39 protein-coding genes (1 of these 39 running past the window's edge) are annotated in these 57671 nt (G+C 62.8%); 21 read left to right on the top strand and 18 right to left on the bottom strand.

What is annotated here, in order from left to right:
- From ATC00_RS03865 to ATC00_RS03855, 3 genes are all read left to right on the top strand, one after another.
- On the top strand, positions 1-282 hold the end of the coding sequence (locus tag ATC00_RS03865) for a glycosyltransferase family 2 protein (RefSeq protein WP_064252067.1). It extends 600 nt beyond the left edge of the window; 282 of the gene's 882 nt are visible here — the last part of the coding sequence; its start codon lies off the left edge, out of view; its stop codon occupies positions 280-282.
- A 5-nt stretch (positions 283-287) separates the two neighbouring features.
- The gene (locus tag ATC00_RS03860) at positions 288-1592 is read left to right on the top strand and encodes a glycosyltransferase family 4 protein (protein WP_064252014.1); all 1305 of its coding nucleotides are present in this window, start codon (positions 288-290) and stop codon (positions 1590-1592) included.
- Positions 1593-1772: 180 nt separating this feature from the next.
- Positions 1773-2450 carry a sugar transferase gene (locus ATC00_RS03855; RefSeq protein ID WP_064252013.1) on the top strand — a complete coding sequence of 226 codons (678 nt, stop codon included), beginning with the start codon at positions 1773-1775 and terminating at the stop codon, positions 2448-2450.
- Between the two features lie 291 nt (positions 2451-2741).
- Here ATC00_RS03855 and ATC00_RS32475 read toward each other — a convergent pair whose 3' ends face one another.
- Positions 2742-2984, bottom strand: a complete 243-nt coding sequence (locus tag ATC00_RS32475; RefSeq protein WP_161951898.1) for a hypothetical protein — start codon at positions 2982-2984, stop codon at positions 2742-2744.
- On the opposite strand from ATC00_RS32475, the gene ATC00_RS03845 reads away from it, so the two are divergent.
- Both ATC00_RS03845 and ATC00_RS03840 read left to right on the top strand, forming a co-directional pair.
- A complete protein-coding gene (locus tag ATC00_RS03845; protein ID WP_161951897.1) occupies positions 2983-4404 on the top strand; it encodes an oligosaccharide flippase family protein in 1422 nt (473 codons plus the stop codon). The two genes, ATC00_RS32475 and ATC00_RS03845, sit on opposite strands and share 2 nt — an antisense overlap.
- A gap of 41 nt (positions 4405-4445) precedes the next feature.
- On the top strand, positions 4446-5267 hold the full coding sequence (locus ATC00_RS03840; RefSeq protein WP_064252011.1) for a methyltransferase, TIGR04325 family: 822 nt from the start codon (positions 4446-4448) through the stop codon (positions 5265-5267).
- A gap of 31 nt (positions 5268-5298) precedes the next feature.
- Here ATC00_RS03840 and ATC00_RS03835 read toward each other — a convergent pair whose 3' ends face one another.
- Positions 5299-7005, bottom strand: coding sequence for a GMC oxidoreductase (locus ATC00_RS03835; RefSeq protein WP_064252010.1), 1707 nt, complete (start codon positions 7003-7005; stop codon positions 5299-5301).
- Between the two features lie 266 nt (positions 7006-7271).
- Here ATC00_RS03835 and ATC00_RS03830 point away from each other — a divergent pair, with 266 nt between their 5' ends.
- Complete coding sequence (locus ATC00_RS03830) at positions 7272-8450, top strand: DegT/DnrJ/EryC1/StrS family aminotransferase (protein ID WP_064252009.1); 1179 nt, start codon at positions 7272-7274, stop codon at positions 8448-8450.
- Positions 8440-9243 carry a 4'-phosphopantetheinyl transferase family protein gene (locus tag ATC00_RS03825; RefSeq protein WP_064252008.1) on the top strand — a complete coding sequence of 268 codons (804 nt, stop codon included), beginning with the start codon at positions 8440-8442 and terminating at the stop codon, positions 9241-9243. Before ATC00_RS03830 ends, ATC00_RS03825 begins: the two co-directional genes overlap by 11 nt.
- Here ATC00_RS03825 and ATC00_RS03820 read toward each other — a convergent pair.
- From ATC00_RS03820 to ATC00_RS03800, 5 genes are all read right to left on the bottom strand, one after another.
- Entirely contained in the window at positions 9164-10738 is a 1575-nt protein-coding gene (locus ATC00_RS03820; RefSeq protein WP_064252007.1) for a glucosamine inositolphosphorylceramide transferase family protein, read from the bottom strand. The genes ATC00_RS03825 and ATC00_RS03820 overlap by 80 nt on opposite strands.
- Before the next feature lie 23 nt (positions 10739-10761).
- On the bottom strand, positions 10762-13542 hold the full coding sequence (locus ATC00_RS03815; RefSeq protein ID WP_064252006.1) for a condensation domain-containing protein: 2781 nt from the start codon (positions 13540-13542) through the stop codon (positions 10762-10764).
- On the bottom strand, positions 13539-21593 hold the full coding sequence (locus ATC00_RS03810; protein ID WP_064252005.1) for a hybrid non-ribosomal peptide synthetase/type I polyketide synthase: 8055 nt from the start codon (positions 21591-21593) through the stop codon (positions 13539-13541). Before ATC00_RS03810 ends, ATC00_RS03815 begins: the two co-directional genes overlap by 4 nt.
- Entirely contained in the window at positions 21590-23536 is a 1947-nt protein-coding gene (locus ATC00_RS03805) for a non-ribosomal peptide synthetase (protein WP_234782254.1), read from the bottom strand. The genes ATC00_RS03810 and ATC00_RS03805 overlap by 4 nt, the downstream gene beginning before the upstream one ends.
- A gap of 310 nt (positions 23537-23846) precedes the next feature.
- Entirely contained in the window at positions 23847-24701 is an 855-nt protein-coding gene (locus ATC00_RS03800; RefSeq protein WP_082912000.1) for a glycoside hydrolase family 16 protein, read from the bottom strand.
- 338 nt (positions 24702-25039) lie between these two features.
- Between ATC00_RS03800 and ATC00_RS03795 the strand changes: the two genes are divergently transcribed.
- The 3 genes from ATC00_RS03795 to ATC00_RS03785 all read left to right on the top strand — a co-directional run bounded on the left by ATC00_RS03795 (position 25040) and on the right by ATC00_RS03785 (position 28963).
- A complete protein-coding gene (locus ATC00_RS03795) occupies positions 25040-26290 on the top strand; it encodes a hypothetical protein (RefSeq protein ID WP_199275540.1) in 1251 nt (416 codons plus the stop codon).
- Positions 26287-27558, top strand: a complete 1272-nt coding sequence (locus ATC00_RS03790; RefSeq protein ID WP_064252003.1) for a polysaccharide pyruvyl transferase family protein — start codon at positions 26287-26289, stop codon at positions 27556-27558. The genes ATC00_RS03795 and ATC00_RS03790 overlap by 4 nt, the downstream gene beginning before the upstream one ends.
- A 742-nt stretch (positions 27559-28300) precedes the next feature.
- Positions 28301-28963: a response regulator transcription factor gene (locus tag ATC00_RS03785; RefSeq protein ID WP_234782253.1), complete on the top strand. Its 663-nt coding sequence runs from the start codon at positions 28301-28303 to the stop codon at positions 28961-28963.
- A gap of 127 nt (positions 28964-29090) precedes the next feature.
- Here ATC00_RS03785 and ATC00_RS03780 read toward each other — a convergent pair whose 3' ends face one another.
- From ATC00_RS03780 to ATC00_RS03765, 4 genes are read right to left on the bottom strand one after another with little or no spacing between them, the layout of a single operon-like run.
- On the bottom strand, positions 29091-30692 hold the full coding sequence (locus tag ATC00_RS03780; protein ID WP_064252001.1) for an ABC transporter ATP-binding protein: 1602 nt from the start codon (positions 30690-30692) through the stop codon (positions 29091-29093).
- A gap of 1 nt (position 30693) precedes the next feature.
- Entirely contained in the window at positions 30694-31824 is a 1131-nt protein-coding gene (locus tag ATC00_RS03775) for an ABC transporter permease (RefSeq protein WP_064252000.1), read from the bottom strand.
- Positions 31817-32740: an oligopeptide ABC transporter permease OppB gene (gene oppB / locus ATC00_RS03770; RefSeq protein WP_037384901.1), complete on the bottom strand. Its 924-nt coding sequence runs from the start codon at positions 32738-32740 to the stop codon at positions 31817-31819. The genes ATC00_RS03775 and oppB overlap by 8 nt, the downstream gene beginning before the upstream one ends.
- A gap of 51 nt (positions 32741-32791) precedes the next feature.
- A complete protein-coding gene (locus tag ATC00_RS03765) occupies positions 32792-34390 on the bottom strand; it encodes a peptide ABC transporter substrate-binding protein (protein ID WP_064251999.1) in 1599 nt (532 codons plus the stop codon).
- Between the two features lie 746 nt (positions 34391-35136).
- Between ATC00_RS03765 and fba the strand changes: the two genes are divergently transcribed.
- On the top strand, positions 35137-36183 hold the full coding sequence (gene fba / locus ATC00_RS03760; RefSeq protein ID WP_064251998.1) for a class II fructose-bisphosphate aldolase: 1047 nt from the start codon (positions 35137-35139) through the stop codon (positions 36181-36183).
- Positions 36184-36248: 65 nt separating this feature from the next.
- Here fba and ATC00_RS03755 read toward each other — a convergent pair whose 3' ends face one another.
- The 5 genes from ATC00_RS03755 to ATC00_RS03735 form a co-directional block, all read right to left on the bottom strand.
- A complete protein-coding gene (locus tag ATC00_RS03755; protein WP_064252063.1) occupies positions 36249-38036 on the bottom strand; it encodes an ABC transporter ATP-binding protein in 1788 nt (595 codons plus the stop codon).
- Positions 38036-39058: a glycosyltransferase family 2 protein gene (locus ATC00_RS03750; RefSeq protein WP_064251997.1), complete on the bottom strand. Its 1023-nt coding sequence runs from the start codon at positions 39056-39058 to the stop codon at positions 38036-38038. Before ATC00_RS03750 ends, ATC00_RS03755 begins: the two co-directional genes overlap by 1 nt.
- Position 39059: 1 nt before the next feature.
- A complete protein-coding gene (locus tag ATC00_RS03745) occupies positions 39060-40175 on the bottom strand; it encodes a glycosyltransferase family 2 protein (protein WP_064251996.1) in 1116 nt (371 codons plus the stop codon).
- Between the two features lie 2 nt (positions 40176-40177).
- Positions 40178-41317 (bottom strand): acyltransferase family protein, encoded by a 1140-nt coding sequence (locus ATC00_RS03740; protein ID WP_064252062.1) that lies wholly within the window; start codon positions 41315-41317, stop codon positions 40178-40180.
- 382 nt (positions 41318-41699) lie between these two features.
- A complete protein-coding gene (locus ATC00_RS03735) occupies positions 41700-42527 on the bottom strand; it encodes a MerR family transcriptional regulator (RefSeq protein WP_064251995.1) in 828 nt (275 codons plus the stop codon).
- 226 nt (positions 42528-42753) lie between these two features.
- Between ATC00_RS03735 and ATC00_RS03730 the strand changes: the two genes are divergently transcribed.
- The 3 genes from ATC00_RS03730 to htpG all read left to right on the top strand — a co-directional run bounded on the left by ATC00_RS03730 (position 42754) and on the right by htpG (position 47674).
- Positions 42754-44022 (top strand): 4-aminobutyrate--2-oxoglutarate transaminase, encoded by a 1269-nt coding sequence (locus tag ATC00_RS03730; RefSeq protein WP_064251994.1) that lies wholly within the window; start codon positions 42754-42756, stop codon positions 44020-44022.
- A 123-nt stretch (positions 44023-44145) separates the two neighbouring features.
- On the top strand, positions 44146-45621 hold the full coding sequence (locus tag ATC00_RS03725; protein ID WP_064251993.1) for an NAD-dependent succinate-semialdehyde dehydrogenase: 1476 nt from the start codon (positions 44146-44148) through the stop codon (positions 45619-45621).
- A gap of 166 nt (positions 45622-45787) precedes the next feature.
- Positions 45788-47674 carry a molecular chaperone HtpG gene (htpG, locus tag ATC00_RS03720; protein ID WP_064251992.1) on the top strand — a complete coding sequence of 629 codons (1887 nt, stop codon included), beginning with the start codon at positions 45788-45790 and terminating at the stop codon, positions 47672-47674.
- A 155-nt stretch (positions 47675-47829) separates the two neighbouring features.
- On the opposite strand, the gene ATC00_RS03715 is transcribed toward htpG, so the two are convergent.
- Positions 47830-49026, bottom strand: coding sequence for a CaiB/BaiF CoA transferase family protein (locus ATC00_RS03715; RefSeq protein WP_064251991.1), 1197 nt, complete (start codon positions 49024-49026; stop codon positions 47830-47832).
- Positions 49027-49037: 11 nt separating this feature from the next.
- The gene (locus ATC00_RS03710) at positions 49038-50225 is read right to left on the bottom strand and encodes an acyl-CoA dehydrogenase (protein ID WP_064251990.1); all 1188 of its coding nucleotides are present in this window, start codon (positions 50223-50225) and stop codon (positions 49038-49040) included.
- A 332-nt stretch (positions 50226-50557) separates the two neighbouring features.
- Here ATC00_RS03710 and phnC point away from each other — a divergent pair, with 332 nt between their 5' ends.
- The 7 genes from phnC to phnN all read left to right on the top strand — a co-directional run bounded on the left by phnC (position 50558) and on the right by phnN (position 57544).
- Positions 50558-51400, top strand: a complete 843-nt coding sequence (phnC, locus tag ATC00_RS03705) for a phosphonate ABC transporter ATP-binding protein (protein WP_064251989.1) — start codon at positions 50558-50560, stop codon at positions 51398-51400.
- Positions 51401-51484: 84 nt separating this feature from the next.
- On the top strand, positions 51485-52390 hold the full coding sequence (gene phnD / locus ATC00_RS03700; RefSeq protein ID WP_064251988.1) for a phosphonate ABC transporter substrate-binding protein: 906 nt from the start codon (positions 51485-51487) through the stop codon (positions 52388-52390).
- 106 nt (positions 52391-52496) lie between these two features.
- Complete coding sequence (gene phnE, locus ATC00_RS03695; RefSeq protein WP_064251987.1) at positions 52497-53459, top strand: phosphonate ABC transporter, permease protein PhnE; 963 nt, start codon at positions 52497-52499, stop codon at positions 53457-53459.
- A 9-nt stretch (positions 53460-53468) separates the two neighbouring features.
- Positions 53469-54986, top strand: coding sequence for a phosphonate ABC transporter, permease protein PhnE (gene phnE / locus ATC00_RS03690; protein ID WP_064251986.1), 1518 nt, complete (start codon positions 53469-53471; stop codon positions 54984-54986).
- Between the two features lie 125 nt (positions 54987-55111).
- The gene (locus ATC00_RS03685; protein WP_064251985.1) at positions 55112-55819 is read left to right on the top strand and encodes a DUF1045 domain-containing protein; all 708 of its coding nucleotides are present in this window, start codon (positions 55112-55114) and stop codon (positions 55817-55819) included.
- Position 55820: 1 nt separating this feature from the next.
- Complete coding sequence (locus tag ATC00_RS03680; protein ID WP_064251984.1) at positions 55821-56960, top strand: alpha-D-ribose 1-methylphosphonate 5-triphosphate diphosphatase; 1140 nt, start codon at positions 55821-55823, stop codon at positions 56958-56960.
- The gene (gene phnN / locus ATC00_RS03675) at positions 56957-57544 is read left to right on the top strand and encodes a phosphonate metabolism protein/1,5-bisphosphokinase (PRPP-forming) PhnN (RefSeq protein ID WP_064251983.1); all 588 of its coding nucleotides are present in this window, start codon (positions 56957-56959) and stop codon (positions 57542-57544) included. The genes ATC00_RS03680 and phnN overlap by 4 nt, the downstream gene beginning before the upstream one ends.
- Positions 57545-57671 lie beyond the last annotated feature (127 nt).

The following is a 57671-nucleotide window of genomic DNA, read 5'->3' as shown; positions in this document are numbered from 1 at the left end:
CGCCTGCTCGGGGTCCATCTCGGCACCAAGGTTTCGCGAACGCCGGGCGTCAAATTCGGCTATTCGCAAATCGCCAACCCCATTTACCTAGTGCGCAAGAAGACGATGAGCTTGCCTGCCGCGGCGATCCAGATGGCGCGCAACCTGATCGCCAATATCGTCAAGGTCTTGAAGCCGGAGCCCTGGATCGATCGCAAGGGCCGGCTGCGGGGCAATGCGCGCGCCTGTCTCGACCTCTTCGCGGGTCGCCTCGCGCCGCAGAATGTCGAAAGACTGGAGTAAGATCCATGGGCGGCATCGCACCCGCACGCATCGTCATCATCAATGACCGCTCCACCAGGATGGGCGGAGCGACCAATCTCGCGATCCTTTCGGCCGAATTGCTGCGGCGGCGCGGACTGTTGGTCACGTTCTTTGCCGGCGACGATGAGCCGGGGGACCGGCCCGCGGAGGACATGATCAACCTGGGAGAGGCTCCGTTGCTCGACCGGCGACGAAGCGACGCTCTGCGCCTGGGTCTCTACAATCCAAAGGCCTACGGGGCCCTGAGCCGACTGATCTCGACCCGCGATACTCCGACGACGATCTATCACGTGCACGGCTGGTCGAAGATCCTGTCGCCGGCCATTTTCCGCGCACTCGCCAAGGTGCGCGAGCGGGTCGTCCTCCATGCCCACGACTACTTCCTCGCCTGCCCCAACGGCGGCTTCGTGAATTACCGGACGCAACGGGTCTGCGACCTTGAACCGATGTCACGCCGATGCCTGACGACGCAGTGTGACAAGCGCGGCCTGAATGAGAAGCTGTGGCGGACGGCGCGCCACCTCTTGCGCGAACATCTCTTTCCCATTCGCAGCACGCCGGCGCAGATTGTCATCGTGCATGAGAAAATGCGCGACTATATGCTTCGCGCCGGAATCGGCGACGAGCGCCTCGAGACAATCCGCAACCCCGTTTCTCCGCTCGCCGGCCCGGGACTGGCGCCCTGGACGCGCGAGAATTTTGTCTTCATCGGACGGCTCGAGGAAGAGAAGGGGTACAAGGACGCGGCGCGCGCGGCGGACCTCGCCGGTGTGCCGCTGCATTTCATCGGCGACGGCGCAGGCCGCGCCTTCCTAGATCGGGAATTTCCGGGCGCAACGGTTCACGGCTGGAAATCCAAGGAGGCGATGCATGATATCGTGAGCGCGGCGCGGGCCGTCGTCGTCCCCTCGCGTGTGCCCGAACCCTTTGGCTTGGCTGCGCTCGAGGCCGCCGGCAGTGGCCTGCCTGTCATCATCACCAACGCGGCCCTGCTTTCGCAGGAAATCGCGGCGTCCGGATGTGGCTTGTCCTTCACCCCGGCGAATGTGGACGACCTTGCCGCGGCCATGCGCCGTATCGCATCCGACGACGCTCTCGTTCACCGGATGAGCGCGGCTGGCGTGGCTGCGGCCCCGCAATTGTCACACACGCCGGAAAGTTGGGCCGACGCGCTGATCGATCTCTACGGCCGCATGTTACCGCGCGGCCGATCGGATTCTGGGGCACCGGCCCCACTGCCGGGCCCCCGTGCGACAGGCTCGCGGTCCGTGCACGAGCAGGTGCGCTAATGCGCGCGATCCTTGACATCCTCACGGCCAGCACGTCCTCCCTCGTCCGGCCGCGCGTCATCCGGATTTTTCCTGCCGTGTACGTCCATTGGACGAGGCTTTGGCCATCAGAGTCGATTGTCAATCAGGGTGGCCGCTGGCAGCCTGAAAGACATCGTACGACTTCGAGGAGCGAGAGATATGCTGTCTGTTTCTGATGGCCTGGCAAGACGGGAACGCTCCGTACCGGCGAGGGTCGCGGCGCCGCGCGGCGACCGAGGCAAACGCATTTTCGACGTAACGGTTTCCGCTGTCGCGCTTGTTTTCTTCGCGCCGCTGCTGGCAGTCATCGCGGTCGCGCTGCTCGTCGTGGACGGCCGTCCGCTGATCTTCCGCCACGCACGCGTCGGCGCGCAGGGCCGGCTGTTCGACTGCCTCAAGTTTCGATCGATGCGGCGCGATGCCGCGGAGCGGCTGACGGAACTGCTCGCGACTGATCCCGAGCGTCGACGCGAATGGACCGAAAACCGGAAGCTCAGGAGCGACCCCCGGGTCCACTGGCTCGGGAAGATTCTTCGAATGACTTGCCTCGATGAGCTGCCGCAATTCTACAACGTGCTACGTGGCGAAATGAGCCTCGTCGGACCTCGCCCAATACCTCCGGAGGAGACCGAGAAATACGGCAGCAACCTCTTCTATTACACGTCCTTGAAGCCCGGAATGACGGGAATGTGGCAGGTAAACCGGCGGGCCGACACCACTTACGACGAACGCGTCCAGTACGACATCAAGTATTGCCAGTCCCGGTCAGCCTATCTCGACCTGGTGATCATCGTAAAAACGGTCGGCATCGTCCTGTTCGCAACGAACTGTGCGTAAGGGGCGATCACCAGATGAAGACGACGAGCGCAGCCCAAAAGATGAGGCAAAACGCGATTGCCAGCCAGCGAATGACCAGTTGCGCGTTCCACGAAGTCCGGCTGGTCATGGTGTCCAATCCGCCAAATGGTACCTGCCTCGACATTTGCGGCGAGCCCTCCGTTCCTGCCAGCGGGCCAAATGTCCACGGAGTGACGATTGCCTCCGCCTGCCCGTCCATTCACAGGCGCCAGTCCCGGTTGCCCTACCCGTCACACTGCGCCAGACGGCAAACCGGCTCCTGCCTCTATGTCACAGGACACCTGTCATGTGGTGATATTCCGGCAACAGCGTGGCTTTTTCCAGACCATTGTGGCTGGCATCGCGCGTCGGACCACCTCGAGCTGGCAATGCCAGACGGCGGGCCTGACGGCCGGACGGTCGGCGCGCGATGATGCTGCACCGGTTTTCCAGCGCTGCCATGCGCCTCAGAACCCTGTCGGCCGCCCCGCGGCGATTGGTGAGCCTGCCATCCCTGGTCGGGGATGGCTTCATGGCGCTCTCCGCCAAAATCATCTCCCAGGCGGTACAGCTCGTGATCTTCATCGTCGCCGCACGCGTCCTGGAGGCTGCCGAGTTCGGGTTCTTCGCGTTCAGTTCGTCCCTTGCCATCTTCGTCCTCGTCATGGCCGAGGGCGGGTGGGGCGAATTTGCCATGAAGGCTGGCGCGGACAAGGTCGATCTCGATCAACTCGCGACCTTGTCGATCCTGTCAGGCGCGATGGCGACACTGCTCGGCCTATTGGCAGCGCTGGCGGCGGTCTCGTGGTTCGCAGACGGGTGGTCGGCCGTCCTGATCCTTCTGTTCAGCGCCTGGTACTTGCCGGCGTCGCTCTCCACCGTCTACGACGGCATCCTCATCTCGCGCGGTCAATTGCGTGGCCAGTCCCTGATCCGCATCGCCGGCGAAGCCGTCGGACTTATCGTTGCTGTCGGCGGGCTGTGGATCGGCCACGGAATCGCGGCACTCATCTCCGGTCGGCTGGCACAGCAGATAACTTTCCTTGGTGCATCGATAGCTCTCGTGCGCTGGCTTCCCTCCCTGCGCCTCTGCAGCGACTTCGCGCTCGAAGTCCTCGAGTTTTCCCGTCACATCGTCGCGAACCGCCTCGTATTGTTCTTCCGCTCCTATGCAGGCACGCTGGTGGTCGGCAGCGTGTTGGGTCTTGCAGAGGCCGGTTATTATCGCGCCGCGGAGCGGATCGTCGCCTCATTTTCCGAATTGATGGGCGAGCCGGCGCGCATGCTGGCCTGGATCGTCTTCGGCCGCGCCGGCGACAAGGCCAAGAGCGAGCCCGACCGAGCGGCGATCGGTTCCACGGCAACCACGTTCATGACCGTGCTGATGGCGGTCTCTGCTCCTGTCTATCTCGGCCTCGCGCTTGTGTCCGCTGGGCTGATCGACGTCATCCTCGGCGAGAAGTGGGCGCCCGCCGCCATTCTCGTCGCCATTTTGGCAGCCAAGCAGACCCTGCTCATTCCGGGATACGTGACCGAGCCGTTGCTTTCGCTGAGCGGCACCATTCACAAGATGCCGCGGGCCATATTGCTGAACGGGGCGATCTCCGTGGGTCTCATCGTGCTGCTGACACCATTCGGCGCGATCGCGACCGCGCTCGGACAGTGCCTTGCGGCGGTGATCTCATTTAACATCTCGATGCGTCTTCAATCGCAGCAGGGCGGCCTCGCCTGGAGCCGTGTGCTCGGCAATTGCGGCCTGGTTGCCATCGCTGTTGTCGCGATGGCGGTAACCGTGCTGCTTCTCGGCAGGATTGCCGAGGTGTCGGCACTCAGGCAGATCTCGACGGTCACCCTCCAGGTCGTCTCCGGCGCCTGCATCTATGTGGCGACGCTGGCGCTCCTCCAGCGGTGGGGCGGCGCGCTGAAGCCGATTTTCGCTTTCGGGCGGCATTGACGGGATTGATCAAAGTGCCCGTCACGACAGAGGTAGCAAAAATGCTGGGCAACGACCTTAAGAATACGGCCTATCCCTTGTTGCGCCGCGCGATGCGCGGCCTTAACCAATCGCTCACACCGTTGCGCGCGGCTGGTGGAAGACTGCGCTACCTCTCGCCCTTCCCGCAGCGATTCACCGGCGCCTACGCGACATTCGAGGAGGCGATAGCCGCCGCTCGGTCGAACGGCCTCGCCGGCTACGATCACGAGGAAATTGCCGAAGTCGCGTTCGAGCAAATGTGCAAGGTGGCACCCTGGGATTATCCCGTGCTGTTCTGGATGCGCCAGCTCGCCGGGGAGGTAGACGGGCTCGTCGATGCGGGCGGCCACATGGGCACGAAATACCGGGCGTTCCGCAATCTCATGCAATTCGACGACACCTTCCGATGGGTCGTCTATGACCTGCCGTCGATCGTCCAGGCGGGCCGGTGCAGGGCAGAGCGGGAAAATCTCCCCGGGTTGCATTTCGTGGAGCGCATCGCGGATGCCGGGCCTGTACAGCTCTTCCTGGGCTCGGGCCTCCTGCAATACCTCGACGTCCAGTTGTCGCGGCTCATCACCGAACTTCCTGTCCGCCCGCAACACGTGATTTTGAACAAGGTGGCGCTGCGCAAGGGAGGAACGGTGATCACGCTGGAGCGTATCGGGCGCGCGACGGTTCCCTACCAGATGCGCGACGAAGGCGTACTGCGCCACGACATCGAACAGCTCGGCTACACGCTTGTCGATCGCTGGACGATCCCGTCGCTTGCCCACGTGATCGAGACCCATCCGGAACTGGGCGCAAGCGAGAGCGCGGGCTTCTATTACCGGCTCGGATAACGGGTTCGCCCGGGCGTGTCGTTGCCGGGCGTCACTTGCCGGTAGCGGCGAGCTGTCGCCGCAATTCGACGACGGAGCGGCGTTCACTGCGGGCCTTCAGGTGATCGGCAAGCCGGATCGCCAGTGCAAGGACCATCAAGGTCGGGTTGGCGTGGCCCGGCGTCGGAAAGATCGAACTGCCGGCGATGAACAGGCCGTCGACGCCATGGACCATGGCATCGGGGTCGACGACGCTGACCGATGGATCGGCGCCCATGCGCGTCGTACAGGAGGGATGCGCCATGTCGGTAAAGACCGCCTTGCCCTCGTCGTTCTCGGCGATCCAGTCGGCCAAGCGGGGCGCCGGCAAGCCGTTGCGGACGAATTCCGAGGACAAACCGTGCGCCAGCCGCTTGATGCTCTCGACCTCCGTCGCGCCGATTTTCCAGTTCACGCGCGGCAACGGGGTCCCGAACAGGTCCCGCTGCTCCGAAAGCGTAACGCGGCTGTCCGCATCGAGTCTCTGTTCGGCCATCACATCGAAGCGAAGCTCGTCGCAACGGTGCAGCATTCCGCGCTTTTGCACGAGGCGGCGGAAAGCGCCCTGAGCCAGCAGGCCGGGCGATCGGAGAGCCGTGGCGAGGTCGCCGAATAGCCCGGTGCTGCCGCCCTGCGCCAGCCGTTTCACCGCCGCCCAGGGATCGCCGGCGGCATGGACCTGCACCGGATAGGTCGCGCAATTCACCAGCGCGTCGCGCCGCTGCACATGAGGACTGAGACGGATTCCATGCAGATAGAAATGCGGCCGCCCATGATGTGACAGGCCGTAGAAATTGAAGTGCCTGGCCACCTTGTCGACATCAGGCCCGACGAAACGAGCGATCGCTGCGCGAGGATGGTCGGCGAGATAGCGACCGACGACATCTCTGGAATTGCCGATGCCAGATTTCATTACCGCATTGGAGGCAAGCAGCAAGCGCGCGTTCTCGACGCCGCCTGCGCAAAGCACCACGGTCGCCGCCTGCACGGTGGCATGGACGCCCTCGACCGCGCGTACATCGAGCGAGACCACCCGTCGGGCATCCCGGTCGAGATTGATGGCTGTCACGGTGGCGCGCGTCAGCACGTCGACATTCGGCGCATCGAGATCGCGCGCGATCCGGCCGAAACGCATCGGCTCACCGCGCCGGTCGCGTTCATGGCTGAACTGCCAAAAAAAGGGCCGAAGGAGATCGGCATCAAAATCGAAGCCGTCCGGCGGCGTCTGCAGCAGGCGATACAGCCCGTCGTCATAGAGATTGGGACCGAGGTTGAGCAGGTCGGCGGCCCTGGCCAGCGCCGGCGACAGGTCCTCGCGTGTCATCGGCCAGCCGGACACCGGCAGCCACGGCCGACGCTCGAAGTCGATCTCGTCGAAGCTCGCGCACTTGCCAATCCAGGTATGCGTGCTGCCCCCGAGCGTGCGGTTGCGCAACTCGAAGGGCGCGACATCGTTCAGCCAGGCGAGGCTGCCGTTATAGCCGCGGCCAAGTGGCTCTGCGCTGGCGCGGCCGATCGGCTCTCCTATATTTTCGACAGCGTTCAGGGCTTGATGCTCCTGGCAGAGATCGGGGCCGCCGCTTTCGATCAGAAGGACACGACAGCGGCTGTTGGACAACTCGCGAGCAATCGTGATGCCCACGGGGCCGCCACCGATGAGAGCGATGTCCGCCCGGAAGCGGGTTCCCGGCGGGAAGGTGCGAAGATCGTGGATCGACATGCGCCTACTCCTGCGCGTTGAATTCCGGTGGTACCAGAAGCATCCTCGGGCCGAAATCCGCCAATATGGATAGGAGTCTAGGTGCACTACTGATTTCGGATAGTCGCGGGCTGCACACTTTGAGCAGGCCATGACCGTATGTCCATTTTGAAACGCGACACGCGCGCGACTACCCTGATACTGCGCCGGCATGCGGCAGCGGTCTCTCTTGTCTGGAACGCCGATGGTCGGCGGCGACGGGACCGGCGCGGATCGGAGAACAAGGGATGGCGCGCGTAGGGTTGAGGGAATGGCTGGCAGTTGCACCTGTCTTCGCGTCGGGAAAGCTGGCGCGATTCAGCGGTGACGGCAAGAGTCCACTGACGCGGTTCGAAGCTGACTTCTCGGAGAAATTCGGCGTCAGGCACACGTTGACGGTCAGCAGTGGAACGGGCGCGCTCATCGCCGCGCTCGCAGCCTGCGGCGTGGGACCCGGCGACGAGGTGCTCGTTCCGGCCTATACCTGGATTGCGACAGCTGCAGCGGCGATCGCCGTAGGCGCGGTTCCGGTCATTGTCGACATCGACGAGACCCTGACGATGGATCCGGCGGACATTCTGCGCAAGCTTACCCCACAGACAAAGGCGATTGTTCCCGTGCACATGGCAAACATGGTTTGCGACATGAGCGCGATCCTGGGGATCGCGCGAAAGCACGATCTGATCGTGGTCGAGGATGCCTGTCAGGCAGTGGGGCTCACCTACCGTGGAGTGCGTGTGGGAACGATCGGCGATGCAGGCGCCTACAGTTTCAACCAGTTCAAGAACATCAACATCGGCGAGGGGGGCGCGATCGTGACCGATGACGACCGTCTCTTTGCCCGCGCACGCATGTACCACGATATCGGAGCGCTATTCCGCGGCCACCTCGACAATTACAACGAACCATCGATGGTCGGCATAAATCTCAAGGCCAGCCAGATCCAGGGCGCCATGCTCAACGTCCAGCTGAAGAAACTCGATCCTATGATCCGCCGCATGCGGGTGCGTTACGATGCGATGGCGGAGATTCTCGACAGCACGGGGTTCAGGCTGGGCCCGCACAATGACCAGGAGAACGCTGCCGGGCTGCACCTCCTCTTCGATACCGCCGAGGAAGCACAAACGTTCGCCGCCGAGAATAAGCGGGGCGTCTACCGTCTCTTCGATTCCAGTCGGCACGTCTATACCAACTGGCTGCCGATCATTGAGCAACGCACCGCCAATCCCAGAATGAACCCCTATTCCTGGGCTGCGCGGAAGATCGAATATACGCCCGACAGCTGCGCGAAATCGCTCGACATCCTCAAGCGGACCTGCCGAGTGAGTCTCGGCGAAAACTACCCCCTGGCGGTAATGACCTATCTCGCCAGACGCATGCGGCGCCAGGGCGCGGCATCAAAGGGGGGACTGGCCTATGCGACCTAGCCTCGAGCGCATTGGCCCGAGTACCATCGACATCTGGCAGTGGAGCATCGCGGCCGAGGCGACGCAGGCCGAGGCGCATCTTCCGCTGCTCAGCGCCGTCGATCGTGCCCGCGCGTCACGGTTCATCCACGCCCATGACCGGCATCGCTTCATCGTCGGCCGTGCCGGGCTGCGTCTCGTGCTCAGCCGCTACCTTCACATCCCGCCGGCACGCATCGGACTCGCCTACAATGCCTTCGGCAAGCCGCGCATCGCCGCGGCGATGGTCCCGGAGTTGCACTTCAATCTAAGCCACAGTGCCGATGTCGCCATGCTGGCTGTGTCGGACCACTATCCCGTCGGCCTCGATATCGAGGAAATCAAGCCGCTGAAGGAAGATGTCGCCACCCATTTCTTCTCGCCTCGCGAGTGCGCCGAACTGGCCGCTTTGCCGGCTGAGCATTATCTCGCGGGCTTCTATCGCTGCTGGACACGCAAAGAGGCTTTCGTGAAGGCGCACGGCGCTGGCCTCTCCCTGCCGCTCGATGCCTTTGACGTGACAGTCGGCGCCACCGAACCGCCACGGCTCGAGCGACTGGACGGCGACATGGACGCACCATCGAACTGGAGCCTGCTGGAACTGATGGCGCCGGAGAACTTTCATGGCGCCGTTGCGGCCCTGACGATCGGCAACACGGTGCGCCTGCGCTATCGCAGAGAGGACGTCTTCCAGATCAGGACGTCAATCGCGCATCCAGCACATAGCGGTCGCCTGCCGCATCGAAATGGTGGCAGCCCACCAATCCAGGCTTGAAGTCGGGCTCGATCGTGCGCACGCACTTCTCGCTGTAGGTGTCGAGATCCAGTTGCTCGATTTCCATGATATTCAGCCCGTAGCCGTAGATCCCATGCGCATTGCGTTGCGAGGGGCGGAACACACGATCGTCGCGCGCGAAGATTCGCCCGGCGTTCCGGGCGAAGGTACTGCCGATCACCACCGGATTGCGCCGATGCGGCGTGATGCGCGATAGCGCCGGCCCGTCGACTTCGAAGATGTGCAGCTCGCTGCAGTGATCTTCGTAGGCGTGGTATTCCGACAGGTTAGTGAAGAGCCACCAGCGGTCGGCGTGGCGGGTCAGCACGCTGTCGGCCGCCGACAAGCCGTTGAGCGCCGTCGAATGCAGCTCCCACTTCAACGGGAACTCCACGCAGCGCCAGATCTCGATCCGCTTCGATTGGTGCGTTTCCGGCATCATGAAGATCTCGCCGCCATCGCGAAAGACGAAGGGGTATGACAGGTGATAGTGGCAATCGAGGGCAATGCCTATGGGCTCCAGCCGGTCGCCGTCGAGCCGTCCCACGGCGATATGCGCCTTGCGATCGCCATTGGCATAGGCCTCGTAGAACAGATAGCAGGCGCCCTCGTGTTCGAGCAGGAATGGATCGGCCCTGATGTCATCGCGGGTCGAGGGAATTTCGACCGAGCCGCGCGGCTCGAAACTGTCGATTCGGCCGCTTCCGGTGTAAAGCGTCCAGACCGCTGATCCCGATCCCGTCTTCTTCTGAACCGCCTTGAACGCACGCCCGGCAAGTCGGCCGGTGAGGCCGCCCACGTATTTGACGAGTTCTCCGGTCGTCGGCGGCGCGGTGTCGGGCGATGGGCGCGGCGTCGACCGCAATTCGGTCGAATCCGCCAGGCGCGACAGTTCGCGCATCAGCAGGGTGGCCGCGCGCTCCTTGACGAAATTGATGTTCCGGAGCGCACTGAACTTGATGTTGAAGGATGAGGCGGCGATTTCGCCCACGCCGGCGCCAAACCGGACATAGAGGGAGAGATCAACGCAAGCCGCGTTGCGGGCAATCTCGCGATAGCTGAACCATTCGCAGCCCCTCGCCTTCTGGTCCGAAAACGAGAACGCCCATTCGCCGTAGCGCAAATGCCCGACGGCATCGTCGGGCATTCCGTTCGGAGACATGCGGATGACGAGGTCAAGCCCGAGCTCGGCGATTTGCGCCTGTATGGCACCCGGCGTCGCCTGTGCAAGTGGCACGATGCGCTGCTTGCGCGCCTCGAAATTGCAGGGGCTGTACGGCGCCTGCCTTCCCAGCGTCTTCTCCTCGAAGCCATAGGCCAACTTCAGGAGTGTCGAGGGAGCGGTCCGCAATCCCCGAGGCCTGTCGATCAAGATCGCGGTCAGGGCATAGCGGCGGTCCGCTATGATGCGGTCGAAGACCATCAGTTGCCAGTTCTCGAAGTCTACGGCATCCGCGAGGATTCCAATGCGCAGCGGGTGGCTCAAATCGCGCATGGTGGTGCTCTCCACGTCGGTGATCAATTATTGCCACGGCCGCCGAAACGATGTGTGGCAATGGCGGCAAGTGCTTTGATACTGTTGCTGTTGAGACTGTCTTCATGCCACCCCTCGAGGTCGAAGACCTCCGTGTCGGGGGCAACGGCCTCGCCCCAGCCGAACAGGAGCTTGCGCGCCCGCGGATGGTTCGCCTCGCTGCGGAAAAGCAGGACCGGATTGCCGTCCGCCTGCGCAGGACGATAGTTGCGAGCCGCATCGACGAGCAGGTCGGTCACCCTTGCATTGATCTCTTCCTCGTCCGAGTAGGTGCCTGCCTGCAAACCGATGCGTTTCATCAGGCCTAGGCCGAAATTGAACTCCCGGAGATAGTCGACCAGGCGGATGCGGCCGACCAACAGCTTGCGGGTGAAATAGCTGAGCCGCTTCAGACGCCGCTCGCCGTTCCAGCGCAGTCGGCGCAGCTTCGGTTGGGAGCGCACGAACCCGGGTGCCCAAGCGTCTATCACCGCAGTGAAGCGCAAGTCCGCGCCGCGCTCACGTAGCTGCCTGGCAACTTCCATGGCAAGCACGCCGTTGACGCAGAGCCCCATGATGGCAATCGGTCCCTTGACAATATCGGCATCCATCCGGTCGACGACGCGGCGTGCAATGTCCTCGAAGGACATCGACGCAAGCCTTCCGTCGAGATCTCCGCTGAACATGTTGGCGTTGTAGACCGACACAGCGCCGTCGAGTTCATTGGCGAGCCGATAATAGAGAAAAGGGTGGTTCAGAGTGTAGAGCGAGCACGGGCCCGTGCCCTCTCGGCAGAGGGTGACGGTCCAGGGATTGTCGTCTTTCGTTGCCGCATCGCCATCGTCGGCCCCGTCGAAGATCGCAGCGGCAAAACCGCCAAAGGTCGGTTCCTTGAATAGCAGTTCCAGGTCCGCTTTCCGGCCGAGCTTCGAACGCACCGCCGACAACATGCGCAAGGCGAGCAGCGAGTGGCCGCCGAGCAAAAAGAAGTTGTCGCCGGGCCCTATTTCCGGGACATCGAGCACATCCGACCAGATGGCCGCGAGCGCCTTCGTCCTTTCGCCCACCGGCATGCCGATCCTCCCCGCGGCGGGCGCGACCTGCACCGTCGGCGCGGATTTGACGGGAACCGTTAGCGCATCACGATCAACCGTGCCGTCGGCCTTGCGCGGCAGGTTCAGGAGCACACTGATGCCTTGCGGCATCGCTGGGGTCGCCAGCTGCGACCGGAGATAGGACATGAGCGTCTCGGGCAGTCGGTCGAGCGGCTCGATCAGGCTCGGAGCAGGCGTCACGAAGGCGTAGCTGCCCTTGCCGTCGTCGGTTGGCACCACGGCCGCGGCAGCAACCGAGGGATGGCCGGAGAGGATTTGCTCCGCGACCGCGACCAACGGAAGGAGTTTCGACTGCGGGAATATCTCCCGTTCAGGCATCGTCAACGAGGACAGCAATGCGGAGGGGTGCTCCAGCGCGACCTCGTAGACCTGTTGCCAGAGATCGAGCAAGCCTTCGATGGTGCGTCGCTCGAAGAGGTCGACATTGTATTCGATCGACATGCGCCAGCCGCTTGGGCGGCCGATCATCATGAAGCTGAGGTCGTAGATTACGCCCGGCGACTGCGACGGCGCGCTGATGAGTTCGAGGCCGCCATAGCGCTGGTCCTCGAGAAACGCCTTCTGGAGATTGAAGTTGACGGAAATGAGTGGATTGCGCGAGGGATCTCGCACCGGGTTGACCATCTCGACGAGCTTGTTGAACGGCATGCGGTGATTATTGAGCGCCGCCGTCACGATCTCGCTTGCCGAGCGCAGGTGGTCGGCAAAAGTCATGTCACCGGAAAAATCGAAGCGCAACACGATGTTGTTGATGAAAACGCCAATCAGGTTTTCCAGATCGGTGTCGTCGCGCCCGGCCACCTGGGAGCCGAAGAGGACCTTGTCGGCAACGGCGTAGCGATGGAGCAGCGCGCTTACCACGGCAGCACCGAAACTGTAGAGGGAAACGCGATGCTGCCGCGCGGCGGCATCGATGCGCTCGCTGAACTCGACCGGTTTCGCGACGGACAGAATGGAGCCACGTGTCGTCTTGACGGGTCCTCTCGGATGGTCTGGCACGACCTCGAAATAGGGCGCGCCTTCGAGACGCTGACGCCAGAACTCCTTCTCCGCCTCGAATCCATAGCTTTTCAGATACTCGCTCTGCCAGAGCGAGAAGTCGCCATACTGCAATGGCAATTCCGGGAGGGCAGGCGTCCGCCCGGCGTCGATCGCCGCCGAGATCTCGCCGACCTCCCGCCCAAGCACACGGATCGACCAACCGTCGAAACAACTCTGGTGGGCGGTGATCAGCAGGAAGGCGCGGTCGTTCTCCACCATCAGCAGCGAGACGCGGAAAAGGCAAGGCTGACTGAGGTCGAACGGCGCGCGCGCCGTCTCCTCGCCGATCGAAAGGATGCGGGCCTCGCGCTGATCGGCCGGCACGTTCCTGAGATCGATCACCGACATACGGAAATCGACCTGGTCGACGACCTGCTGGCACGGACGGCCGCCAACTTCGACGAAACGGGTGCGCAGGATCTCGTGACGCTGGATGACGGTGCGGAACGCCGCCTCAATCGTCGACGAGCGGATCGCGCCACGCACCTCCCAACGCACCGCGACGTTGAGCGCGGGATTGCCGGGCTTCATCTGATCGAGGATCCAGCAGCGCAATTGTGTCTGCGAGCAGGGAAATTCGGCGACGACCGTCGGTGCGGCTGTTGGAGCTGCCTGGTTCGTTTCCTTCATGCCCGTGTCACCTGTTCGATGGGGCGGCGCGCGCCATTGCGGAAATCCCTTAACGAGGGAACATTCGGATGGGGCAGCGTCGCATCAACTTCGTTGCGCGCCTCGGCGAAGGCCGCGAGTTCCGCCACCGAGGGATGCATCATCAAATGCTTCGCCTCGAGTTCGAGGCCGCTGTCCAGCATGCGCGCAGCGATGCGGAAGATGACGAGAGAGTCGGCGCCAAGCGCGTAGAGATTGTCCTCGACGCCAATATCGTCGGAGTTCAGCACCTCGCGCCAGATGGTGCAGAGCCGCTCCTCCATCGGCGTACGGGGAGGCACCCGAATCACGGTCGCTGCGCGCTGCGGCAAGCCCCGTTGCTCCAGCGCCTTCCGGTCCAACTTGCCGTTGGCCGTCTGCGGGAGCGCCTCATCGAATGCCCAGAAGGTCGGAACCATGTGGGCAGGAAGGTTGGATTCCGCATGGGAAGAGAGTTGCGCGTTGCTCGGGGGGCTGCCGCCTTCCTCGGCCACGAGGTAGCAGACGAGGTGCTTTTCTCCCCGGCCGTTTTGCGCCGCAACGACAGCGCATTGGCGAATACCGGGTGCGCGCGCCATGACGGCCTCGATATCGCCGAGTTCGATGCGGAAGCCGCGCAGTTTGATCTGTTGGTCGCGGCGGCCGAGCAATTGCAGGGTGCCATCGGCAAGCCGCCTGCCGACGTCACCCGTCCGATACAAGCGCTGTGACGCGCCGGTACCGATGTCGATCTCGACAAAGGCTTTTTCCGTGAGGTCGGGACGATCAAAGTAACCGTTCGCCAATCCCTCGCCGCCGATGTGCAACTCTCCCGTAATTCCGATCGCCGCAATACGGCCGGTTTGGTCGAGAATATGAAGCTGCGTGTTGGCAATCGGGTGACCGATCGTGATCGGCCTGTCGACGGTGTCGACCTTCCCGACGGAGGACCAGATCGTCGTCTCCGTCGGTCCGTACATGTTCCAGAGTTCGCCGCCCGTGGCGAGCAAGGTTTCGGCCAGCGCCTTCGGCAGCGGCTCGCCGCCACAAAGCATCTTGAGACCGGGGCGCTTGAGGCCCGCTTCCACAAGCATCTGCCACAGCGTCGGCGTCGCCTGGAGCACGGTGGCATTGCACTGCTCGACGAGGCGTACGAGCGCGAAGCCGTCCCGCACCGCCTGGCGGCCCGCCAGAACGACGCGCCCCCCGGTGATCAGCGGTAGATACAACTCCAGGCCTGCGATATCGAAGGAGATCGTCGTCACGGCGACGATGGTGTCGCGGTCGGTCAGACCCGGTTCCTTCTCCATCGACACCAGGAAGTTGACCAGCGCCCTGTGCGACACTTCCACCCCTTTGGGTGCCCCTGTGGAACCCGACGTGAAGATGACATAGGCGGCCGCCGCCGTGTCGGCGGGCAGCTTTGGTGCCCTTCGGACGGCGGCGATGGCGTCGGCGTCGGTGTCCAGCCGAATGGCTGGGAGCTGAGGTCCTGCGAGCCCCGCGGACTTTTCGCTATCGCATATGATGGCCGCCACGCGTGCGATCTCAAGCGTCTGGGTGAGCCGGTTTTCCGGGTGCGCTGGATCGAGCGGCACATAAGCATGCCCGGATTTCATGATGGCGAGCAACGCAACGACCATCTCGAGCGAGCGCTCGACCAGAACGGCGATCCTCAGACCGGGGTTGGGCACTACCTTTTGGATATAGGCAGCGAGTTGGTCGGAACGGCGATCGAGTTCGGTGTAGGTCAGGGCCTGACCGTCGTGCTCGACGGCGACTGCATGCGGCTGGGCCTTCACCTTATCCGCAAACAGCGAGAATACGAAGGCGTCGCGGTCATAGTCCGCCGCGCTGTCGTTGAGCGTGTGGACCAGCCAGTTTTTCTCGCTCGCGCGCATCAACGGAAGCTCGTCGATCGGCTTGGCTATGTCCTCGGCAAGCGCCTCGACAAGGGTGACGAGATGGCCGATCCAACGTTCGACCGTAGCTCTATCGAAGACTTCGGCATTATAATCGACGTCGATGCGCACGCCCTGCGGGCCCTCGGTCAGGTTGAAGAACATGTCGAAGTTGGAAAAGGCCTTACCGTTCGAGGCGATCCGCGTCTCAAGGCCACCGAAGTGCAGATTTTCCGGCACTCTCTCCAGGTTGAACTGGATCTCGGTCAACGGCAGGCGGTGCATGTCGCGCTTGATGTTGAGCTTCCGCACCAGGGTGCCATAGGTGTAGTCCTGATGCTCGAAGGCATTGATCACGAGTTGTTGCGTGGCTTTCAGGTGTGCGTCGAACCGCATGCCTGCATCCACCCGCTGGCGCAGCGGCAGCAGGTTGACGCAATGACCTACGAGCGTCTGGCCGCCGAGCAGGCTCTGGCCGGCCGAGGGTACGGCGACGACGATGTCGTCCTGCCCGGAAAGACGGGCGATCACCACCTGAAGAGCTGCAAGCAGAGTCGAGAACAACGTGGCGCCGGCCCTGGCTCCAGCTTTCTTCAGAGCCTTGTAGGCGTCGGCTCCAATCTGTCCATGCACGGTACCGCCGGAAAAATTCCGCCGCTCGGGCCGAGGACGATCGAGCGGCAGGTCCGGAAGGTCCGGGACCTCGGCAAACTGATCGAGCCAGAAGCGCTCGGTCGCGTTCGACATTTCCGTCTTTGGAGCAAGTTCCGTGGCATAGGTCGCGTAGGACAGGGCCGCGGGCAGATCTGGGGTCGCGCCACGGACGAGGGCGGAATAGGCGCTCGCCAGTTCCTCGACGAGAACATTGACCGACCAGCCGTCGCACACGATGTGATGAGCGGTGAACACCAGCCGGTGGCTCTGAGGTTCCATGCGCAGTATGCATGCACGGGCGAGCGGACCTTCGGCCAGATCGAAGGGTGTGCGTGCCTCGTCTTCGACGAACCGGGCGAACAGCGCTTCACGATCGGTATCCCCGAGGAGATCGGCGCCGCCGACATCGAGATCGAAATCAGGGATGAACTCGAAATGGTCTCCCGCTCTGCCGAACCGGATCTGCAGGGCGTCGTGCCGCGCGACAACGGTCTTGAGGGCTTGGCGAAGCTTGTCTTCGTCAAGCGGCCCATCGATTGTCATCGTGAAGGATTCGTTGAACGCGCATGAGGCGCCGTCCCCGGCTTGCGCCGCCAGCCAGATCTCCTTCTGGGCCTCCGTCAAAGGAGCCGTCGAAACGCGGGCAGCCCGCGGGATCGACGTCTGCGGTGGGGAGGCCACCTCCGCGGAAGGCGTACCGAAAATGCCGACTGCCTGAAAAGCATCAAGGCTTTCACGGAACGCGGCAGCGATCGCTTGGAAATCCGCTTCGCTATGGGCCGTCGTGAGGAAGCAAGGGTACCCGTCCTGGATGTGAATGCCGAGCATGCGCATCTTGGCATAAATCAACGCGCCCAGCGGATCGTCCCTGCCGAAATCGGTGACGAACCAGCTCTTGTAGCTTTGTACGACATTGGGGATGCCGCGCCGCGCAAGGTCGGCGTTGACCTCGGCCACCAGCCCCTCGGTGCGTTCGGCCACCCGTCCATACAGCGCGGCGCCGTCGCCCTTGATATGCTGGAGCACGGCACGGGCCGCAGCGAGGACCACCGGATGGCGAACGAATGTCCCCGCGCAAAAGGTCGGTGCCGTCGTCGGCACGGAATCGTCGCCGTAGTTCCAGTGGCCGCCGTCGAGCGCATCCATGAACCGGCTGTCGCCGACCAGAAGGCCGATCGGCATGCCGCCGCCGACAACCTTGCCGTAGGTCGCCATGTCGCCCTTGATGCCCCAGATCGCCTGCATGCCGCCGGGATCAACCCGGAAACCGGTGACGACCTCGTCGAAGACGAGCGCGAATTCTGACGTCGTTGCTATCTCCCGCAAGGACCTTACGAACGCCTCCGGACGCAGCTCCGGATGCCTGCTCTGCACCGGTTCGATGATGACCGCTGCAATTTCTCCGGCATTTGCGCGAATCCAGTCGAGGCTCTCGGCGTCGCCATAGCGCAGCACGGTCATGTTGGTGACGGAGGCCGCCGGAATCCCCGCCGCAACCGGCAGCGCGACAGGTGTACCACCGCGATTCCTTCCCTTGACCAGAACCTCGTCGAACTGGCCGTGATAGTCGTTGCCGAAAACGACGATCCGGTCACGGCCGGTGACCGTGCGGGCGACGCGCATCGCGGCCATCACCGCTTCCGATCCGGTGTTGCAGAAGGTCACGCGCTCATGTCCGGTCATCGCCGCAACCAGCTCGGCGACCTCGCCGGCAAGCGGCGTCTGCGGACCGATGGCGAAACCCGCATCCACCTGGGACTTGATCGCCTCGGCCACGAAGTCGGGCGCATGGCCGAAGGCCGTCTGCCCCATGCCGTTGACCAAGTCGATGTATTCGTTGCCATCGATGTCCCAGATGCGGGAAGCCCTCGACCGATCGGACACGATCGGGAAAACGATCTCCTTCCAGTCCTGCCGGAAACCGGCGGCCGTGCGCGGATCGGCAAGCCATCGCCGGTTCCGGTCCGTGAAGCTCTTCGATTTTGGATTGCGCGCGCCATAGGCAGCGATCAGCTCGGTCACGAAGGCTTGCTTCTCGGGCGTCATCTCGGAAGCCGCGCTCTTGGTACCTGGGCTGTAAAGCTTGATACGCTGCGCGCCGACATCGCCATCGCCCACGGTCCGTGCGGCTTCCGGCGTCGACGGCGCCGGCTGCAGCTCTGGCACAGGCATAGGCTGAACCGTCGTGACAACGGGTGCTGCCGGGGACAGTGAGCGCTCCGCGGTACCCGCCTGCAAGACCTGGAGCTGCTGCGAGAGGATCGACTGCACCATCAGAAGCTGCGACTGCATGATCCCTTCAAGACCACTTGCGCTCGCGGGTTGCACGCTCGCCGTCGGTGCGCTGAAAACGGCAGTCGGAGCGGACAACGCCGGCGGTGGCATGGTGATCGGCGCGGCAGTGGCGGGTTCCGCGACCACCGGTTGGGTCGATGTTTCCGGTTCTGGCGGCAGTTGCTCGTCAAGGTGGCGCGCCAGATCACGGACAGTTGGGATATTGCTCAGCAATTCGCGGAAGGAGAGTTTAATCTTGTAATCCTTCTCGATCCGCTGCGCGAACTGTCCGATGAACAGGGAATCCAAACCCAGCTCCAGGAAGGTCGCAGTCGACTCCCCTGCCCCGAGCGCCTCACCGGACATGTCGGCCAAGACGGTCAACAACGAGGCTTCGAGCTTCGGAGCGCGGCTGGCCGCGGGTACTGGTTTGACGACTTCCATGGTTGGATTTCCCTCGGTCGATGTGGCTTCCACAATGGATGCAGGTGTCTCGGCAGTCTGTGCTGATGCCGCCGGGGCGCGGTCGCCGGCGCGCCGGACCGATGGCGGTGCATCGATCCAGTGCCGCTGACGCTGGAATGGATAGGTCGGCAGAAGCAGCTTTTCCGGCTGCGCCCCGGGTTTTTCCGGCCAGTTGAGATCGCAGCCCGCCATCCAGAGCTTGCCATGCGCCTCGGCAAGCGTCTCGCTCGCGGCATGGGCGCGATCGTGTTCCGGCAGCGACTGCACGATCGCATGGGTGGCGTCACGGCTCAGTGTCTGCGCGGCAAAGACCGAGAGGGTGCGCCCTGGGCCGACCTCGAGCAGCACCGGCTTCTGATCCCGGCTCAGCGTTTCGAGGCCCTGCGAAAACCGCACCGCCTCGCGGCAATGACGCGCCCAATAGTCCGGCGACGTGCCCTGATCTCCTGTTTGCCAGCTGCCGCTGACACAGGAGATATATGGCAGGTTCGCCGTTCCGTAGGTGACCTTGGCGGTTTCCTCGCGCAGTGCGTCGGTCACTCCGTCCATCATCGCGGAATGGAAGGCATGCGAGGTGTGCAAGCGGCTGTAGGCGACCCCGGATGCCTCAAGGGTCGCGCAGGTCGCGTCGACGCCGGCGAAAGTCCCGGAAATGACGCAGAGCTTGGGCGCATTTATCGCAGCGATCTCCACATCGTCGCTCAGGTGCGTCGTCACTGTCTCGACGTCCGCGCGCACGGAGACCATCGCGCCCTGCGGCTGCGCCTGCATGAGACGACCGCGGGCGGCCACCAGGCGCAGGCCATCCTCGAAGGAGATGACATTGGCGAGCGTCGCGGCAACGAACTCGCCGACGCTATGTCCGATCATCGCACTTGGCTTGAGCCCCCTGCTCATCCACAACCGGGCCAGCGCGTATTCGACCAGATACAGGCAGGGTTGGGCAATCCGCGTCTCGCGCTGCTCATCTGCCATCGCCTGCGAGACTGCGCCGGCATGACAGATGAAATCGCGTAGGTCGGTCTTGAGGGACGCACGCAGCAATTCGGTGCCGCGATCGATCCAGCGCGTGAATTCCGGCTCACGCTCGTAAAGCACGGCGCCCATTCCGACATATTGCGAGCCCTGTCCCGGGAACATGAAGACGATGGGCGGGCGATCGGAGGCGACGGCGCTTGCCACGCGCTCTGACCCTAGGCGCTCGACCGCGTCGCCGACGCTGTCGGCGACGATCGCCGAGCGATGCGCGAACACCCGGCGGCCTGTCTGAAGCGTATGGGCGACACTCGCCAATGCGCCATCAGGCATCTTTTGAAGATGGTCTCGCAGGTTGAGGCGCATCGCCGCCAGCGCCGCTTCGTTACGCGCCGACAGGGGGAGAATGAACGGGCCGCGGGCGAGATCGCCCTCCGGCGCCCTGTGGACCGGCGCCTCCTCGACGACGACATGGACGTTGGTCCCGCCGACCCCGAAGGAGCTGACGCCCGCCCGTCTTGGCCCCCTCCCCTCCGGCCAGTCGGTCATCTTTGTGGGAATGTAGAACTGGCTCCCGTCGAGTTCGATGCGAGGATTGGGGCGCGTGAAGTTGTGCAGACCAGGAATCTTTGCGTGCTGGAGCGCCAACGCCGCCTTGATGAGTCCCGTGACGCCGGCCGCGGCATCGAGATGGCCGACCGTACCCTTCACCGACCCGAGTGCGCATGGCCACCGCCGCTCGCCCGTGTCGCCAAAGGCCGTCCGCAGACCTGCAAATTCAATGGGATCGCCAAGCGGCGTCGCCGTGCCGTGGCATTCGACATAGCCGATGGTCGTGGGATCGACGTCGGCGCCCGCCAGCGCCGCACCAATGGCCTCGGCCTGGCCAGCCACGCTCGGCGCTGTGAAGCCGACCTTCTCCGATCCGTCGTTGTTGACGCCATAGCCGCGGATCACCGCGAAGATTTGGTCGCCGTCACGAAGCGCATCCTCCACCCGCTTTAGAAGTACGACGGCCGCGCCGCTGCCAAAGACCGTCCCGGCGGCCCGTTCGTCGAAGGGACGGCAAATTCCATCGGGCGACACCATGCCGCCCTCCTGATAGAAATAGCCGCGCCGCTGCGGCACTGTGATCGACACGCCACCGGCGAGCGCCATGTCGCAACTGTAGGTCAACAGGTTCTGGCAGGCCTGCGATACCGCCAGCAGTGACGTCGAGCAGGCCGACTGAATGGTGATGGCGGGCCCGCGCAGGTCAAACTTGTAGGCAATCCGGGTCGCCAGGGCATCCGTCAGGGACCCGACGATCTGCTGGAAGCAACCGATCTGGTAGTTGGACGTGAACTCCTCCGCCTTCGCCCGCTCTCCGAGGACGTTGTTGATGAGGTAGGTGGGCATCGAAGCGCCGGCAAATACGCCGACAAGTCCGGGATATCTCTGTGGATCGTAGCCGGCGCGTTCCAGCGCCTCCCAGCAGATCTCCAGGAAGAACCGATGTTGCGGATCGGTGACTGCCGCCTCCCGGGGAAACATGCCGAAGAACTCGGCGTCGAACAGCTCGATGTCTGGCAGCTGCGGGCGGGCGGGCACGTAATTGGCGCTACCGCGCTCCTCGTCGGTGAAGGCGTCTTCGAGCTCATCCGGTTTCAGCTTGGAAAATGCATCGCGACCCTCGCAGATCATCTGCCACAGGGCTTCTACCGAAGGTGCTCCGGGAAAGCGGCCGGACATACCGATGATGGCGACGCCGGAAAGGTCGCCGTCTGCTTCGCCAATCGCTCTCATGAAGCACTCCCGCGAAATTGAGACATGGTCTTGCGCCGAAGCGCGGCTCGTTCCGCCGGTGACATTGCCCGCGCGCCGGCAATGGCTCTGTCATCGAGAAAGCGCGCCAGCCCGCTGATCGTCGGATGCTCGAAGAGCGCGACGACGTCGACCGGTCGGCCTAGGTTGCTTTCGAGCGCTGCATGGATGCGCATCAACTGAAGCGAGGTCCCGCCGAGATCGAAGAAATTGCGATCGAGTTCCACCGCCTGGATACCGAGAACAGTCCGCCACAGATCAAGCAGGACCGCCTCGGTCTGGTTCGTGATCGGTACCGTTGCCGTTGGTGCAGCATCGACGGGCAGGGGCAGCTTGGATCGGTCGACCTTCCCGGATTGATGCAGCGGGAGCTGGTCAAGCACAGTGACGACGCTCGGGATCATGTAGGCCGGCAAGGCGTTGCGCAGCCGCTCCATCACCCCACGTACCAACTCGGCGGCATCTGCGGCCGCGCCGCCCTGTGGGCAGATGTAGCCGAGGATTCGCTTGTTCTGCGGACCGAGCGTCTGGCAAATGACGACGCCGTCGGCAAGGCGCGGGTCGCGCCGGAGCGCGGCCTCGATCTCGTCGAGCTCGATGCGCTTGCCGTTGAGCTTGATCTGTCGATCAACTCTGCCCTTGAACCGAGCCGACCCGTTTTCATCCAGGACGGCCAGGTCGCCGGTCAAATAACCTCGAAGAGGCCCCTCCGGCGCTTCGATGGTGACAAACCGCTCCGCCGTCAGTTCCGGCCGCTTGAAATACCCGATGGCAACGCCGTCACCCGTCAGCATCAGTTCGCCCTCGACACCGGCCGGAACCGGACGAAGCTCTTCGTCGACGATCAGAATGCCGGTATGCTCCACGACCCGACCAATCGGCACGTCGTTGCCGTCGAAGCCTGCCGGTATGTCGAAGGTGGTGGCGAGAACGGTGATCTCGGTGGGCCCGTAGGCGTTGGTCACCCTGCAGTCGGGACATGTTTTCTGAAAGCGCCGTACATGTTCGACAGAGGCGACTTCGCCGCCGAAGAACATGTGGCGCAATGACGGCAGGGCCGAACCGGGGTAGTCGGCAAGCAGGTTGAAGAGCCCTGTTGTCAACAGCGCGACCGTGACGCCATTCTCGCCCACGACATCGCGCAGGCGGGCGACTGAAAAGTTGCCGTCTGGCAGGATTGCAAGCGTGCATCCATTTGTCAGGGCGCACCAGAGCTCGAAGGTGGAGGCGTCGAATGCGATCGTCGCGGCGTGCAGCATGACGTCGTTTTTAGTGAGCTTGATATAGTTCTGGTCCAGCGCCAGCCGCGCAATACCGCGGTGCGCGATGGCAACGCCCTTCGGTCGGCCGGTAGAGCCAGACGTGAACATGACATAGGCCATGTCGCCGCCGCCAACGGTGACCTCCGGCCGGATCTCGTCCGCGGCGACAGTCAATTTCTGAAGCAGCGCGAACATATCGACGACCGCCCCCCTTGCGTTCGGGACCGAGCGGATCGTCCGGACCGTCTCGCGATCGACGAAAACGACCTTCGGCTCGCATTCGCCGATGACATAGTCGAGGTGCTCAATGGGGAAAGTCGTGTCCAGCGGCAGGTAGGCAGCCCCGGCCTTCAGAATCGCCAGCATGGCCATGATCGTTTCCGGCGACCGCGGCACGAACAAGCAGACGATGTCGCCTTTCTGGACGCCTTCCCGGATGAGATAGGCCGCTAGACGGTCCGAAAGTCGTTCAAGTTCACCATAGGTGATCGTGCGCCCCTCAAAGACCAGAGCGACCGACGTTGGATTTGCCGCGGCGTGCTCTGCAATGATCGAGGGAATCGAGCGGTCCCGATCATAATGCATGATCACTTCGGAGCGCGGCTCCGCCGGTCGGGCGGCGGGGAATTTTTCCTCTGTCACGGAAACACGCAACTCCGTCATTGGCGATCTCCTGTCCCTTCCCGTCTCCACGCAGCGCCGAATGCGGTGGTCCCACGCGACTGGCAACAACGGCGCGATCTTCAAAGCGTGCCGCCCGTTGTCAGAATTCCATGGCGAGGAAAAATAAACAGATGATCATTTGGATAGCCTCAGGTTTGCCCGCGGCCAAAAGGGTTAGACAGTTTACTCCTTCGGCGGACGCTCTACGGGACGGCCGCGCCAACGCACCTCGAACCCGAGTGGGCACAAGCTGCGAGCGTGGGAACACGCGCGCTCCTTGGAAACGCCTGGATGAATTTATCTTACGATATCAATGGAAGCGGTAGACGCGGACGTAGTCCACATACATGTAGGAGGGGTCGGGTGCATCGTCCGCGGTTGCCTCTACTAGGGCGAGGTTGAGCAGGATGAACATCGGCTGGCGATGCTCGGGACGCGTGCTTGCCTTCCAGACCAGGCGATGGTCGAAGTACATCCGGATGAACTCGGCGTCGATCTTGACGCCATAGCTATGGAATTCTTCCGGATCGCCGGCGACAAAGGCGTCGATGCGCTTGTACTGGGAATCGTGACGTCCATCGCGATGCCACACATGCACGACCGACGAGTAGCCGTCCGGCTTGTCGCCGTAAAACTCCATCACGTCGATCTCGGCCGTCGCCTTCGACCGGTCCTTGCCGATCAGCCAGAAAGCTGGCCAGACGCCGGCGCCGGTCGGCAGCCGCGCCCGCATCTCGAAATATCCGTATTGCTGAGCAAAGCCTCTGCCCCTGGGGTCGACCGAGGCAAGGAGGCCGGAAGTCCATTTGCCCTCGTTGCGCCTTGCCTCGATGCGCAGGATGCCGGCCTCGGTGGTAAACGGATATCCGTGTTCAGGATTGGCAAAGCGCGCACCGCCGAAATCGCCCGACCAGGGCGTATGCGCTATCCAGCGCGTGTCGGGCCCCCAGGCGGATACGCTGAGGGCGTCGAAACTCTCGTCGAAAGACATCTCCATCCTGTCGAGTGAGAGTTCGTCGCCGGTATCGCTGTCCGCAACCCCTTCTGCCCGCGCCAGGCGGGGGAAAGTCGATGCCAGTGCGCATGCCAGAAGCCCGGGAGCGAGCTCTCTGATCAGGAACCGGCGGCCCAGTCGGGGCCCGAGGCCGTGAGGATGCGAGAACATGGGAACAAATTACCGCAAACCCGTCGCGGCCATACACTACCAATTCGGATCGAGCGGCTATGCGAAAGGCTTAGCCCCGGGCGTAAATACGCGCGTTTCGGCCTTTGCTACGATCCCGGCACGAACCGGATCCTGGCCAAATGAACTTTGAACCGATCGGCGTCATCACCGTGATTGTAGGACTGGGCGTCCTGTTTGCGCCGGTCCATTGGGCCTTTACGTTCATGGTCATATCGACGGCGCTCGGCTCCGCGGCTGCATTCAACCTGCCTGCCCTTGGGGGCGCGTCGGTGCTTGTGCCCAACGCCTTTCTGATATTCTTTTGCGCCAGGGTCTTGATGGCCTATGGCGAAGGGCCGGTGCTCGCTGCCTACGCTCCGCCAAAGGCGGGGTTCTGGCTCTTGGCGCTGACTATGGTCGGGCTAATGACCGCGATCCTCCTGCCGCGCCTGTTCCAAGGCGCCATCGAGGTACTGACCGTCGAGCGTTCGGTCGGTGCCCGCAGCATTATTGCCCAGGTGCCGCTCCGTTTTTCCTCCAGTAACATAACGCAAGCGGTCTACGCGCTCGGCGGTTTTGCCTGTTTCGGCCTTTGCTACGCGTATATCCGCCGGACCGCCGCGCCCGCACATCTGGTCAAGGTTCTCTTGATCGTGGGCGCTGTCAATCTCGGCTTTGCTGTCGCAGATGTCCTGACCTATTTCACCGGTACGGAGCAACTCCTGGAATTCGTCCGAACGGCCAACTATGCGCTGTTGACGGCATCGGAGAAGGGTGGCTTCAAGCGGATTTCCGGCGCTTTTCCGGAGGCATCGGCCTTCGCCGATTACACGCTGGTTCTCTTCGCGGCCACTGCCAGCCTCTGGCTCGACCGCATCCGCTCGTACATGACCGGACCGATGGCGGCGGCGCTGCTTGTCGCGTTGGTGCTGTCCACGTCCGCAACGGCCCTCCTGGGCCTCGCCGTCGTCGTCCCGTTTCTATGGTCGCGTTCGGTCGCATCCGCGCTCGGTCCCCGACGCGCGGGGCGCACCGCGTTTCTCCTCGGCCTGGCCGCGCTGACCCCGATCGTTATTCTGATGATCATATCCCTGTTCCCGGCGACCGCCGAGGCCGTCAAACAGTTCCTCGACGAGATATTGTTTTCCAAGGCAGACAGTCAGTCAGGTCGGGAGCGCATGACCTGGAACGCCGCCGCCTACCAAACGTTTTTGGACACTTCCGGACTTGGCGCCGGGCTCGGAAGCGCTCGCGCATCGAGCTATCTGCTGGTGCTCCTCTCGAATGTCGGGATTTTGGGAACGACGGCATTTTGCCTCTTTGTCGCCGCCACGCTCGGGTCCCGAATGCCGCGGGCTTCGGAAGGGAACGGGGAAACGGCGTCGTTGGTGCGCGCGGCAAAAGCCGGCTTGGTCGCGGGCCTGACGACATCACTCGTTTCAGGCACGGTCTACGATCTCGGCCTAACATTCTACATCCTCGCCGGAAGCATCTCCGCACTCACCTATCCCCGCGCCACGACGATACAGGCCGTTCGGGCGCACCCTGCCGGCGCGGCGGGACGGCGACATTTGGGAAGCCCTTCATGAAGGTCCTGGTCTTTAACGTCAAATACAGTGCGAACCTCGGAGACGGCCTGTTGGCGCAATGTCTCGAGGGCGAACTGATGCGCGGATCCAACAATCTCACCGTCGAGACCATAGATCTTGCAGGACGGGCCGCTTTCGGAGAGAGCAACAATGCCAGGCGGCGTCTGTTCCTCCGGGTCCTTCATAGGCTTCCCTCCTTTCTCCGGCGCGCCGCGGTTTCACACGGGCTTGCCGCAAAGCTTGTGAACTTGCGCGATCGTTGGCAGGTGTTGATAGACGACGCCGACGCCGTGGTGATCGGCGGCGGCAATCTCTTTCAGGACGATGACCTGAACTTTCCCCTGAAAGTCGCGACCGTTCTCGATTGTGTGAGGCGCAGCGCAAAGCCGCTCGCGATTTATGCGGTCGGGGTTGGACGCCAATGGTCGCCGCGCGCCGACGAGCTGTTTCGCAAGCTCGAACTGGTGCGTTTGGTTCATGTCTCCGTTCGCGACCGCATCGCGGCCAGGAACTGGGCTCGACATTTTCCCGCCGGGCCGCACGCCGAAATCGTGCCCGATCCCGGTCTTCTGGCCGTCGATCTCATGGCGAGACACCCTTTACGTGAACCCGCGCGGACCGGATTGGCCATTGGTCTCTGTGTGACCGACCCGCTTATCCTGCACAGGCATGCAACACAGGGCCGGTCGACCATACCTTTCCGCAATCCGGGTGAATATCAGGAACTTCTCAAGCTTCTGCTCGATGAATGTCACAGTGTCCACCTCTTCAGCAATGGCGCCGAGGAGGACCAGGCGTTTGCACGGCGGCTCCTCGACGCGCCTGACCTCGCCCCTCATGTCGCCCAAGGCAGGCTCAGCTTGGCGCCGCGCCCTACCCGGCCGGAGGAGCTCGTCGATACGATTGCAGCGATGCAGGTGATTATGGCGCATCGACTTCACGCATGCATTGCCGCCTATTCGCTGGGCGTGCCGCAGATCGGACTCGCATGGGACGAAAAGGTCGAGGGCTTCTTCAGCTTCACAGGGCAACGCGACCGCTTTGCTGCCGGCGACGTGCCGGTCCGGCAGATGGCAGTCGCCTTGACGCGAGCCGCGCGCGAGGGGATCGATCCGAGGGCACGGGATGAGATCGTCTCGCAAGCGCGATTTGGGGTGCGCGGGCTCGAAACTGCCTTGGGAGGCGCGCAGCCGGGAAAAGCCTCTGGTGGAAGCATCATCCAGCGCGACGACCGATGGGCCACCCTCAACGCTCTTCCACATCAGTGAGACCCTGAGTGTCACATTCCGAATCTGGATTGATAGGCTTCGAAATCCCGGCGCTGGGGATTGATTTTGTTCGGCTTTCACCAGACTTGATCGCGACCCCACGCGGCTTAGACGGCACTCGCCCGATTTTCACCAGCTCTAACTATCTTGGGTAATATTCCCAACCATCGGTTGTCTGATATATTCCAAAGTACGATTGCGCAGACCGAAGAGAGTGTGTGCCTTATGGCGCGGCGACTTGAGGCATTATCCGGGGTGCCGGCATTCGGCGAGCCCCGGTGTTTCGATGTGACTCTGGCTAGCCCGGAATTCACGACGGCACGAAAGCGTTCTCGCGGCCGGTTCGATCCTGTCGGGCCGGGCCGCCGATCCTGTGTCTTCTACCTCGTCTCCGGTTGGAGCGTCAGCCGCAAGATTCTCGCCAAGGGCACGCGCCCCGTCATCGAATACGCTCTGCGCGGCGAAATGGCTGGACGTTGTCCTCCGATAGAACGCGACAAGCTATAGTTGATGCGGAAGGCCCCAGGTGTGATCTGATCGCGAAGCCAACCAAAAAGACTGACGAGATCGGCAGGCATGTTGAGCCATACTCGTTAATTGCCATTACTAATCAATTTTAAAAACAAAGGGAGAAAGATTAATGTATATCCTGTCCGCGACTGCCGGAAGAACCGCAACGAAAAGACATGCAACGTTTCCGAGGCTCGACTCTTGTTCGCCTTCAGATTTGTCTGATTCGGACGTGATCGGCCACGAGGAGCATGCGGACTACATCCTGCTCATCGATCCACGCGCCCTGGACCGGGAGTGCCTCTCAAAGAGCTTGCTGGGCTACGATCCCACGCTCAGCGTCATGACGGTCGGTTCGCTTGAGGAATGGCGGCGCCGCAATCTGCAGACCGATCCCTCCGCCGTGCTGCTGATCGTCGGCGGCAGCAAGATCGGCGAACCGGGGGTCTGCGAGACGATCGAGAACCTCGTCGAGAAGTTCAAATTCAGCCCGGTGATCGTCGTTGCCGAGACCGACGAACTCGGGCAAATCCTCAAGGCGCTGGAGTGCGGTGCCCGCGGATACATTCCGAGCAATGTAGGTATCAATGTCGCTGCTGAGGCGATCGCACTTGCACGCGCCGGCGGTGTCTTCGTTCCTGCCAGCAGCATCCTGACGATGCGCGAAACGATCAACTCCGTCGTCAACGGCGCGCGTGGTTCCGACAGTTGCTTCACGCCCCGCGAGCTCGAAGTCGCCGAGGCCCTGCAGCGTGGCAAGCCCAACAAGATCATCGCCTATGAAATGGACCTGTGCGAAAGCACGGTGAAGGTCCACATTCGCAACATCATGAAGAAGCTGAATGCGACCAATCGTACGGAGGTCGCCTACAAGATCCGCGAGTTCATGAAGTAGGACGGGCGGCCTCACCGCGAAGGTCAGCCCGGGTCGACGCGGCCCTGACGAAGCGTGGCATGACCTGCGGTGGACATTTCAATCGTCGTTCAATTCGGCACGATCGAATTCGCGCCGAGGCGCCTGGTCACACGTTAAAGGCCGCGCCGATCAGCGTCTTGGTATATGGCTCCCTCGGCGTTTCGAATATCGCGTCCGTTTCCCCCTCTTCGATGATGCGGCCGTTCTTCATGACGATCACATAGTCCGACATCGCCTTAACGACCGAAAGGTCGTGGCTGATGAAGATGTAGGAAAGGCCGTGCTTGCCCTGCAGGTCGCGGAGCAGTTCGATCACTTGGCCCTGTACCGAGCGGTCGAGCGCCGAAGTCGGCTCGTCGAGGATCACCACCCTTGGCTTCAGTATCATCGCCCGGGCTATGGCAATCCGCTGACGTTGGCCGCCCGAGAATTCGTGCGGATAGCGGTTGCGCGAGGCAGGGTCGAGGCCGACCTCCTTCAAGGCGGCAATGGCGCGCCGGTCGCGCTCCGCACGGCCGAGCCCCGGCTCATGCACATAGAGACCCTCGGTGATGATCTCGCCCACCGTCAGGCGCGGCGAAAGCGAGCCGTAGGGATCTTGAAAGACGAGCTGGAGCTCGCGGCGCAGGGGCCGCATCGTGCTGCGGTCGAAGCCTGAAATGTCGGTCGTGCCGAAGCGGTAGGAACCGTTGCTCGGCAGCAATCGCAGCAGCGCCCGCCCCAGCGTCGATTTTCCCGATCCGGACTCGCCGACGATGCCGATCGTCTGGCCCTGCCGCAGGCGCAGGTTGACGCCATCGACGGCCCGGAAGACGGCGGACGAACCGCCGAAGAGGCCCTTGCCGATAGCGTATTCCACCGCAACGTCGCGGCCCTCGAGAATGATAGGCGCATGGCCCGGCGGCGGCGCCTTGCTGCCGCTCGGCTCGGCGGCGAGCAGCATCTTCGTGTAGTCCGCCTTAGGGCGCTCGAAAATCTCCGTCGTTCTCCCCTCTTCGACCACCTCGCCGCGCCGCATCACCGCGACGCGCTCGGCGAAGTGCTTGACGATGCCGAGGTCATGCGTGATCAGCACGATCGCCATTCCGAAGCGCTTCTGCAGCGATTTCAGCAGTTGAAGGATCTGTGCCTGGATGGTGACGTCGAGCGCCGTCGTCGGCTCGTCGGCGATCAAAATGTCCGGCTCGTTGGCAAGCGCCATGGCGATCATCACGCGCTGACGCTGGCCGCCTGAAAGCTCGTGCGGATAGCTGTCGATGCGGCGCGCAGGCTCGGGAATGCCGACCAGTTCCAGCAGTTCGAGCACCCGCTTCTTCGCCTCTTTGAACGTGCCGCCGCGGTGATGGACGATCGGTTCGGCGATCTGCCTGCCGATCGTGTAGAGCGGATCGAGCGAGGTCATCGGCTCCTGAAAGATCATGGTGATCTTCGACCCGCGTACGTCGTTGAGTGCCTTTGGCGGCAGCCCGATTAGTTCCTGGCCGCGGTAGCGCGCCGATCCGGAAACCGTGCCGTTCTTCGCCAAAAGCCCCATGATGCCCATCATCGTCTGGCTCTTGCCCGAGCCGGATTCACCGACGACCGCCAGCGTTTCTCCCGCATTGACGTCGAGATCGATGCCCTTGACGGCTTCGACCGTGCCGTCCGGGGTGGAAAAATCCACCGTGAGGCCACGGACGGCGAGAATGGAATCCTTGGTTTCTGCCATGTCAGCGGTCCTTGGGATCGAGCGCATCGCGCAGACCGTCGCCGACGAAGTTCAGCGAGAACAGCGTGACGACGAAGAAGATGGCCGGGAAGATGAGCAGCCACGGCGCCGATTGGATGTTGTTTGCCCCTTCGGAGATCAGCGCGCCCCAGCTCGTCAGCGGCGCCTGCACGCCAAGGCCGAGGAACGACAGGAAGCTTTCGAGCAGGATCACTTTCGGCACCACGACCGTGACGAAGACGATGACCGGGCCGATCGTATTCGGGATGATATGCCGGCGAATGATCTGCCAGTCGGTCAATCCCAGCGCCTGCGCCGCACCCACGAATTCGCGGCGCTTCAAGGCAAGTGTCTGGCCACGCACGATGCGTGCCATGTCCAGCCACTCGACGGCGCCGATCACCAGGAAGATCAGGATGAAGCTGCGGCCGAAGAAGACGACCAGCACGACGACGAGAAAGACGAAGGGCAGCGAGTAGAGGATCTCGACGAAGCGCATCATGACGTTGTCGACGCGCCCGCCGACATAGCCGGATGTCGCACCGTAGACGACGCCGATGCCGAGCGAGACGAGGCTGGCGAGCAGCCCCACGGCAATCGAGATCTGACCGCCCAGCATGACGCGGACGAGCAGGTCGCGGCCGTTGGAGTCCGTGCCGAACGGGAAATATTCGCGATCGACCTGGCCCTCGAGCTTCAGCCGACGGCCATCGTCCTCGGTCGCGACGACCTTGGTGTGCTCGAACTCGTTCGCCCGGTCGAAGTAGCGAGTGGCGCGCGGATCGATCGGCTCCTCGGAGCTGACCGTGGCGGTGAAGGCTTCACCCTCGACTTTGAAATCCTCGAGCGTCACGCGGGCGCGCGCCGCCACACTTTCCATGACCTCCTGCAGCGTCGAGGTGTCCGGCCGCGGCTCGAGGCTCGGGCCGATCGACACATAGGACGGGAAGACCTGATCGTAGCTGTGCGGGGAGAAGAAGGGCCCGACGAAGGAGAAGAGCGCGATCAGTGCCAGCATGACGCAGCCCGCCATGGCGGCGCGGTTGCGGCGGAAGCGCAGCGCAGCGAGTTGGAAGAGGCTGCGCCCTTTTGTCTCCGGCGAGATCGCGGGGACCTGGACGATATCAGTCATGGCGAACCCTCGGATCGAGCAGGCCGTAGAGAATATCGACCAGGAGATTGAAAACGATGACGAAGATGGCGATGAGGACCACCGTACCCATGACGAGCGTATAGTCGCGATTGATCGCGCCGAGCACGAAGTAGCGGCCGACGCCTGGAATGGTGAAGATCGTCTCGACGACCGCGGAACCGGTGAGCAGCGCCGCCGCGCAAGGCGCCAGATAGGAAACGACCGGCAGCATGGCGCCGCGCATAGCATGGGTGACGACGACGACGCGGGACGGCAAGCCATAGGCCTTGGCGGTTCGAATGTGATCCGTATGAAGCGCCTCGATCATCGAGCCGCGCGTCAGCCGTGCGAAGACGGCAAGCTGCGGCAGAGCCAGCGCGATCATCGGCAGGATCAGGAAGCGAAACGATCCGTCGCCCCAGCCCCCGGCCGGAAGCCACGACAGCATGATCGCAAAAATGAGGGTCAGCACGGGGCCGACGACGAAATTCGGCACGGTGACACCGACCGTCGAAATGGACATCACGGCGAAATCGAGAAAGCTGTTCTGCCTGAGCGCGGCGATCGTGCCGGCGATGACGCCGCCGACGACGGCCAATATCAGCGCGTAGAAGCCGAGTTCCATCGAATAGGGCAGGCCCTTGCCGATCAGCTGCGCGACATTGTTGTCATGGTAGATATAGCTCGGGCCGAAGTCGCCGGTTACCGCATTGCTGAGATAGATCAGGTATTGGCGCCAGAGCGGCTGGTCGAGATGATAGGTCCTCATCAGGTTCTCCATCGTCGATGGAGGAAGAGGACGCTCGAGATTGAAGGGGCCTCCTGGGGCAAACCGCATCAGAAAGAAGGATATGGTGACGACGATGAACAGCGTCGGCACCGCGCTCGCCAGCCGGCGAAGGACGAAGGAGATCATGGACTTGGCTCCGGAGGCGACGCGCGGGCTGCCGCGCGTCGCCTCATTTCGTTACTCGGCGATCGACAGGAACTTGCTCAGATGCGCATTCGGCGCATTGTCCTGCCAGCCCTTGACGCGGCTCGACACGAGCCACAGGTCCGCCTGGGTGAGGAACGGCGCAATTGGCTGCTCCTTCATCAGCAGCGTCTCGGCTTCATGAAGGAATTTCGAGCGCGCCGCCGGATCCTGCTCTTCATAGGACTTCTTCATCAACGCATCGTATTCGGCGTTTTCGAAGTGGCCATAATTGAAGGTCTTGTTGGTGCTGAGGCTCAGCGCCAGGAAGTTCTCCGCATCCGCGTAGTCGGCAACCCAGCCGGCACGGGCGACATTGAACTTGCCGCCTTCCTGCAGGTAGGCGTAGTGCGACGAGACATCGAGATTGACGAGCGAGACCTTGGCCCCGAAGGTGTTCTTCCACATGTCGGCGACCGCCGTCGCAACGCGTTCGTGGTTCGGGTTGGTGTTGTAGCGGATCTCGATGTTCAGCGGCTTGCCGCCCTCGCCGTAGCCGGCTTCCTTCATCAGCTTGATCGCCTCGTCTTCGCGATCAAGCTGCGATTTATCCGCGAAGTCCGCCTTGGCAGGATCGCCGTAGCCTTCGATACCCGGGGGCACCATCGAATAGGAGGGGATCTGCGAGCCGCTGTAGATTTCCTTGGCGAGGAAGTCGCGGTCGACCGCCATCGACAGCGCCCGGCGGACGCGGACATCGTTATAGGGCTCCTGGCGCGTGTCGAAGGCGTAGTAATAGGTGGCAAGCGTCGGCGAGACATGCACCTGGTCGCCATAGGACGTGCGCAGCCGCTCGATCTGGTCGGCCGAGAAGTTATAGGCGAGGTCCATTTCCTTCGCCTCGAAGCGGCGCACCGAGGCAGCCTGGTCGTCGATCGGGTAGAAGATTACCTTGTCGAGCTTGACGTTGGCGGCATCCCAATAGCTCGCATTCTTCTCGACCGTCAGGCTGTCGTTCGGCACATGCGCCGTCAGCCGGAAGGCGCCGTTCGAGACCATTACGCCCGGCTTGACGAAATCGGCTGCGTTCTTCTCGACGCTCGCCTTGCTGACCGGAAGAGCGGTCTGGTGCGCAAGCAGTTCCAGGAAGAAGGGCGTCGGCCGCTCGAGGGTGACTTCGAGCGTCTTTTCGTCGACGGCCTTCACGCCGAGCTGGTCGACCGGCACTTCACCCTTGTTGACCTTCTCGGCATTCTTAATCGGGAAGAGAATGTTGGCGTACTCGGCGGCCGTCTTCGGATCCTCGACGCGGCGGAACGAGAAGGCGAAGTCCTCGGCGGTCACCGGCGAGCCGTCCGACCACTTGGCATCGGCGCGCAGCTTGAACGTATAGACGACGCCGTCATCCGAAAGCTCCCAGCTTTCGGCGGCACCCGGCACGATCTTGCCGGCGGCATCGTAGATAGTCAGACCTTCATAGAGATCCTTGAGGATGAATTCCTCGATGTTGATGGACGTGTGCGCCTGGTCGAGCGTCTGCGGCTCGCCGGCATTGCCGCGATGCAACACAGCCTCAGCGAGCGCCGGGCTTGCACCGATAAGCAGCGAGCCGATGAGCGCGGCAGCGCTGAGGTTGAGTTTCAATGAAGCCATTTTTCTTCTCCTTCCCCTCGTTTTGAGTGTGGTTGATCGCAGGAGAGAAGTGCAAATTCTCACCAAAGGCAAGGCGATTTTGCACCCTCCTTTATAAAATGAAACTCTGATAATCGTTCTAGTTGCATTAGACCCTTGCGACGGATTCCATCGGCTATTTGAGATGATTAGCTCGCGAATTATGCGCCGGAAACCCGCAACTGCAACGATTTAGATCAGAGAGAGAATTCGAGCCCCCTGCTCTCCTGTGGAGGCAAGATCACGGCTCCATGCAAACTTCATGAATGGAAATGGCACTTTACGTAATATGCGGAAAAATTTGAAATGCCTTTCGCAATCTTTTTGCGGGGTGCGCGCGTTGCGTGTCGCCCGACGGGGTTACCCGCAACCAGGCGACGGGTCTACGCAGGATGAGAGCCGGGATGCCGAAAGCGTCGTTCCCACCGGAGTTCTCCGCCGCCGCCACCACCAACTAGAAAGCGAATGTCCTGATTTTTCGCAGGGCGGCTTTTCATCCACAGCAAATTGCCCTGACGCACGTCAATCAACTGTCCGCCCCGCCCCTTGTGCCGGTTGCCAAAAGGTCTGCATCAATTATTGTGCGTCTGACTTGGGCCGATACGCCGGTTCCGGAGGCATCGGAGCACGCCCCGCGCCGCCGGCGAACGAGGGCGCACTGTGGCGGCGAGTGGCCGCTTAATTCACGGCGCCTGGAGTGAGGCGCACCAGCATCAGGGAGATTTCGAATGGCATTGATCACATTGCGGCAACTGCTCGACCATGCGGCGGAGAATAACTATGCGCTGCCGGCCTTCAATGTGAACAATCTCGAATATATCCAGGCGGTCATGCGTGCCGCCGACGCGACCGACTCCCCGGTGATCCTCCAGGCAAGCCGCGGCGCGCGCGCCTATGCGGGCGACGCCTTCCTGCGCCACCTGATCCTCGGCGCCGCGGAAGAATATCCGCATATCCCGGTCTGTCTGCATCTCGACCACGGCGATCAGCCTTCGACCTGCATTTCGGCGATCACCAACGGCTTTACCTCGGTGATGATGGATGGCTCGCTGGAAAAGAACGGCAAGACCGTCGCCAGCTACGATTACAATGTGGCGGTCACGGCCGAAGTGGTGAAGATCGCCCATGCGGCGGGCGTTTCCGTCGAAGGCGAGCTTGGCTGCCTCGGCAATCTCGAAACCGGCGCCGGCGACAAGGAAGACGGCCACGGCTTCGAGGGCAAGCTCTCGCGTGAGGAATTGCTGACCGACCCCGACCAGGCTTTCGACTTCGTCTCCAAGACCGGCGTCGACGCGCTGGCGGTGGCGATCGGCACCAGTCACGGCGCCTACAAGTTCACGCGCGAGCCCGATGGCGAAATCCTCTCGATCGAGACGATCGCCAAGATCAACAGGCGGCTGCCGAACATCCACCTCGTCATGCACGGATCGTCCTCGGTGCCTGCCGACCTCCAGGAACTGTTCAACGCCTATGGCGGCAAGATGAAGAAGACCTGGGGCGTGCCGGTGTCGGAGATCCAGAAGGCCATCCCGCTCGGCGTCCGCAAGGTCAATATCGACACGGACCTCCGGCTCGCCTTTACCGGCGAGATCCGCAAGCACCATATCGAGCATCCGGACAATTTCGATCCGCGCAACTACCTGAAGCCGGCCATCGCGCACATGACCGAAGTCTGCAAAGAGCGATTCGAGGCATTCCGTGCGGCCGGCCAGGCTTCAAATATCCGCGTGCTCAAGCTGCAGGATATGGCCAAGCGCTACGCGAAAGTGGCCTGACACCGCCGTTGCAAGAGGAAAAAAGCCGCGCACCCTGAAGGGCGCGCGGCTTTTCCTTTCTTGATTTAGCCCTGCCGCTCCGCCTCATGCTCGTAGAGCTGGTCCATGCTGAGCGAGCCGACATCGGCAAGTGGCGTCTGGCTTTTCACGCGGCCGGCGCCGAGCACCACGACGTCGTCGCAAAACGAAATCGTGCTTCGGTGATGGCTGATCACAATGGTCGTACGCCGGCCGGCGCGCAGTTTCAGCGTCTCTACGATCGCGGCTTCCGACAGCCCGTCGACGGCGTTCGTCGCCTCGTCGAGAATCAGGATTGCCGGATCGCGCACCAGTGCCCTGGCGAGCGCGATGCGCTGGCGCTGCCCGGCCGAGAGACTGGCTCCCCGGTAGCCGACCACGGTCTGATAGCCTTGTGGTAGCGTTTCGATGAAGCTGTGAGCCTCGGCCAGTACGGCCGCGCGTTTGACTTCCGCTACTGTCGCCGCCTGACCGTAGGTGATGTTCTCGAAGATCGTGCCATCCACGAGCTCCAGGTCCTGGCTCGCGACGGCGATCTGGCGACGCCATTCGCCCGGAGCGATCTGATCGAGCGGCACGCCGTCGATGAGGATTCGGCCTTCGTCAGGCTCGACGAAGCGGCACAGGAGATTGACGATCGTCGTCTTGCCGGCACCCGACCGGCCTATGAGGGCCGTCGAACGGCCCCTGCGGATCCCGAAACTGGCGGCGCGGAGCACGACCGGGCGTTCCTCCAAATCCGGATACCTGAAGGTCACCCGATCGAATGTGATGTCTCGGTGCAGGCCCTCGATCGGCTTGCTGCCGGCCGGCGGCTTCGGCTTGTCCGAGGAATCCAGAAGCCACCGCACTTCTTCAAGTGATCCGCTCCAGCCCTGGATCTGGCTCCAGGACATTTGCAGGGCACGCACATGCGGCTGCAGCCGGTAGAGCAGCACGACGAAGGCAACGATCACCGGAAAGCTGACGCCGACGGACCAGGCACCGACGACGGCCGCCAGGAAAAGCGCTGAATGCAGCACTTCCGTAAGCGGCGGCAGGATGCCCTGTCGGGTTTGCAGGACGAAAGCCGCGTGTCGGACGGAATCGGAAGCGGAGTCGAACGCCACCTTCTCCCGGTCTTCCTGGCCGAAAACGCGGATCAGCCGTCCCGCATGAACGAGATGCAGCATTCGCACCGCAAGCTCGCTGTTGAAGGAGGTCACGCTACGGCTGGGTCCCTTGAGGGTCGCCGAAAGCGCCGCATGCGCTACCTGAACAAGGATCAGACCGAGTGCAACGAAAAGCGTCATCTGCCAGGACAGGAGCAGCAGGAACGCCAAAAGGATCACCGCGGCGGAGGCGTTCACCATGGCCGCGAGCACGGTCTGGATCGCGTCGGACGCCCGCCAGGATTCATTCGAGACGATGTTGAGCAGCCGGCCGGGGTTCTGTTGCAGGAAAAACGGGTAGCCTATGCGCAAGAGCTGATTGGCCAATGCACTTCGGATCGAATGGCTCGCCTTCCCATAGATGAAATTGGTGACAATGGTGTTTGCAAAGGCGAGGAGATTCTTGAGGACGATCAGCGCCAAGATCGCGACTGCGAGCGCCAGCAGCCTGTCACCCTTGTCAAACTCCGATCCCACTTGCTGGAAAATCGCCGAGATGCCGCTCAGCGCGGGAGAATCGTCGCTGCCGGCGATAATCCCGAGCATCGGGATGATGAGACCGATGCCGGCACCTTCGAGCGCCGCGCTTGCGAGCCCGAGCACGACGACCAATGGAAGCAGGTGCAATTGGCGCCCGAGCGCGTCGCGCAAAAACTGCAGGCCAGGCATGAGGAAGCGCACAATCATCGGCTCCGCTCCAGTTCAGGTGTCCTCTCCTCGATCGGCTGCAACTCGGTCGGCGCGGCCCGGCTTGCTACGACGAGATAGGCGAACTTCGCGGCGCCAAACAGGTTCATCGAGACGATCGGCCAATGGGACAGTTGCAGTTCAGGATCGAAACGAGGACCGCCGAAGACCTGGCCACAGGCCGATCTGGCCGTCCAAAAGAAATGCCGGAGAAGCCACGGCGCTTTGAGGAGGTGTTTCAGGCAAAGCGCTCCGTTGCCCAGGCTGTAGCTTCGGTGGAGCTTCTCGATCGCCGCGCGAGACTTTCGTCCGTGGTGATGAAAGACCGTCATGTCCGGAACGTATTCGACGGGGATGCCGAGTTGAAAGGCACGCACGAGATAGTCGGTATCCTCGGCGGAATGGAGCGGCGTGCCGGCGCCGAAACGTTCGTCGAAGTGGCCGATGAGAGCGGCAACCTCGCGATGCATGGTCATGTTGCAGCCGAGGACAAAGCCACCGGGATGGACATCGCGGGTCAGGCGAGCAGCAACCTTCGACCGTTTGATTGTGAAAGGCTGGTCGGAGGCGTTACCGAGTTCGACGCGGCCGCCGCGAACAACACGCTGATCGCTGCACGCGTAATGCCGTTCCAGGTCACGCAAGTACGATCGATCTATTTCGCAGTCGTCATCTACGAACACCAGAATCCGTCCGCGGGACCGCTCCATCCCCGAGTTGCGTGCGGCCGCAAGGCCCGGGCGCGGCTCGGTGACGAGGGTGATCGTCATATTTGAAGACGCGGCGATGCGGCGCAACTCACGCGGTGTGTCGTCCGTCGATCCATTGTCGACCACCACGAGTTCGCTTGTGATCGCAGGATAAGCGCTGCCCGCCGCTTCTATCGAGCGGATGCAGGGCGCAAGCGCCTGCGCGCGGTTTCGCGTACAGACGATGAAGCTTGCGTAAGGCCTCGTGCGCGTGCGCGCCGCAACAGCGTTAACCGTCTTGCTCGGGTTCAGCGGACGTTCAAGCGCCATTTCACACCGCACCCTGCTGAGGAAGGATCGTTGCCGCTGGCACGGACTGCATGTAGCGTGCCAGCCAATCCACTTTCCTGGTGGCGGCCATGGAGAGTCGGCTGCACCAAGGTGCACGCACGCCGGCGAGCAGGCCGTACCGCTCCCGGCGCCGGAGGAGCTGCCATTTCCCCGTCCGCGTCAGGAAATCGTGCGTCAGTTCCGGCCGTTCTTCATCGACGATCATTTGATAGAGAAAGTAGAAGAAGCACAGAATGCCGTCTTCGTAGGCCTTGCGTGTCTCGGCCGGGCTGGTGCAAATCCTGCGTTCCAGCGAGAGCATGAATTCGGAAACAGCCGCGATCGTCTGCGTCGTCACCGCGGCTCCAATCTCGCGAAGTGGGCCGGCATCATCGAAAAGACCATCCCGCTCAAGGTTTTCAGCGACGATCTTCAAGTGTGTCTGACGCATCTGCCGCTGATGCTTGCTCGTCACGCTGTCGCCATGGATGCGGTAGGCAACCAGCGGCTCGTCGATCATCGCGGTCGGAAAACAATCGGCGATCCGCCGGAACAGATCGAAGTCTTCCGCATGCGGATAATCGGGATCGTAGAGGAGCATATCCTCCGGAATTGCCTTCCGATTGTAAACCACGGTCGAGTGCAGGAAGAGGGTGAAGAACATCGACAGGACGCGCATGCTTTCGCGCCGGTATATCGGGCTCGGCTTGCCGCGGAGGATGCGCGTGCCGATAAGCGTATCGATGCCTGAGCCGCACAAGGCAAGCCGAGGCTCCTCTTCAAAGAGCGCGACCTGGCGGGAGATGCGGGACGGATAGGCGACATCGTCGGCATCCATCCGCGCCACGAGCTCGCCGCTTGCGAGCGCCAGTCCCTCGTTCAAGGTCGCAATCAGGCCGCGGTTCTCCCGCGATAGAATGAAAAGGCGGCCGTCCCCTTTTCGATAAGTCTCGAGGATTTCCAGCGAACGATCCGTCGATCCGTCGTCGATCGCAATCACTTCGAGGTGCTTGTAATCCTGGTGCAGAATGCTCTCGAGCGCTGCAGCGAGGTAGGGTTCGCCATTGTAGACGGGCAGCAGGACGGACACCAATGGGCTAGACGTGGTTCGGCTCATGTTTATCGGACCTCCGAGGTCTGGAGGGCTTCATTGCGTTCGCCCTGCGCCCGTGGGCACGCCGGATTCTCCCCTTTCACGCTTCCGCGGCGAACATAGGGGAAGTGCCGTTTCAGCGCGTTGAGCGGTTGTTCGAAGGCGATCCAGGAAATCGAAGCAAGGATCAGCGTACCGGCGCCGGCGACCAGGAGCCGCCCCGGCCCCTGCTCCGAGACGTTGACGGGAATGAGAGGCTGCGCCTTGACAACAAGGGCAAGCACGATCGCATGGTAAAGATAGATGCCATAGCTGACGCGGCCGACGGAGACCATCGGCCCGCATTCGAGAAAGCGGCCAAGATTGCCTCCGGTCCCGCGCGAGCAACTGCCAACGAGCAGCGCCAGCGGCAGGAGCGGAAAGATTTCGAGCCCCATCCAGGCCAGCCACTCCAGGAGCGGCGGTTTCGGCGTCGGGCGAAACCACAGGAGGATCAGGGAAATGGCCATGAGCGGCACCCAGCCTCGCTCAGCCCATCGAGGCCAAGCTTCTCCGCTTGATCGCCTGGTGGCCAGAAGCGCGCCAATCGCCAGCGCGTCCATCGAGGCCGGCGGCAACAAATCGCGCGCCAGCGACGGCGTCCCGGTCAGCGGCCAGTAGAAGCGATAGGCGATCGAGAAGGCGATGACGCCGAGGCAGATAGCCGCGACCGAGCGCCTGGGCGCAAGAAGCACGGCCAGCGGCCAGACGATGTAGAATTGCTCCTCGATGCTCAGGCTCCAGGTGTGACAGAGCACCCAGGGGGTCCACTCGTTCTGCAGCGCATACCAGAAATTGGAAAGGTAAAGCGCATGCCAACCCAGAACGTCCTTGGAACTTTCCAACCCGGTCATCCAGACGAAGCCGAGTACCGCGAAATAGGGAGGAAAGATGCGCAGCGCCCGCCGCACATAGAAGGATTTGAGCGCGACGGCCGGCTCGAAGGCGGAATCGGCGCGCGCCTCAAGTAGCAGTCGGGTGATCAGGAAGCCGCTCAGCACGAAAAACAACCGCACGCCGATATGGCCCCAGTAGGATCCATCCGCCGCAAAAAAATGGCCGTAGAGAACCAACGAGACAGCGAGGGCACGGAGCCCGTCCAACTGTAGGTCGCGCGCAATCTGCATGAGCATCCCCCGAGTGATACCTTTGCGGGACTCTCCCTGGCGGCATCACTCCCTAGGCCGGAAAAATTTTGCCGCCACCTCGCCAGTTGCTCTCGCAAGAACGGTGAATTCAGGTGGATGAAAGACAGTTAAGGCGGTTGCGGGCGACTGTATGCCCGAATAGGGCCAAACTTTGGCACGCCTTGCGCAAGCATTCCCCCAAACTCTCACGAACCCGCGGAAGTGTGTTTCGCCTGCAACGAGGATATATCTAAACTGCAGTTGATACTGTACCGGCCACATCGGGCGCTGGTTGTAGGAATATTGGCACTACGTCTAATAAGCTGCATCAGCGGTACGCCAATTTACCTGAGGTCGTAGCCGTAAATCTTTGCAGGACCGCCTAAAAAGTCGGTGGCGTATTGATCCATAGAAGGATGGTCTCGCCATCATGGCGGTTCGACCAGGCGTGGCGGCGGCGGCTCTCGAAATAGAGGGAGTCGCCCGGATGAAGGTCGTAGAACTGATCCGAATCCAGCACGAACTCGACGCGCCCGGAAAGCACATAGACAAACTCCTCGCCTTCGTGCCGATAGGCTCCTTCGCTCGAAGCGCCGGGCGCCAGCACGAAGCGGTGGCAGTCCATCTGGTTCTTGCCCTCGGCAAGCAGCTGCACCGTCACGCCCGGCGTCGTACGCGGCCACTTGCGCCATTCGCCGGCGCGCACAAGGGCGCGTGCCTGCGGCTCGTCTTCGCCCGAAAGGCTCGAGACCGTGGTGCCGAAATATTCGGCAAGATTGTGCAAGACGGCAATCGAGACGCCCTGAGAAGTTCGCTCGAGCGTCGAGAGTACCGATGCCGCGATGCCGACATCGCCGGCCACCTGTTCCAGCGTCTTGCCGGCCGCATGCCTGAGACTTCTCAATTTGCGCCCGACCTGGAGGTCGGCATTGCCTTCCGCCGCCGGCCCGGGCCCGGAGTCGTCATTCGCCGCGCCTTCGGCCTCCAGCGCCTCGCGGATTGCGGCCGGGTTGAGGCCGCGCTCGGCGCGAAACCAGGAAATGCGCCTCAGCCGAGCGAGGTCCGCCTCGGTATATTGCCGATGGCCGGTCGCCGACCGCCCGGGCACCACGAGCCCCTGGGTTTCCCATAGGCGCAGCGTCGAGGCCGAGACGCCGGCGAGCCTCGCGGCTTCGGCCACCTTATAGCGAATATTGCCCGGCCCGCTCATCGATATTCGTCCTTCCGTCGCCGAAGACGGCGCGATTCCCCGTCGTACTCAATTTTCGGCAATCTAGCGGCGCGCCCAGCAGATTTACAAGAAGCGCCCATCAGTCGTCGTGCTCGCTCCATCACCAAATTTGATTTGCTTTCCATGTCAAAAGATGTACCACTTCCGCAGAAAAGTTGCAGAAAAAATACAATATATCTAAAACCATCCAGACAGGACAGCGACGATGACCAGCCTGACCGAACGCAAGAATGCCGCCATTTCCCGCGGCGTGGGGATGACAACGCAGATCTATGCCGAGCGCGCCGAAAACGCCGAGATTTGGGACAAGGAAGGCAATCGCTACATCGATTTCGCTTCCGGCATCGCCGTCGTCAACACGGGTCACCGCCACCCGAAGGTTATCGCGGCCGTCAAGGCGCAGCTCGATCGCTTCACCCACACCTGCCATCAGGTCGTTCCCTATGAGAACTACGTTCACTTGGCCGAGCGGCTGAATGCGCTCACCCCCGGGACGTTCGCCAAGAAGACGATCTTCGTCACCACCGGCGCGGAGGCGGTCGAGAACGCGGTGAAGGTCGCCCGCGCCGCGACCGGGCGCCAAGCGATCATCGCGTTTGGCGGCGGCTTTCATGGCCGCACCTTCATGGGCATGGCGCTGACCGGCAAGGTCGTGCCATACAAGGTCGGCTTCGGCGCAATGCCGGGCGACGTGTTCCATGCCCCCTTCCCGATCGAGCTGCACGGCATCAGCGTCGAGCAGTCGATCGCAGCACTGAAGAAGCTCTTTGCCGCAGACGTCGATCCGGCCCGTGTCGCCGCGATCATCCTCGAACCGGTCCAGGGCGAAGGCGGCTTCTATCCGGCCCCGACCGCGTTCATGAAGGCGCTCCGCGAGATTTGCGATCAGCACGGCATCCTTCTGATCGCCGACGAAGTCCAGACCGGCTTTGCCCGCACCGGCAAGCTTTTCGCGATGCAGCATCATGACGTTGCACCGGATCTGACGACTATGGCGAAGAGCCTCGCCGGCGGCTTCCCGCTCGCCGCCGTGACGGGCCGCGCCGAGATCATGGACGCGCCGGACCCGGGCGGTCTTGGCGGCACCTATGGCGGCAATCCGATCGGCATCGCCGCGGCGCACGCCGTGCTAGACGTCATCGAGGAAGAGCAGCTTTGCGAGCGGGCAAACCAGCTCGGCAACCGGCTCAAGCAGCGCCTTGCGGCGATCCGCGAAAAGGCACCCGAGATCGCTGACATCCGCGGCCCCGGCTTCATGAATGCGGTCGAATTCAATGATGCGAAAACGAACCTGCCGAGCGCCGAGTTCGCCAACAAGGTCCGCCTCGTCGCTCTCGAAAAGGGATTGATCCTGCTGACCTGCGGCGTTCACGGCAATGTCATCCGCTTCCTGGCGCCGATCACCATCCAGGACGCGGTTTTTGCCGAGGCGCTGGATATTCTCGAAGCTTCGATACTCGAGGCCCGCGGTTGACGGCTGGCCGGGCGACCGCTATCGCGCTCTTCTGCCTGTTGCTGGGCGCGCCTCTGCGCGCCCCGCAACAAAACAATGAGCGAGGCTTGCTGAGCCGTGACCCGCCTCGCCGGAGGACGCAACATGGCCTTGACACTCGCACTCACCAAGCATCTTGGCGCGGCGGACCAATTCACAGCGCTCGATCCGGTGAGCCGGGCCGCTGGCGTGTGGAACGGGCCGACCTTCGATGTCTTCAATCCTTCGACGGGCGAATTGCTGGCGACGCTTCCGGACATGGGGATCGAGGACGCACATGCCGCAATCGAAGCAGCCGCCAGGGCTCAGCCGCTCTGGGCGGGGAAGCCAGCCAAGGATCGAAGCGCGATCCTGCGCCGCTGGCACGACCTCATCGTCGAGCATGTCGACGATCTCGCCGCCATTCTCACCGCCGAGATGGGCAAGCCACTTATCGAAGCGAAGGGCGAGGTCCTGCATGCCGCTTCCTACGTCGAATGGTATGCGGAGGAGGCGAAACGCGTCTATGGCGAAACCTTTCCGGCTCCTGCCAATGACCGCCGGATGCTCGTCATCAAGCAGCCCGTCGGCGTCGTCGGCACCATAACACCATGGAACTTCCCGGCCTCGATGGTGGCGCGCAAGATTTCCCCGGCGCTTGCCGCCGGCTGCGCCATCGTCCTGAAGCCTGCGGAACAGACGCCGCTGGTCGCCGGGGCGATGTTCGTGCTTGCCGAGAAGGCCGGCTTTCCCGATGGCGTACTCAATCTGCTCTACGCCTCGGAGGGGGCGCCGATCGGGCGGGAACTCTGCAGCAACCCCAAGGTCCGCAAGATCAGCTTCACCGGTTCGACCGAAGTCGGCCGCCTCCTGATGCGGCAATGTTCCGACCAGATCAAGAAGGTCAGCCTCGAACTCGGCGGCAACGCCCCTTTCATCGTCTTTGACGACGCCGACATAGACGAGGCGGTCGACGGCGCGGTCCAGGCGAAGTTCCGCAATGCCGGGCAGACTTGCGTTTCGGCCAACCGCATCTATGTGCAAACGGCGGTGCACGACGCCTTCGCCGCAAAATTCGTCGCGCGGGTGCGCGAGCTAAGCGTCGGCGACGGCTTTTCGCCCGGGATCACCATCGGTCCGATGATCGATGCCCACGCGATCGAAAAGATCGAGGCACATGTCGCCGATGCGCTCGCCAAGGGCGCCGAACTTCGCTGCGGCGGCCAATCGATCGGCACGAAGGGCACGTTCTTCGAGCCCACCGTGCTTACCGGCATTTCGCACGACATGCGCGTCGCCCAGGAGGAGACATTTGGGCCGATTGCTCCGATCATCCGCTTCGAGACCGCCGAGCAGGTGGTGGCCGAGGCAAACGACACGATCTACGGCCTCGCCGCCTATTTCTATGCCGAGAACCTGAAGCGGGTCTGGCATGTGGCAGAGGCGTTGGAATATGGCATGGTCGGCATCAATACCGGCCGCATGTCATCCGAGGCAGCTCCCTTCGGCGGCATAAAGCAATCAGGGATCGGTCGCGAGGGCTCGCGCCACGGCCTCGAGGACTATCTCGAGATGAAATATCTCTGCATGGGCAATATCTGAACTTTCGCGGTGCACCCCTCACATCATCTCGTTGCCGGAATGCCTTACAGCTCTTGAAATTCTCTCTGCGCCTTGCCAATTGGGGCGAAACCCGAAGCAGGAGGGACGCAAGGCCTCCCGCTCCGACCGGTCGAAATCAAGCTAATCCCAGGAGGTCCGCAGCACGATGAGTGACGCCGAAATGTCCGTCGAGAAACATGTCTTCGAAGCCGATGTGGCGAAACTGCTGCATCTGATGGTGCACTCGGTCTATTCCGACAAGAACGTCTTTCTTCGCGAACTGATTTCGAATGCGGCGGATGCCTGCGAGAAGCTGCGCTACGAGGCGATCGTCGCGCCGGAACTGCTCGGCAGCGATCCGGCGGCGCGCATCACGCTGACACTCGACGAGGAGAACGGCCGCCTCGTCGTCGAGGACAACGGCATCGGCATGAGCCGTGACGAGCTGGTCGAATCGCTCGGCACGATCGCCCGCTCCGGCACCCGCGCCTTCATGGAGCGGATCGAGGCGGCGCAGGGCAAGGACGGTGCGCAGCTGATCGGCCAGTTCGGCGTCGGCTTCTATTCGGCTTTCATGGTGGCCGACAATGTCGACGTCGTTTCCCGCCGCGCCGGCTCCGACAAGGCCTGGCACTGGGCGTCAGACGGCAAGGGCAGCTACACGGTCTCCGCTGTCGAGCTCGCCGATGCGCCGGCGCGCGGCACCCGCATCACGCTGTACCTGATGGAGGACGCCAAGACCTACACCTCGCGCTGGACCGTCGAGCGTATCGTCAAGGATCAGTCCGGCCATGTACCGGTACCGATCTCGATCGCTGAGAAGCCAGGTGCCGAGCCTGCGCAGGTTGCAGACGGCACTGCGCTGTGGACCAAGCAGAAGAGCGAGATCAGCAAGGAAGACTATACGGATTTCTACCGCGGCGTTGCCGGGCAGTACGACGAGCCGGCGCTGACCATTCACTTCCGAGCCGAGGGGCGCCACGAATATACGGCACTCGCCTTCGTCCCTGGCTCGAAGCCGTTCGACCTGTTCGATCCGGATCGCAAGGGCCGCATGAAGCTCTATGTGAAGCGCGTCTTCATCACCGACGAGGCGGAGTTGCTGCCGCGGTACCTGCGTTTCGTGCGCGGCCTCGTCGACACCGCCGATCTGCCGCTCAACGTCTCGCGCGAGATGATCCAGGAAAGCCCGCTGCTTGCGAGCATCCGCAAGGGCCTGACGAACCGCGTCCTGACAAGCATCGAAAAGCTTGCGGAAAGCGAGCCGGAATCCTTCGCCACGGTCTGGGAGAACTTCGGCAGCGTCATCAAGGAGGGCCTCTACGAGGATTTCGAACGGCGCACGCAGCTCCTTGCCCTTTCCCGCTTCCGCACCACCGTCTCAGACGACGGGCCGCGCGCCTTGAGCGACTACGTCAAGGACATGAAGGACGGCCAGTCGGCGATCTACTACCTCACCGGCGACAACCTCGCCCAACTCAAGGCCTCGCCGCAGCTTGAGGGTTTTCGCGCCCGCGGTATCGAGGTGCTGCTCTTGACCGATCCCGTCGACAGCTTCTGGGTGACGACGGCGCCGGACTTTGAAGGCAAGCCGTTCAAGTCGATCACCCAGGGAGCCGCCGACCTCGCCGGCATTGCCAAACAAGGCTCCGAAACGGCCTCTTCGCAGGCCAGCCCGACGGTCGCTGAATTCGTGAGCTTTGCGAAGGCGACGCTCGGCGAGACGGTCTCGGACGTCAGAGCCTCCGACCGCCTGACGGAAAGCGCCGTCTGCCTCGTCGCCCCGGAGCACGGCCCGGACCGCCAGTTGCAGAAGATGCTGCAAGGCGCCGGCCGCATGGAAGGAGCGGCAAAGCCGATCCTGGAGATCAACCCCGAGCATGCGTTGATCGCCGCGCTCGCCGGTTGCCCTGCCGAAGACGGCTCGTTCCGCGAGGATGCGGTGAAGCTGCTGCTCGATCAGGCGCGCGTTCTCGACGGCGACAAGCCTGAGGATCCCCGCGCCTTTGCTGAGCGTTTGTCGCGGGTGTTCAATAGGGCCTTGAAGGGCTGAAGGAGCGCGGCTTTGCCCCTCATCCGCTGCCGCGACCTTCTCCCCGCAAGCGGGGCGAAGGGGCGAGCGGCGCGCTCCCAGACCCCTCGTCCCGCTTGCGGGGAGAGGGCTGGGGTGAGGCGCAAGCAAAGGGAATTCCATCGACGGCGCGCAGCTTAGTCGGCTTCACCATTTTTGGTCGGAACGGCCATCCCTATTTCCGCCAGCACCTCGGCCGTATGCTCCCCAAGCCTCGGCACGCCGCGCTCCAGCGCCAGCGATGCGCCGGAAAACCGGACCGGTGTCCTGACCCCAGGCGACGTACCGGTCGCCGCCCCGGTATGCGGCGTTTCGACCCGCATCTGCCGATGCATGATCTGTGGATCGGCGAAGACGTCGGCAACCGTATTGATCGGTCCGCCCGGGACGCCGGCAGCTTCGAGCTTGGCGAGCAGCGCGTCGCGCGCGAACTTCTGGGTCTCCGCGGCGAGTTCCGGCGTCAGGCTGTCGCGGTTCTGAACGCGCCCGGCATTCGTCCTGTAGCGCTCGTCGGCTGCGAGATCGGGACGGCCGAGCAGCTCGCAGAACTTGATAAACTGCCGGTCGTTGCCGACCGCGACGATCAGGTGGCCATCCGTGGTCGGGAACACCTGGTAGGGCGCGATATTCGGATGGGCGTTGCCGAGCCGCCGCGGCGCCTTGCCGGAGACGAGGAAGTTCAGCGCCTGATTGGCGAGCACGCCGGTCATGCAGTCAAGCAGCGCCATGTCGATCTGCTGCCCCATGCCGGTGCGTTCGCGCTGCGCCAGTGCAGCCTGCACTGCGATCACGCCATAGAGGCCGGTGAAGATGTCGGCAAAGGCCACGCCGATCTTCTGCGGCTCCCGGTCCGGCTCGCCGGTCAGGTCCATGATGCCGCTCATGCCCTGGATGATATAGTCGTAGCCGGCGCGGCTCGCATAGGGCCCGTCCTGGCCGAATCCGGTCACAGAGCAATAGATCAGCCGCGGGTTGATCGTCTTCAGGCTCTCGTAGTCGAGGCCGTATTTGGCCAGGCCGCCGACCTTGAAGTTTTCGAGAAGAATGTCTGATTGCGCTGCAAGACGGCGCACGGCCTCCTGCCCCTCCTCCGTCGTGAAGTCGAGAACGACGGAGCGTTTTCCCCGATTGCAGGCATGGAAATAGGCGGCATCGAGCTTCTCGCCCCCCTCGCCTTCGACGAAAGGTGGACCCCAGCTGCGGGTGTCGTCTCCGGCCGGGCTCTCCACCTTGATGACTTCCGCACCGAGATCGGCGAGCGTCTGGCCGATCCACGGACCGGCGAGGATGCGGGCGAGTTCGAGAACCCTTATGCCCTGGAGCGGCGCTTCCATCGTCACACCGCTCAGAAAAAGGCCTGCAGCCCGGTCTGGGCGCGGCCGAGGATCAGTGCATGGACGTCATGCGTGCCCTCATAAGTGTTGACCGTCTCGAGGTTTACCATGTGGCGCATGACCTGGTACTCCTCGGAAATGCCGTTGCCGCCGTGCATGTCGCGTGCCATGCGGGCGATGTCGAGCGCCTTGCCGCAATTGTTGCGCTTGACGATAGAGATCATCTCCGGAGCCATCCGCCCCTCGTCCATCAGCCGCCCGACGCGCAGCGACCCCTGCAGCCCTAGCGCGATCTCGGTTTGCATGTCGGCAAGCTTCTTCTGGAAGAGCTGCGTCTGGGCGAGCGGTCGGTTGAACTGCTTGCGGTCGAGGCCGTATTGCCGGGCCGCGTGCCAGCAGAATTCGGCCGCACCCAACGCTCCCCAGGAAATGCCGTAGCGGGCGCGGTTGAGGCAGCCGAAGGGGCCCTTGAGACCTTCGACATTCGGCAGCAAGGCCTCCTCCCCCACTTCGACATTGTCGAGAACGATTTCGCCGGTGATCGACGCCCTGAGTGAAAGCTTGCCGGCGATCTTCGGCGCCGATAGGCCCTTCGTGCCCTTCTCCAGCACAAAGCCGCGAATGGCATTCCCATGCGCCTCCGACTTCGCCCAGACGACGAAGACATCGGCGAGCGGCGCGTTGGAGATCCACATCTTCGAGCCGATCAGGCGATAGCCGCCGTCCGTCTTGATCGCCCTGGTCTTCATGCCCGCCGGGTCGGAGCCGGCATCAGGTTCGGTGAGCCCGAAGCAGCCGATCCACTCGCCGCTGATCAGCTTCGGCAGGTATCTTTGCTTCTGTTCTTCGGAGCCGTAGGCGAAGATCGGGTAGATGACCAGCGAGGATTGCACGCTCATCATCGAGCGATAGCCGGAATCGACCCGCTCGACCTCGCGGGCGACGAGACCGTAGGCGACATAGGAGGCGCCGACGCCGCCATAGGTGTCGGGCACCGTCACCCCGAGCAGGCCGAGCTCGCCCATTTCGCGGAAAATCGCCGGGTCGGTCTTTTCGTCGCGATAGGCTTCGATCACCCGCGGCTGCAGTCGCTCCTGGGCATAGGCGCGTGCCGTATCGCGGATCATTCGCTCGTCTTCGCTCAGCTGATCTTCCAGGAGGAATGGATCGTCCCACTGGAATTGACTTTTGCCGGACATGTTTCTCTCCCATCGGATCTCAGTAGGCAGGGAATTCAGGCGTAAAGCTGCACATCTTCCCGGTCCCGCCGCTGGAGTTATCGCAAGTGGGGGCAATGGTTTCAAATGTAATTGAGGCAATGGTTCATGCACCAGCTGCATGATTTCCCTGAATTGGCAGTTGCAAGCAGTCGTCTGCTTCATCCGCTTCTGTTGTCGCTGATGAGAGCGCCCAGGCCCGCGCCTGTGAACTGTAACAGAAGCTACAACAAACTGACATCGCGCCTTCACGAAGCGTCGATATGGCAGGGATCACTAATAAACGATCGCCCCCGGACGAGGACCTGCTGCCGATGTTTGAGTTGAGGAACGTGACCCGCCACTTCGGCAAGAAGCGAGCCGTCGATTCCGTCACCTTCGATATACCGCAGGGCCAGATGGTCGGGGTCATCGGCCGCTCCGGGGCCGGCAAGTCGACGCTTTTGCGGATGATCAACCGGCTGGTCGATCCAACCTCCGGGACGATTGAATTCGGCGGCATCGAGGTCTCCTCGCTCAGGGGTTCGGCCCTCAGAAACTGGCAGCGCGACTGCGCGATGATCTTCCAACAGTTCAACCTCGTCCCGCGCCTCGACGTGCTCACCAATGTCCTTCTCGGCCGGCTCAACCATCGTTCGACGGTCTCGAGTATACTCAACCTGTTCACCCGAGAAGAACGGATCATGGCGATCGGCGCACTGGAGCGTCTCGGCATCGAGCAGACGGCACTGCAGCCGGCCGGTACGCTGTCCGGCGGCCAGCAGCAGCGCGTCGCAATCGCCCGGGCGCTGATGCAGCAGCCCAAGGTGCTGCTGGCCGACGAGCCGATCGCGTCACTCGACCCGCTCAACGCCAAGATCGTCATGGATGCGCTGCGCGACATCAACGAGCGCGACGGCATCACCGTCGTCACCAACCTCCACACCCTCGACACGGCCCGCAATTATTGCGAACGGATCATCGGCATGGCGCAGGGCCGCGTCGTCTTCGACGGTCAGCCCAAGGATCTCACCGCCGCGGCGGTCGCCGAGATATACGGCGCCGATACGGCGATTGAGGAATCGATGACCTCGACGAGCATCCACATTCCCGCGGCTGTCGCTCGCGAGGAAAACGCATCGGCCGGCTACAAGCCGCTGGCACTGGCCGGCCTTTAAGGCCGCCGCGATCGAATGCCCGCGTCAAGGGCATCTTTAACCGCCAACCATCCGCATATCCGGAAAAACGGGAGAACGAACCTCATGCTGAAGAAAGCTCTTCTTGGCGCCGTTGCGCTAATTGCCCTCGCCGGCCATGCCCAGGCCGAAGACCTCAAGGAATTCCGCATCGGCATCATGGGCGGCGAGAACGAAGCCGACCGCCTGCGCAACTACCAGTGCCTAGTCGACAAGCTTCCGGCCGCCATCGGCGTCGAGAAAGTCTCGCTCTTCCCGGCTGCAGACTATGACGGCGTCATACAGGGCCTCCTCGGCGGCACGCTCGACTATGCCGAACTCGGCGCTTCTGGCTACGCCAAGATCTACCTCGCCAAGGCTGATGCGGTCGAGCCGATCCTGACCACGGTCCAGACCGATGGCTCCACCGGCTATCACTCGATCATGGTCGCCCGCAAGGACTCCGGCATCACCAAACTCGAGGATCTCAAGGGCAAGAAGCTTGGCTTCGCCGATCCGGACTCCACCTCCGGCTACCTCGTCCCCCTCGTCACCCTTCCGGAAGCGATCGGCGCACCGGTCAAGGAATATTTCGGAGAGACAGGCTTCGGCGGCGGTCATGAAAACCTCGTCCTCGAAGTCCTGAAGGGCACCTTCGATGCCGGCACGACCTTCGGGTCGGGAGTCGGCGAGTTCAAGGACGGCTACACCTCCGGCAATCTGCGCAAGATGGTCGACAAGGGCGTGCTCGACATGAACGACCTCGTCGAGCTGTGGCGCTCGCCGCTGATCCCGAACGGCCCGATCGTCGTGCGCACCACGATGAACGACGACATGAAGGCGAAGTTCAAGCAGTTCATGATGGATCTGCCGAAGACCGACGCCGCCTGCTTCTCGGCCATCCAGGGCGGTGATTTCACCGGCTTTACCGAAGTCAACACCGATTTCTACAAGCCGATCATCGACGCTCGCAAGGCAACGATCGGCGGCTGATCAAGAACCGCCAGATATAGGCTGGCCGCGTCACGCGGCCAGCCTTTGATTGTTCGGGGTTGCCGCCGGCACCCACCGCAAGAGGCCGGCACGAGCCGGAGATCCCATGGCCACTTCCGTGCTGTCCCAGCGCTTGAGCGAGAACGGCGCCCTGATCGAGCGTCATTGGCAAGAGCTCAATGCGCGCCGGCGCCTCTATACCTGCCTCGGGCTCGCCGCCCTTGCGCTCGCACTTTTCGGCTCGCTCTGGTTCGCGAACGACTCGAATGCCGGGAAATTCCTCGTCCGCCTGCCGCATTTCTTCGACTTCGTCGGTGACCTGATGCCGCGCGAGCCGATGGAGATCGGTCGGGCGCTCTTCGATCTGCCTTCTCCCTACGACGACGGGAGTTTCAAATACAATTACCCCGAAGGCCGGCTATACGTCACCGAGGGCCTCTACATTCCCGAATACTTTCACAAGATGCTGGAGACGGTGAATATCGCCATCTTCTCGACGCTGATCGGTGCGTTCTTCGGCTTCATCCTGTGCTTCCTCGCGGCCCGCAACCTGACGCCCAGCGCTTGGGTGCGCGGCCCGGTCCGCCGGATCATGGAAATCCTGCGCGCTTTTCCGGAAGTCGTGATCGCCGGCTTCTTCCTGGCGATCCTCTCGCTCGGGCCGATCCCCGCGATCGCGGCGGTGTCGATTCATACGATCGGCGCGCTCGGCAAGCTGTTCTTCGAAGTGGTCGAGAATGCCGACATGAAGCCGGAGGAGGGCCTGCGCGCCGTTGGCGCCAGCTGGATCGAGCGGGTCTGGTTCGGCATCGTGCCGCAGGTCCTGCCGAACTTCACCAGCTATTTCCTGCTGCGCCTGGAGATCAACGTGCGGGCCTCGACGATCATCGGTGCCGTCGGCGGCGGCGGCATCGGCGAGCTTCTGCGCCTGTCGATCGGCCAGGGCCATCAGGCCAAGACGCTCGCGATCGTGCTTTTGCTCTTCGCAACGATCTTCGCCGTTGATCAGTTCTCCGCCTGGCTTCGCCGCCGCCTCGTCGGCGACCAGGCCTTCCAGCTCGCCCAGTAGGAGCGCGCCATGATCGCCTCGACCAAGCCCAGTGCGCTCGAAATGGACGCCATTGCAGCGCGCCACCCGCATCTCCTGCAGTCCTCTACTGCAAGGAGGCGCAGGACGGCGCTAATCGGAATCGGCGTCGTTCTCTATCTCGCATTCAGCTGGTGGTTCTTCTCGATCGGCCATGTGCTTGCCAACGCCAATTGGGGCATCGCGGGCACCTATCTCGCCGACTGGGTCTCCTATGAGGTTCGCCCCGAGATCGCTGTCGCGCCCGATGGGACGATGGCCGTTTCCTACCAGCGCAACTCGCCGCTCGGCCGAAATCCCAATCCGGAGTGGCTGGCCCTTGAAAAGCGCACAGTAGCACGCACCGTCGAGGCACCGGCTGCGGCCCAAGAGGCACCGAAGCCGAAGACGAGTTCCTCGTTCAACTTCATGACTCCGAAGGCCGCGCTCGGCGGCGGAGAGGCTGCGGCCGGGCAGAAGATTGGCGCGGCCCGTACCGAGCAAGCCGTCACCCGGGCGGTCGTCACCTATGACCGGTCGACGCGCCTCGAAGTCGCTGACAGACTGGTCACTGCCATACACGGTGGCGAAACGCTGACCATGACGGTCGACGGCGCCGACACCGTTACGCCGCAGACGCCGTTGCCAAGCTGGGCCGTGCAGAAGCGGCCGGGTGAAAAGGTCATGCTTTCCTTCGGCTTCACCGGCTGGGCGGAAGTTACCGGCGACGAGGTCTCGATCCGCAATCGCTTCTTCGGCTGGGCGAACTTCCTCTTCGATACCAACTCGCCGTTCTTCGGAAAATCCTACGGCGAAGTGGCACGTCTGATCCTGTCGGGAGACCGGATCGATCCGGCGCGCCCGAACCTGTCGCTCGCCTGGGACAACATCCTCTACAATGCCGAATGGCAGCATCTCGACGTCTGGACGAAGCTGCTGCAAACGATCGTCATGGCCTTTGTCGGGACGGTCTTCGCATCCTGCATCGCCTTCCCGCTCTGCTTCCTTGCGGCCCGCAACATCACGCCGAGCCGCATGACGAACCAGTTGGTCAAGCGCTTCTTCGACTTCCTGCGCTCGGTCGACATGTTCATCTGGGCGCTGTTCTTCACCCGCGCCTTCGGGCCCGGGCCGCTTGCCGGCATCTCGGCGATCTTCTTCACCGACACCGGCACGCTCGGCAAGCTCTACTCCGAAGCGCTGGAGAACATCGACGACAAGCAGCGCGAAGGCGTCAAATCCGTCGGCGCTCCGTCGATCGCGGTGCAGCGCTTCGGCGTGCTGCCGCAGGTGCTTCCCGTCTTTGCCAGCCAGGCCCTTTATTTTTGGGAATCGAACACCCGCTCCGCAACCATCATCGGCGCCGTCGGGGCCGGCGGCATCGGGCTGAAGCTTTGGGAAGCCATGCGAACCAATTCGGATTGGGAGAATGTCGCCTATATGGTGCTTTTGATCTTGATGGTTGTCTTCGTTTTCGACAGCATCTCGAACGCGTGCCGCTCCCGGCTGATGGGGCGCAGCGGAGACTGAACTCTTTTTGCGCTTCACACCGATGCGATCATGATGTTGTCATGCAAATCGGCTAGCTGCGCATCACACCCACAAGTGGTCGGCTCCCCTCACCCCCGGGGCGACGATCAAGAAAGTGAAGACCAGTGCGCTACGCAATCTATTTCGCGCCGCCGGCCGATGACCGGCTGTCGCAGACCGCGTCCCGTTGGCTCGGCCGCGACGCCTTTCTTGACGGTGCACTGACTTGGCCGCAAGACCTGGCACTCGAACGGGAACAGCAAATGGCCTTGACGGCCGAGCCGCGCCGCTACGGCTTCCACGGCACGCTCAAGGCACCTTTCGAGCTTGCGTCAGTACGAAGCGAAGCGGAATTGATCGCGGCCTTCGACGAACTCGCGGCGGAAATCGAGCCCTTCGATATACCGGACATCAGGCTTCAGCAGATCGGTCCATTCTTCGCGCTGGTACCCTGCGCGCACTCCGCGCCGCTACAGGCGCTGGCTGAGCAGGCAGTTCGCCGCTTCGAGCCTTTTCGCGCGCCCCTTTCAGAAGCGGATCTCGCCCGCCGCAATCCCGAGAAGCTAACGCAGCGTCAACAGGTTCACCTAGCGGCATGGGGATACCCATATGTCTTCGAGGAGTTCCAGTTCCATTTGACGCTCACCGGCCCTGTGCCGGAGGAGGCGCGCGACTTGGTGCGCGAGACGCTCGAGGCCGCCTTCGACACGTTCATCGGCCGGCCGCTGAGCATCTCGACGATCGCTCTCTTCGTCGAGCCGCAGCGCGGCGCCCCCTTCACCGTTCATTCCCTGCTGCCGCTCGGCAGCGCATCCGCACGAAAGATTGCATGACATGAGCAGCGAACAGGTTCTGAGCAATGCCCGCATCGTCCTCGAAAATGATATTATCGACGGCTCGGTGCTGATCCGCGACGGCAAGATTGCCGACATTTCGGAAGGCGCGAGCCCGATCGGCGAGGATTTCGAGGGCGACTATCTGCTTCCCGGACTGATCGAGCTTCACACCGACCATCTCGAGGCGCACTACTCTCCGCGGCCCGGCGTGCGCTGGCTGAAGATCGCCGCCATCCAGGCGCACGATGCCCAGGTCGTCACCTCCGGCATCACCACCGTCTTCGACTGTCTGCGCCTCGGCTCGGACGAGGAAAGCGGCTTCCCGAAGGGCGAAATGCGCAGCATGGCCGACGCCTTGGCTCAGGCGAAGGACGAGGGCCGGCTGCGCGCCGACCACCTCATCCACCTACGCTGCGAGGTTTCGACCGCGGACGTTCTGGAGCACTACGACGATTTCCGCGACGACCCTCAGGTTCGCCTCGTCTCGCTGATGGACCACGCGCCCGGCCAGCGCCAGTTCCAGACGATGGAGCAATATATCCTCTACTACAAGACCAAGCGCGGCCTGACGGACGAGGCTTTCGCTGCCTTCGTCGAGCGCCAGCAGGCGCTGTCGGCACGCTATGCGGCGCCGCACCGCACGGCGCTCGCTGAGGCCTGCGCCGAACGCGGCATCACCGTCGCCAGCCACGACGACGCCACCCTTGCGCATGTCGAGGAGTCGATCGGTTATGGCGTCCGTTTGGCAGAGTTTCCGACGAGCTTCGAAGCGGCGGAGGCCTCCCACCGCGCGGGCCTCAGCGTCTTGATGGGCGCGCCTAATGTCGTGCGCGGCAAGTCGCATTCCGGAAACATCGCGGCGCGCGAGCTTGCCGAGCGCGGCGTGCTCGATGTGCTTTCGTCGGATTACGTGCCCTTCAGCCTGATCCATGCACCCTTCATCCTCGCCGACGAGGTCGAGAGCATCGATCTCCCGAGTGCAATCGCCCTGGTAACTGCGACACCGGCACGCACCGTCGGCCTCGCCGATCGCGGCCGGATTGCCGTCGGGCTGCGCGCCGATGTCGTTCGTGTTCATCGCCCTGAGGGCATTCCGGTTGTTCGCTCCGTATGGCGCGAAGGACGGCGTGTCGCATGACGGCCGCCGAAAATCAGAGCGGAACGCTGATCGTCGTCGTCGGCCCGAGCGGTGCCGGCAAGGATAGTGTCATGGGTTTCGCCGCCCTCCACTTCGCGCAGCGGCCGGATATTCTCTTCGTCCGCCGGGTCATCACCCGCCCCTCGGATGCCGGCAGCGAAGTGCACGAAAGCGTCTCCACAGCGGAATTCGAGGAAATGCAGGAGAGTGCAGCCTTCGCCGTTTCCTGGCAGGCACACGGCCTGAGCTACGGCATTCCGCGCGAGATCGCCGACAGGATCGAGAGCGGCATGACGGCGATCGTCAACGGTAGCCGCGCCGCCCTTCCCGTGATTCGTGCCGCCTTCGGCAAGGTTGCGGTCGCCCTGGTCACCGCCGACGCGCCGGTGCTTGCAAAGCGCCTCGCCCAACGCGGTCGCGAGAGCGAGGAAGACGTGCTGCGTCGACTAAAGCGGCAGGTTCCCGACGTCGTCGCCGGACCGGACGTGACCGTGATCGACAACAGTGGCCGGCTCGACATTGCTGGTCAGCATTTCGTCGCGCTCGTCGAACGGCATTGCGCCAAGGCCCCTCACCCCGCCTGATCGGCGACTATCGGACAATTTCGCCCCAAGCCCCGGATCGAAGGACCGGGGCCTTCTCTTTTTGGGCTGGGTCTGTCAAGCAAAGGACATCCTCTCCGCGCCTACAAGGCGCGGCGTCGGTCGTTGT

This window comes from Sinorhizobium americanum (genome assembly GCF_001651855.1).
In the GTDB taxonomy this organism is placed as follows: Bacteria; Pseudomonadota; Alphaproteobacteria; order Rhizobiales; family Rhizobiaceae; genus Sinorhizobium; species Sinorhizobium americanum.
This window is presented reverse-complemented; position numbering and strand designations above follow the sequence as displayed.

Coding starts and splice junctions, on each gene's coding strand:
- ATC00_RS03800 (WP_082912000.1), bottom strand. CDS start 24,701: ATGTTCTCGCATCCTCACGGCCTCGGGCCCCGACTGGGCCGCCGGTTC.
- ATC00_RS03805 (WP_234782254.1), bottom strand. CDS start 23,536: ATGACGGAGTTGCGTGTTTCCGTGACAGAGGAAAAATTCCCCGCCGCC.
- ATC00_RS03680 (WP_064251984.1), top strand. CDS start 55,821: ATGAGCAGCGAACAGGTTCTGAGCAATGCCCGCATCGTCCTCGAAAAT.
- htpG (WP_064251992.1), top strand. CDS start 45,788: ATGAGTGACGCCGAAATGTCCGTCGAGAAACATGTCTTCGAAGCCGAT.
- ATC00_RS03710 (WP_064251990.1), bottom strand. CDS start 50,225: ATGTCCGGCAAAAGTCAATTCCAGTGGGACGATCCATTCCTCCTGGAA.
- ATC00_RS03745 (WP_064251996.1), bottom strand. CDS start 40,175: ATGAGCCGAACCACGTCTAGCCCATTGGTGTCCGTCCTGCTGCCCGTC.
- ATC00_RS03860 (WP_064252014.1), top strand. CDS start 288: ATGGGCGGCATCGCACCCGCACGCATCGTCATCATCAATGACCGCTCC.
- ATC00_RS03810 (WP_064252005.1), bottom strand. CDS start 21,593: ATGAGAGCGATTGGCGAAGCAGACGGCGACCTTTCCGGCGTCGCCATC.
- ATC00_RS03715 (WP_064251991.1), bottom strand. CDS start 49,026: ATGGAAGCGCCGCTCCAGGGCATAAGGGTTCTCGAACTCGCCCGCATC.
- ATC00_RS32475 (WP_161951898.1), bottom strand. CDS start 2,984: ATGAAGCCATCCCCGACCAGGGATGGCAGGCTCACCAATCGCCGCGGG.
- ATC00_RS03840 (WP_064252011.1), top strand. CDS start 4,446: ATGCTGGGCAACGACCTTAAGAATACGGCCTATCCCTTGTTGCGCCGC.
- ATC00_RS03835 (WP_064252010.1), bottom strand. CDS start 7,005: ATGTCGATCCACGATCTTCGCACCTTCCCGCCGGGAACCCGCTTCCGG.
- oppB (WP_037384901.1), bottom strand. CDS start 32,740: ATGATCTCCTTCGTCCTTCGCCGGCTGGCGAGCGCGGTGCCGACGCTG.
- phnN (WP_064251983.1), top strand. CDS start 56,957: ATGACGGCCGCCGAAAATCAGAGCGGAACGCTGATCGTCGTCGTCGGC.
- ATC00_RS03730 (WP_064251994.1), top strand. CDS start 42,754: ATGACCAGCCTGACCGAACGCAAGAATGCCGCCATTTCCCGCGGCGTG.
- ATC00_RS03830 (WP_064252009.1), top strand. CDS start 7,272: ATGGCGCGCGTAGGGTTGAGGGAATGGCTGGCAGTTGCACCTGTCTTC.
- ATC00_RS03780 (WP_064252001.1), bottom strand. CDS start 30,692: ATGGCAGAAACCAAGGATTCCATTCTCGCCGTCCGTGGCCTCACGGTG.
- ATC00_RS03750 (WP_064251997.1), bottom strand. CDS start 39,058: ATGGCGCTTGAACGTCCGCTGAACCCGAGCAAGACGGTTAACGCTGTT.
- ATC00_RS03790 (WP_064252003.1), top strand. CDS start 26,287: ATGAAGGTCCTGGTCTTTAACGTCAAATACAGTGCGAACCTCGGAGAC.
- phnD (WP_064251988.1), top strand. CDS start 51,485: ATGCTGAAGAAAGCTCTTCTTGGCGCCGTTGCGCTAATTGCCCTCGCC.
- ATC00_RS03735 (WP_064251995.1), bottom strand. CDS start 42,527: ATGAGCGGGCCGGGCAATATTCGCTATAAGGTGGCCGAAGCCGCGAGG.
- fba (WP_064251998.1), top strand. CDS start 35,137: ATGGCATTGATCACATTGCGGCAACTGCTCGACCATGCGGCGGAGAAT.
- ATC00_RS03725 (WP_064251993.1), top strand. CDS start 44,146: ATGGCCTTGACACTCGCACTCACCAAGCATCTTGGCGCGGCGGACCAA.
- ATC00_RS03765 (WP_064251999.1), bottom strand. CDS start 34,390: ATGGCTTCATTGAAACTCAACCTCAGCGCTGCCGCGCTCATCGGCTCG.
- ATC00_RS03795 (WP_199275540.1), top strand. CDS start 25,040: ATGGCCTATGGCGAAGGGCCGGTGCTCGCTGCCTACGCTCCGCCAAAG.
- ATC00_RS03815 (WP_064252006.1), bottom strand. CDS start 13,542: ATGAAGGAAACGAACCAGGCAGCTCCAACAGCCGCACCGACGGTCGTC.
- ATC00_RS03820 (WP_064252007.1), bottom strand. CDS start 10,738: ATGCGCGATTTGAGCCACCCGCTGCGCATTGGAATCCTCGCGGATGCC.
- ATC00_RS03855 (WP_064252013.1), top strand. CDS start 1,773: ATGCTGTCTGTTTCTGATGGCCTGGCAAGACGGGAACGCTCCGTACCG.
- ATC00_RS03775 (WP_064252000.1), bottom strand. CDS start 31,824: ATGACTGATATCGTCCAGGTCCCCGCGATCTCGCCGGAGACAAAAGGG.
- ATC00_RS03740 (WP_064252062.1), bottom strand. CDS start 41,317: ATGCAGATTGCGCGCGACCTACAGTTGGACGGGCTCCGTGCCCTCGCT.
- ATC00_RS03825 (WP_064252008.1), top strand. CDS start 8,440: ATGCGACCTAGCCTCGAGCGCATTGGCCCGAGTACCATCGACATCTGG.
- phnC (WP_064251989.1), top strand. CDS start 50,558: ATGTTTGAGTTGAGGAACGTGACCCGCCACTTCGGCAAGAAGCGAGCC.
- ATC00_RS03845 (WP_161951897.1), top strand. CDS start 2,983: ATGGCGCTCTCCGCCAAAATCATCTCCCAGGCGGTACAGCTCGTGATC.
- phnE (WP_064251987.1), top strand. CDS start 52,497: ATGGCCACTTCCGTGCTGTCCCAGCGCTTGAGCGAGAACGGCGCCCTG.
- phnE (WP_064251986.1), top strand. CDS start 53,469: ATGATCGCCTCGACCAAGCCCAGTGCGCTCGAAATGGACGCCATTGCA.